We start from the raw sequence: 56,549 nt of genomic DNA on the forward strand, positions 1-56,549 counted from the left end.
GGCGGCCCCCTTGGCGAGGGCCGAGAGCAGGTCGATCTGGCTCTGCTCGAACGTGCCCGCGGCTGCACCGTAGACAGTGAGGACGCCGAGCTCACCGGGGCCTGCGAGGGGAATGCTGACCAGCGACCGGTAGCCCTGCCGGCCCGCTGCGGTGCGCCAGTCGACCAAGGCCTCATCCGCGAAGAGATCCGGCAAGGTGACCGGTCGGCCGGTGCGGAAGGCTCGAGCGGACGGGGTCTCCGATCGTCCCTGCTCTCCCCCGACCACGAGGGGGGAATCCACGTTGGCCACGGTGAGGTATTCCGGGGGCAGTCCGGCCGACCCCTGGACCACCAGACGCTCCGAGCGGTCATCGGCCAGCGCGACCATGGCGTAGAGGTGGCCGGTCAGGTCGCGTGCCACTTCGGCGATGACGTCGAGGATCTCCGTGAGCGGGCGGTGCTCGACCAGGGCACGGGAGACCTTCAGCCACGCCTCGAGGGCGGCTTGGGCGTCCACGTCACTCCTCGACCTGGCCGCTTCCGGACCATGCTCCATCCTGCTCCCCGCACCTCAGACCGTGGCCGATGTCGGTGGGCAACAGTATCGCCCCTCCTCGCGGCGAGGAGGTGTCGAAGCTGCTCACGGCGCGGGTGCCATGGCGACGAACTCGTCCAGGGCAGCCGGGTTGGCGAGGCTGTCCCGGCTGGCCGCCCGTTCGATCGGCTCGCCCATCAAGATGCGCTTCACGGGGACCTCGAGGACCTTCCCGCTGAGCGTGCGCGGGATCTCCCTCACCTCCTGGACCACGTCCGGGACATGACGCGGCGAGCAGTCCTCGCGGATCCGGTGGCGGATCCGACGCGTGAGCTCGGCGTCCAGCGTCGCGCCCGGACGCAGCACCACGAACAGCCGCATGTGGTTCTCGGCGCCGGCTCGCGGGAGGTCCACGACGAGGGCATCGAGCACGTCGTACTCGGAGAGCACCGCTCGATAGACCTCACTGGTGCCCATCCGCACGCCGCCGCGGTTGATCGTGGAGTCGCTGCGTCCCGTGATGATGGCCGTCCCCCGCTCCGTGATGGTGATCCAGTCACCATGGCGCCACACGCCGGCGAAGTACTCGAAGTACGTCGCACGCAGGCGCGCACCGTCCGGGTCGCCCCACAAGGAGACGGGCATCGACGGCATCGGCTCGGTGACGACGAGCTCACCGACCTCTCCGATGACGGATCGACCCGCATCGTCCCAGGCCTCGACCTTCACGCCGAGTGCTCGTGCCTGCAGCTCACCTCGGTACACCGGCAGGGTCGGGACGCCCGCGAGCAGTGCACTCGTCACGTCGGTGCCGCCGCTGGTCGAGAAGAGCCAGATCCGCTTGCCGACGTGCTCGTAGACCCAGCTGTAGGACTCGGGCGCAAGCGGCGAGCCGGATGCTCCGATCGACCGCAGGCGCGACAGGTCGCGACCTTCGGCCGGCTCGATGCCGGCCTTCTGGCACGCGGCGAGGAACGCGGGACTGGTGCCGAAGCTGGTCATCCCGGTCTCCACGGCCAGGTCCCACAGCCGGTCGAGGGAAGGGGTCGCGGGGTTGCCGTCGTACAGGACGATCGACGCCTCGGTCAGCAGCGCGCTGACGAGGAAGTTCCACATCATCCAGCCCGTGGTCGTGAACCAGAACAAGCGGTCGTCGGGTCGTGCGTCCCAGTGCAGGTGGTGGTGCTTGACCATCTCCAACAGCACGCCGCCCTGGCTGTGCACGATGGGCTTGGGCGGGCCCGTCGTGCCCGAGCTGAAGAGCACCCACAGGGGGTGCTCGAAGGGCACCGCGACGAAGTCGAGGAGCGCGTCCACGGGTCCGAGGAACCCGTCGGCCCACCCGGTGCCGTCGAGGTAGCCGAAACGGACGGTCCGGACACCGAGCTCTCGGGCGATGGCCGCGACGTGGTCATCGCTGGCGAAGTCCTTGGCCCCGTAGCGGTACCCGTCGACGGCGAGCAGGACCGTGGGCTCGATCTGGGCGAACCGGTCGGTGACTGCGCGGATCCCGAACTCGGGGGCCGCGCTCGACCAGACGGCTCCCAGGGATGCCGTCGCGAGGAGGGCGGCCACGGTCTCGGGGATGTTGGGAAGGTACGCCGCCACGACATCGCCCTGACCGACGCCGAGCGCCTGGAGCCCAGCCCGGATGCGGGCGGTCTCGCGCCTCAGGTCCGCCCACGTCCATCGGCCGAGCGGCCGGATCTCGGAGGCGTGCTGCAGCGCGAGCGCACTGTCGTCCTTGCCGGTGAACACGTGCTGCGCGTAGTTGAGGGTCGCTCCCGGGAACCAGACGGCGCCCGGCATCGACCTGTCGGCGAGTGCCTCACTGGGCAGGTCGTGGAAGTGGATGCCGAAGTGGTCCACCACGGCGCTCCAGAAGGCCGCGACATCGTCGACCGACCAGCGCCACAGGTCGTCGTAGGAGCCTGGTCGGCCGACGTACTCGGCGAAGCGGGTGATGGCGGCGTCCTCGATGTCGCTCAGCGAGGGTGCCCAGACGATGTCGCTCATTGGTTCTCTCTGTTCAGGGAGGGTTCGCGACTCGCTCGCGCCCCTCCTGGAGTGTCGTCCGCCGCGATTGGGTTTGTCCAAGACATGAATGACATTGCTGTCATACTCTTACGGCATGGATCTTCGGCAGCTCTCGTATGTGGTCCTGCTCTCCGAGGAACGCAACTTCACCCGCGCCGCGGCCCGAGCGAACGTGGCGCAACCTGCTCTCTCCCGCCAGATCCAGAAGCTCGAACGCGAGCTGGGGGTCAGCCTGGTGGACCGGACGACGCGCAGGGTGGCGCTGACCGACGACGGACTCGTCCTGGTCGGGCATGCACGTCGGGTGCTGGCCGAGCTCGACGCGATCAGGGTCTCGATGGACAGCTCGGCGGCTGTACTGAGAGGCCGCGCGACGCTCGGGGTCACCCCCACTCCGGGCCCCGTGGACGTGCCACGTCTCCTCGCGGCCTTCAACGAGCGTCACCCGCAGGTGGAGCTGGCCGTGCGCGAGGACCTGAGCGCCCGGCTGACCGATCAGCTGCGCGCCGACGAGATCGACCTGGCGTTCGTCTCCGCCGTGGGAGCACCGCAGCGACGGGGCCTGGAGCTGACCCGGGTCGCGGAGGACCCGCTCCTGTTGGTCGTCTCCCCCACCCATCACCTGGCACGAGCGACCAGTGTCCGGATGAGCGAGCTGCGGGATGAGTCGTTCATCATGTTCCGCGCTCCGTCGACCATCCGGACGATGATCGTGCAGGCCTGTGAGGCGGCCGGCTTCGTGCCGCGCGACCAGTTCGAGACCAGCGATCCGTGGCAGGCGATGAGACTGGCCGACGCCGGTCTCGGCATCGCATTCCTCCCGCAGCACGACATCGAGCAGCGACAGCAGAGCGTCGCCTCCGTGCGACTCCAGGACCCCTCGATGCGCTACGAGGTGTTCCTGGCACGTCGCGAGGCACGACAGCTCTCGCCCGCCGCAGCCCAGCTGATGCGGGAAGCCCTCGATTCGCTCACCTTCGAGGGTCCGCTCAGGCGACCCACTCCTTGAGGCGACCGACCAGCTCGGTGGCGTCGTCACCGACCGGGGTCACCTGGAGGTTGGTCACGCCCGACTCGCGGAAGGCCTCGATCCGTTCCCTGACGTACGACGCCGGCCCGACGAGGTTGACCCGTTCCAGCAGCTCGAGCGGTACGGCGGCCTCGGCCTCCTGCTTCTTGCCATCGACGTAGAGCTCCTGGATCCGCCGGGCCTCGTCCTCGTAGCCGTACCGACGGACGAGGTCGTTGTAGAAGTTGTTGTCACGACCGCCCATGCCGCCGATGTAGAGCGCGAACATCGGACGGACCAGGTCGAGGACGCTCTTCACGTCGTCTCCGACGGCCACCACGCCACCGGCGACGATCTCCAGCGGCGCGAGATCCGCCGAGCGCGCTGCTGCGCCGGCGGCGAGCGCATCGCCCCATACCTGAGCGGCGTCCTCGGGCGAGTAGAGGAACGGCAGCCAGCCGTCGGCGTACGACGCGGCGCCCTCGACCGACCTCGGGCCCAAGGCGGCGAGGTAGATCGGGACCGTGGGACGCGGCGGCCTGCTCATCAGCTTGAGCGGCTTCCCGATGCCTCCGGGGAGCGGCAGCTGGAAAGACGATCCGTCGTGCTCCACCGGCTCACGGCGCAGGGCGGCCCGCATGATCTCCACGACCTCCTTGGTCCGACCGACCGGCCGGGTGAAGGGCAGGCCGTGCCAGCCCTCGACGACCTGCGGTCCGGAGGCACCCAGGCCGATGACGGCGCGGCCGCCGGAGACGCTGTCGAGGCCCGCTGCGGTCTGGGCGAGCAGGGTCGGCGATCGGGAGTAGACATTGAGGATCGCCGACCCGATCTCGACGGTCGAGGTGCGCGCTGCGAGGTAGCCCATCAGGGTCGGGGAGTCGAAGCCGTAGCCCTCCCCGACCCACACCATGTCGAGCCCGGCCGCCTCGAAGGCAGCGACCTGCTCGGCGGCCGCCCGCGGATCGGCGACCGCCAGCATGGTCGACAGCCTCACGTCCCAGGGGCCTTCGACACGGTGGCGTTCGACGCGGGCGCCGCGGAGTCGAAGCTGGCGCCCAGCCCGACGCTGGCGCCTCCGTCGACCGCGGTCACCGTGCCCGTCACGTAACGGGCTCCCGGAGAGACCAGCGCGGCGACCAGGTCCGCGAGCTCCTGGGGTGCGCCGATGCGTCCCAGCGGCGCCGTGCGCCCCAACCGCTCCTTGGACAGCTCAGGCTGACGCTCGATGGTCTTGGCGAGCAGCGAGGTGTCGAAATAGCCGGCCATCAGCGTGTTGACGCTGATGTTCTGGGCAGCGATCTCGAGTGCGAGGGTCTGCGCGTAGCCGATCACCGCCGACCACACCGTCGTCGGCGCGGCCATGCCGACCGCGGGACGCTGGGCAACGGCCGACACGACGTTGAGGATGCTCCCGCCCTCGGCCGTCATGTACGGCAGCGTGGCCCGCACGGACCTGACGACATAGAAGAAGTGCCGTTCGAAGGCCTGCAGCCAGACCTCGTCGGTGAGCTCGGAGATCCGCCGGATCGGCGGCCCGCCGTCGTTGGTCACCAGCACGTGGACGGCGTCCCCGAAACGCTCCACCGTCGAGGCGGTCACGCCCTCCAGGTCCGCAGCGCTGGAGCAGTCGCCCGCCAGGCCGAGGACCCGCTCCGCGCCGTACCTCTCGGCGAGCTGCCTCTCCGCGGCGGCGACCTTCTCCGCGCGCCGTGCGAAGAAGGCGACATGGGCGCCCTCGGCGAGGAGGCGATCGGCGATCGCGAAGCCGAGCCCGTCGCTGCCGCCGCCGACGATCGCGACCTTTCCGCTCAGTCCCAGGTCCATCACGCCACTCCGATCTCAGTAAGGAAGGTCTCGGCATTGCCCGAGAAGACGTCGTCCAGGACGTCGTCGGGATAGCCCTGCTCGCGCCACTCGGCGACCAGTCGTTCGTGGCTGAGCATCGGGTAGTCGGCGCCGAAGAAGATCCGCTTGCGCAGCCGCTTCCCGATCTCGCGCTTGAGCTCGTCGGGGAAGTAGCGCGGGGACCAGCCGTGGAGCTCCATCCAGACGTTCCCCTTGTGCAGGGCGGTCGCGATCATCTCCGACTGCCAGGGCCAGGCCACCCGGCCGGCGATCACGTTGAGATCGGGGTGGCGCGCGGCCACCCGGTCGACGTAACGCGGGTGGCTGCCCTCCAGGGTGATGCCCATGCCGCCGCGGGTGCCGGCGCCGGTCGCCGACATCCCGACGTGCATGAGGACGGGACGGCCGGCCTCGCGGCACAGATTCAGGCAGTCCTCCCACTCCGGCTCGTCCGGGGTTCCGGCCGGCGTGAGCGAGTGCACCGCGAGCCCGATCAGCCCGGGCCCGTCGCTGAGGCAGCGCTCCAGCTCCTTGACGTGCGCCGGCTGCGTGGGATCGATGCCGATCCAGTGGCCGAGGACGACGTCGGGGTTGCGGCGCGCGAAGTCGAAGGCGTAGTCGTGCTGCTCCCGGACGGCGCCGACGTCCAAGGTGTAGGTGAAGGCGAAGTCGAGCATCACCCGGGCGTTCGCCGTACGGAAGTGCTCGGCCTGCTCCTCGTCGCTGACGAAGCTCATGCCCCACTTGAAGTAGCCCCGCAGCGCCTCGCGGTCCGCTGCGGTCTCATACGGACTTCCTCGCCACCCTCGTTCGGTGCCCCAATGCGAGTGGAGGTCGATCAGGCGGGGGATCGTGTCTGTGCTCAAGGCTGAGCGCCTTTCCTTGGTGGTGCGGATCTGATGGATCGGATGGATCTGATGGGTCAGTGCACGTTCCGGGTGGTGTCGCGCCAATAGAGGGCCCGCAGTGACTTCTTGTCGACCTTCCCGACGGCCGTCTGGGGCAGCGAGTCGACGACCACGACCTCCTTGGGCGCGTACATCGAGCCCTTGACCTGCTTGACGAAGGCCTGGAGCGCGGGCGCGTCGATCTCCTGTCCCGCGCGGGCCACCACGAATGCGGTGACGATCTCGCCCCATCGCTCGTCGGGTGCGCCGATCACGGCGGCCGAGCTCACCGAGGGATGGCCGGTCAGGGCCGCCTCGACCTCGCTGGCGTAGATGTTGAATCCGCCGGAGATGATCATGTCCTTCTTGCGGTCCACGATGTAGAGCAGCCCCTCGTCATCTTGACGAGCGAGGTCGCCGGTGTGGAGCCAGCCGTCCTTGAGTGCCTCAGCGGTCTGTTCCGGCAGGTTCCGATAGCCGAGCATGACGCCACGGTTGCGCATGACGATCTCACCGACCTCACCCACAGGCACGTCGTTGCCGTCGTCGTCGACCAGCCGGATCCGGTTGCCGAGAGCCGGCCGGCCGCACGACCCGAGTTGCTCCAGGTCGGCCGTCTCGTGAGCGGCCTTGGGCAGCACGGTCCCGATGCCGGTCGACTCGGTCTGGCCGTAGATCTGGGAGAAGACCGGTCCGATGCGTTCGCGCGCCTCGGCCAGTCGCACCGGCGACATCGGCCCGGTCGCGTACCAGAACACCTCGAGGCTCGACAGGTCCCTGGTCTCCGGCCGGGCGTGGTCGAGCAGCGTGTAGATCATCGTCGGCATCCCGATGAGGCAGTTCACGCGCTCGGCCTCGATCACGTCGAGGAACCTGCCGGGCTCGAAGCCCTGCTCGACGACGACGGTCCCGCCGCGCAACAGCGTCGGGACGACGCTGAGCACGGTGGCGTGGGTGAGCGGTGCCGCGGCCAGGTAGCGCGGCAGCTGCGGCTGCTCGAAGTCCACCAGGTGCGTGAGCGCCATCTGCGCCATCGCCCGGTGCGGCAGCATCACGCCCTTGGGCCGACCGGTCGTGCCGCCGGTGTACTGCAGCCACGCGACGTCGGACTCGGTGGCCGGCCCGGCATCGAGCGGGCGTGCGGCGTATGACTCGCCTTCGGGCAGGCCGCCGTCGGCCGGTACCACCAGCAGGTGGCGCAACGAGTCAACCTGGCCGAGGACCTCCCGGCCGTGCTCCTCGAGACTCGCAGAGACCACGAGCACGGCTGCCTCGGCGTCCTCGCAGACCACGATGTGGTCCTGCACCGAGGCGAGCGCCTGGAGCCCCGTGAATCGCCCACCGAGGAGGTACGTCGCGGCCTGCACGATCCAGGACTCGGGCATGTTCGGGCTGAGCATGGTGACGCCCACCCCCAGGCCGACGCCGCGCTGACTGAGGGCACCCATGTACTGCGAGACCAGGTGCCGCACCTGGGCGTAGGTCAATCGCCGGTCCCCCGCGACGAACGCCTCCGCGGAGTGGTGCCGCGTCAATGACTGGACGATGAGGTCGCTCAGCGTCGCACCGGCCGAGGCCGTCGACGGCGAGTTGCTCTGAGAGGTAGCGGACGGAGTCACCCCACCAGCGTGGGCTTCCACCCGAGGGGGCTGCCACCGATGTTCGGCCAGGAACTACGGCTAGCCCGCCAACTTCTCAGCCGTGGGCAGGTCGGAGGACCGAGCCGACGAGCGATAGCGGCCAGGTGTCTGACCGACCAGCTCGGTGAAGACGTCGATGAAGCTGCTGGGATTCGACCAGCCCAGCCGGATCGCCGTCTCGGTGACCGAGGCACCGTCGCTGAGCTCGATCAGCGCCCGCTGGATGCGCAGCAGGGTGCGCCACCGGTGGAAGCTCATCGACAGCTCGCTGCCGAACAGGCGGCTCAGGGTGCGCTCACTGGCGCCGATGCGATGGCCCAGCTCGGCCAGGGTCGCCGGGCTCGCCGGGTCCGCGTGGAGCAGGTCGGTGACCGCCTTGAGACGCCGGTCGCTCGGCTCCGGGAGGCGCAGTGGCTCCTGTTCGGCGCGAGCGAGCTCGGCGAGCACGACGTCGATCAGCAGCCGCGCACGGGCGCTGCCCAGCGGCTCGCCCTCGCTCATCAGCGCCAGATAGGCCTCGCGCAGCAACGCGCTCGCCACGAAGACCGACGGCTCGGCCGGCAGGTCACCGGACAGCGTCACGGGCAGCGACAGCACGCTGATGTCGGTCTCGCCGTACGCCTTGCTGCTGTGCACCGCGAAGGGCGGCACCCACATGATCCGACTGGCCGGCGCCACCCAAGTGCCCACCTCGGTCGCGGTGACGAGGGCCCCACGCGCGGCGTAGCGGAGCTGGCCGTGGTCGTGGAAGTGGGGGGCCACGTCAGCGCCATGGGGCAGCGACGCCGACAACGGTGCGTCGTCGTTGCAGAAGATCGGCTCGCCGTTGAGGTCGGACATGCGATCGAGATTACGCGCCGTTGGCGGGTTATCGGAAGAACCTGGCGCGATACCGGTGGTACGCCAGACGCCGCGGACGGCATCGTGGAGACATGTCACAACAGATGAGGACGACGGGCCCGATCGCGGTCTTCGGCGCGACCGGCCGACAGGGCGGAGCGGTCGTCGACGCTCTGCTGGACCGCCAAGCCCCGGTGCGGGCGCTGGTCCGCGACCCACAGTCCGACAGGGCTCAGGCGCTGGCCGCCCGCGGCGTGGATCTGGCCGCCGTCCGGACCGACGACCCGGCGTCGATGGCCGCAGCGCTGACGGAGGTCGAGGCGTTCTCCTTCATGACCCCGGAGGCGAACAGCCTGGACGAGGTCGAGACGGAGATCCGCATCGGCACCGCGCTCGTCGACGCGGCGGTCGCGGCACGCGTCCCCCACGTCGTGTTCAACTCGGTCTTCGGCGCGGACCAGGAGTCGGGTGTGCCGCACCACGACTCGAAGCACACGATTGAGGAGCGGCTGAGGGCGTGCGGCCTCAGGGCCACGATGGTTCGTTCGGCTCCCTTCATGGAGGAGATGGCACCGAAGCTGGAGCACGGAGAGATCGTGCTGAGGGTGCCGATGCCGGAGGACGTCGCCCTGAAGATGGTCTCGGTCAGGGACGTCGGCCGCGTCGCCGCCGCGCTCCTGCTCGGCACCGCGGAGGCACCCGGCGGAGCCGTCGAGCTCGTCGGCGACGAGCTGACGGGGCCGCAGATCGCCGCTGCGTTCGGCGCTCACGCCGGCCTCCCGGCACGTTACGAGGCCCTCCCGTTGAGCGTGCTTCCCAGCGAGCTCGACAGGGAGATGTTCCGCCAGTTCGCCACGATGGGGGAAGTCCCCTCGGACCTTGCAGTGGCGCGGGCGATCGAGCCGGCCACCCTCGACCTGGCCGGGTGGATCCGAGCCACCGGCTGGACCGTGCCCGCGAACGGGACCGGCTCCTGAGCCTCCGGCTGCGATGAACCCGTAGCGCAAACGGCCGGCACGGCATTGACCGTGCCGGCCGCAACATTGCTCGGGCGCCTTTCACCTAGGCTGGTGTGCCCAACTTGCTAGGACGTGAATGCGGCGGTGATCCCGCCGATGCTCGCGAACTCGGCGTGGACCGACATCCCTCCGGTCACAGGAACGGATGCGTGGAGCGCGCCGGCAAGCACCAGATCGCCTGGCCGCAAGGAGACGCCGAACTCGGCCAGCTTGTTGGCAAGCCAGACCAGCCCGCGAATCGGGTTCCCCAGCACGGCAGCCCCGGCCGCCGTTGACACGACCTCACCGTCAATCGTGAGGACCATGCCCATGGTGGGGAGATCGAGGTCAGCGATCGGCGTCACGACATTGCCGCGAACCACCTTCGCGCAGGATGCGTTGTCGGCGACGGTGTCGGTCAAGCCGATCTGCCACGCGTTGATGCGGCTGTCGATTACCTCGATGACAGGAAGGGCGCCCGCGATCGCCTCGCGTGCGTCAGCCTCCGTGACGCCCGGTCCGCGCAGCTCGCGCTCCATCACGAAGGCGACTTCGGCCTCGACCCGCGGCTGGATCAGACCAGAGACAGGGATCGGTTGACCGTCGTCGACGAGCATGTCGGCGAAGAGCACCCCGTAGTCGGGTTCCTCGACGCCGAGTTGCTCCTGCATGGCCACCGACGTGAGGCCGACCTTCTGACCGACGATGACGCCGCCATCGCGGAGGCGACGAGAGACATTCAGCTGCTGGATCCGATAGGCGTCCTCGACGCTCAGGCCCGGGACCTGCTCCGACAACGGTGGCATGGTGGTGCTGGTCGACTCCGCGCGGTGAAGCTGCGCCGCAAGGTCCTCGAGGCTCGGGGACACCGGGCCCGCAGCGCTTGATGCTTCGCCGCTGGCCACGCTGATCGTCTTCAACTCACCCAACACGGACATCGCCCTACGCCGAACGGACTGGTGCAACTCGTCGGCGAAGAACTCGTTCCTGCCTTCCAGATCATCGAACGTGAGGATGGCCGCGTGGGTGAAGGGTTCGGACGACTCCGGGAAGTCCCGGTTCTCGCTGATCGAGACGGCCTTGACGGTGGGGATGGTGGCGAGACTCCGGATACCGTCGAGGACCTCCTCCGCCTCCGCTCGTGGCGTGTCCTTGCGGAACCAGAAGAGCATCACGTGGTGAATCACTTCGTACTCCTTGCATACGTTGGTCGGGGCGAGGACGCGCGCCTGGCCCTGGAGGACCCCGGATCCGGCGGACAGGCGCCGGTCAGACGCTCTCTGCGTCGGGGATCACGGGGAGCAGCAGCTCCGAGGGATGCTCAGGTCCCGAGAGAACGGTGATGCGCGTGGCCGCGAGCACCTCGCTCGGCCGGTCGACGGGGTCGTTGTGAACGAACGGTCCGACACCGGTCGAGTCGAGAGACATCATTCCTTCCGCACCACGCCCCTGACCGTGGTCGAAGTCGCGGCCCAGGACGGTTAGTCCGAGCACGTGGCCCTTCGGGACGACGATCGAGGTCGGCCAGATCTCGATGGCCAGCTCGACCACCTCGCCGGGCGAGAGCGGCTTCTCGGAGGTGTGCGGGTGGTAGGGCCGGTAGGGCCGAGAGCGCGCTTCGTCCAGCTCCCGGTGGGAGGCGCGAAGCCAGCCCTGCGACAGAGGAACCTGGGGATCGACCGCTCCCTCGAACAGGACCTCCCGACCGTCCGGGTCGAACAACCGCAGGACGACGAAGACGTCCGCGTCCGTGGTCGAAGAGGAGATCCAGAGCCTGCACGCAAGAGGACCGGTGATCTCGGTCGCGTGCGGGAAGGGGGCCGTCCTCAGATCCAGCCCGCCTCCCAGCGCGTCGAACGTCGCGCGCGCAGTTTCTCGCGGCGCGTCCTCGAGGCTGAGAGTCGCAACGTCTAGGAACACCTTTCGCCAGTCCGTACGGCCGATCGGCCACTCGCTCTCCTTGCGGAGAACGAATTTCTCACCGGGGTGCCGGATCTGGAGCTGGACCGGAGGCTCGTTCCCCCAGTCTCCCTCCCCCTTCAGGAAGAAGTCGAAGAAGCGCCGCTGGAGGTCGACTCCTTCGCGACTGTAGAAGCGCGCGAAGTGATTGCCGCCGTGGATCTCCAACCACTTCTGCTCGGACCCCGCATCGACGTACCCCTCCACGTTGCCGCGCAGGTGGAGCCCATCGCCGCCCCAGTTGCCGGCCGATAACAACGGAACCTCGATGTCGGCGAGGCGGCCCGACCTGGAGCGGTAGTAGTCGTTGTCGAACTGGCTCTCCTGCATGCCCGCATAGATGTCCACGCGATTGCGAGCAAGCTCGTCGTCGGTGAGCTCCTCGCTCCCCGACGCCAACTCCCCGGTGAACGAGTTGGTCCAGCCACGCGCGCCGAGCCCGTGCTGCACCTTGAGAGGCTGCGCCTTGGACCAGTTGCGCGAGAACTCCGACAGGATTCCTCCATGTCGCGAGACGTCGCGGTACCAGTCCGATGCTCCCTCCCACGGGCAGAACGCGGCGAGATGGGGCGGACGACGTGACGCGGCCGTCCATTGGACGATGGCCATGTACGACACACCGGTCAGCCCGATTCTTCCCGTGGACCACGGCTGAGACGCGGCCCACTCGATCGAGTCGTAGATGTCGTCAGCCTCGACCGCGGACATGTTGTCCATGACGCCCGGGGACCGGCCTGTCCCCCGCGCGTCGACTCGTACGACGGTGTAGCCGAAGGGCACCCAGCGCTCCGGGTCCGGGAGCTCCCAGGACATGAACTGGCCGGATGACCCTTCGAGCACCTCGGGGCACTGCTCCAGGAGGATCTCCCACGCGGCGGGATAGGCATCCTGCATCGGGAGGTTCTTGCCGTAGCCGCCATAGCTGAGCAGGACGGGGTGTCGACCCTCGCCTCGGGGCCGGAAGACGTCGGCACGCAGGACGGCGCCATCGCGCATGACGATGGGAACGTCCTGCTCGTAGGCGAGATCGGCCACGAGCGCGAGCCGCTCGATAGCGTGCGCGTCCTCGCGCTGGTTGTTCTCCATGAGGGCTTCTCCTAGGTCGGCGTCCGCGCCGAGAGCGCATCCGAGGCAGTTGGCGACTGAACCTTGACGCGACAACTCTCGCTTTAAGCGAGACTAGACGTCGGCCCGTTGGCTATGCAAGACATTTCGCGTTAGCAGCATCAAGGCGCCTTCGCCCTGTTCTTCGAGCTGTCACCGGTGGCCTTAAACGCGTGTACTCTTGCGTTACTGGTCGGACGGCGGGGCAGGGCCGGCGACACCGTCAACGAGAGAGGCCGGGAGCGACCCATGGACGAGATGACGCAGGTGCGCGGACCGCGGACGCGGGACTTCTCCGAACGACTCTCGATCAATCAGCTGATGCTGGACGGATCGAGCTTCGAGGAGGATCTCGCGACCTGTCGGCGCGTGGGGGCGACAGGGATCGGGATCGTCGAGCAGAAGCTCGGAACAGGCCGCGACGAGGAGCTGGCCGAGCTCGTCGCCGAAGCCGGCCTGCAGGCGACCCTCTGCACATCCGCGACCCCGAGCATCCTGCCCGTGCGTCTCTTCGGGGGGCCGACCGATCCCCAGGCACGGACCGACGCTCTCGTGGCATCGATTAAGCGGTTCGAGCCCTTCGGGCCGTCTCAGTTCATCACCCTCACCGGCATCGACGATGCGCGCGACGCCGACGAACAGCGCCGAATCCTCATCGAGGGATACAAGCGGGCGAGCGCAGCAGCAGCCGAGGTGGGCGCCCTGATCGGGATCGAGCCCATCAGGAGCGACCTCGCGTCCGAGGCGTCCGTGCTCTCGTCGCTGGCCGAGACAGCCGATCTCATCGCCTCGATCAACACGCCGAACGTCGGCATCGTCTTCGACGTCTTCCACCACTGGGACTCCGAGACGCTTCTCGAGGACATCGCGACCTACGCGTCCCTCTTCACCATCGTGCAGCTGGGCGACGTCCCGCACGACCGTGGCTCCGGCATGCATCGCGTCATCCCAGGCGAAGGGATCATCGCATTCGAGCAGATCTTCGGCGCCCTCGAGACCGCCGGATACGCGGGCTGGTACGACCTCGAGATGCTCTCCGACCCAGCATCCCCAGGCGCAGGCCAAGACCTGCCTCACGACGAGATCGCGCGACGCGCGAAGCGTGGCCTGGAATCCGCTTGGCACGCCGGTCTCCTCAGGTGAGCGGGGACACGACGACGCCTCGCGATCTGCCCCCCTGAGCAACGCTAGGGTCGGAGAGTGCCCAGTCCAGGTCCCCCCTACGGAACGGTGCGCTCCGGCGGCCGCACCGCTAGGACCGCAGCCGCGGTGCACGAAGCAGTACTCGCCCTGATCGCCGAAGGCGGTAGCGAGAGCTTGTCGATGAAGGAGATCTCTGCGCGCTCCGGCGTTCACGAGGCCACGCTCTACCGACGCTGGCGCGACGTCGACACGGTGATTCTCGATGCGGCGACCACGCGGGTCGTCCATGACAACCCGATCCAGGACACCGGATCCTTGCGCGGCGACCTTCGCGCGTGGGCCGCCTACGCAGCCGCCGAGATCGCGCACCCCGCGGGGTTCGCACTCTTCGAGGCCCTCATCCGGGCGAAGCTCATTAGCGATGACGACGACGCCGATGCCACGCGCCGCCGAGAGCGGGCCAGGGCCTATCTGGAGCACCGTTCCGCTCACCTCCAGGAAGCGATCGATCGCGCGCGCGAGCGTGGCGAGCCGGCTCCGCCCCTGTCCGCGGTGCTCGACGGGGTGCTCGCTCCGCTCTACCTCAGGGCGGTCTTCGGGTATCGCCGTACCGATGAGGACGTCGAGATGCTCATCGACCGCGTTCTGAGCGACCACTCATGAGCAGCTCGCAGAATTCGACGGTCAGGTCTCACAGACTCCCGGAGATCCACACGACCTCTTGCGGTGGGCGCGAAACGAACGCCTCCCTGCGTTTCCGCGGGTAGACCGCCGATTCCCTGATTCTCCATGTCGCCGACCGGCTGCACATCACCAAGACCGCATTCATCACCTACTCGATCCGCGAGGCGACCCTGAAGGTCATCGCCCGCACTGAGGTCACCATGATGACGGCGCAGGAGTACGACCAGATGATCGCCTCCATCGATGCCGCCGGCCCCTCCCCCGAGCTGGCGCGTCTGGCCGCACTGCCCCGCCGCATCGGAAACTGGCCCAGCGGCAGGAGGGGCGCAGGTGAGTCCGCGACGAGCGAACCCACCTACCGCGTCGTACGCCTGGCGCCCGAGCACGACCTGTCGGACATCGACTGCGACGAGCCGTCGCCGACGACAACTGGCTCGTCCGGGACGCCGCCACGACGGTCCAGGCCGGTGTGTGCGCCGTCCACCTCCTCCTCGAAGAGGTCGTAGACCCTCGCAGGAGGAACCGGTGGGCCAGTGCGCGTAGTCGGGTACTCCGCGAGCAATCCCACCCAGGTCGTCCGCGAGGACGACGCGCTGGAGACCATCGTCCGCGTCGCCGACGCCGGGGCGGCAAGGCCATCGTGGTCGATGCCGACAACCCCGGTCTCCTCGCGTTCTCCACGCGCAGCGGGTTTCAAGACCACGGGCACCGCGGACGACCTTGGGCACTACCTGAAAGTCTCGACCGCCGGAGCGTTGCTCACTCCCTGACACACCGGCGCCGTCCATCGTTCGAAGACGGCGCTGGACCTGCAACGAGAACCACAGTGCGACCCCCACGTCACCGGCGTGGCCGGCGCAGTGAGTGTCCGCTGATCTGCGGTGACCGAGTCCGGCTTCAGCGGCGCGGCGTTGAACGACCTTGCTGACACCCGTCGGGGAGAGAGTTGTCGGTCGAGCACGGTCCCGGCCGAGGTCATCTGCCGGAAGACGAACCCACCGCCCCCAGGCCGCTGATCACGGGTCGTCTGGTCGTGGGGGGTCGGTGTCGGGGTCACGGCCGTGCGCGACACCGACGACCTCGCCGTGGCCGTCCTGGTCGGTCTTGGATCGACGGACGGTCAGCAGGACGCCGCCGGCGGCGGGGGTGATGTGGGCGAAGGCGAGCGCGGACCGCTCGCTGGGCCGCAGCGCGGAGGCGTAGCCGAGCAGGATGAGGCACAGAAGCGGGCGGTCATCGGCTGGGCGGGATCGAGTCTCGTGACGATGCGGTGGATCTCGACGGGAGTGAGCGGGCTGCCCCCGGTGGGCCGCGCGGCCCAGGGGGCGTCGCGTGCGGTGAGGTAGACGGCGACGGCAGCAGGGGTCGGCGGGGAGGGCCTGGATGCCGCGGGTATCGCACCAGCGGGTCATTTGGCACCCCGTTGGAGGTTCGCTCAGGCGTCGGGCCGGCGCAGCCTCTCGTCGGGGATGACGGCGACGCCGAGGATCTCGATCAACGCCTCGGGCTGCCACAGGGCCGTCGTGCCGATGCCGGCCATGGCGGGGTAGACCGGCCCCGCCAACTCTCGCCAGGCGGCGCCGATCTCACGGCCGTGCGCCTGGTAGTCGGGGATGTCGGTCAGGTAGATCGTGATCGACGTCAGGTCCTCCGGGACGCCGCCGGCGGCACGCAGCGTCGTCAGCACGTTGCCGAACGCCTGGCGGAACTGCTCGACGATCCCACCAGGCACGATCCGCATGTCCGCGTCGAGCGCGGTCTGGCCGCCCAGGTAGAGCGTGTTGCCGCTCAGCGTGCCGTGGGAGTAGCCACTCGGCGGGGCCATGGAGGCGGGGTTCACCGGGATCGGTGTGAGGTCAGTGGTCATGTCCCGACCGTAGATCATCTATTGACATCAGTGCAACGTTCGTGCGAGAACTGAAATATGGAATCGGGTTCGCTGCCGCTGTCACCGCCGGGCAAGGTCATCTGCTGCGGCCTCAATTACGGCGACCACATCGCCGAGACCGGCCGTGAGCGGCCGAGCCACCCGACCCTCTTCGCCAAGTACGCCGACACGCTGCTCGCCGACGGCGCGGACATCGTGCTGCCGGCTGGCGTGGAGATCGACTGGGAGGCTGAGCTGGCGGTCGTGGTGGGCGCCGAGCTCCGCAGGGCGGACCGGGCCGAGGCGGCCCAAGCGATCGGCGGCTACACCGTGGCCAACGACGTCTCGGTGCGGGACTGGCAGCGACGCACCCTCCAGTGGTTCCAGGGCAAGGCCTGGGACGCGACCACGCCGATCGGGCCGGTGGTGGTCCCGCCCGATGCGATCGACCCGGTCGCCGGCGTCGACGTGATGTGTCGGGTCAACGGCGAGGAGCGCCAGCGCGGCAACACCCGCACGCTCGTCTTCGACTGCGCGACGCTGCTGTCCTACATCTCCACCTTCACCGTGCTACGGCCCGGCGACATCGTGCTGACCGGCACGCCCGGCGGCGTCGGCATGGGCATGACCCCGCCGACCTATCTGCACGACGGCGACGTCGTCGAGACCGAGATCCCCGGGATCGGCACCTTGACCAACACGATCCGATTCGCCTGAAAGGCATCCCGCATGGACCCCGAGTATGACCAGTACCTCCGCGATCAGGCCCGATCTCACGCCGCGATGGCCTCCGCGGCGCACGGCCCCATCGTCCCCGTGGTGACACGAGGCGGACACGAGCCCGACCTCACCGCGCAGTCGGAAGGCGCCACCCGCATCTCTGGGGTGAGCCCCCAGCACACCCCGGCGACACGACTGTGGTTCGGCAAGGTGCACAACCTCGCGGGCTACCGGTCGGTTCCTCACCACCACGGTGAGGCCGAGACCGGCGGCTACGTGCTGTCCGGCCGGGCCCGGATCTACTTCGGCGAGAGGTTCGAGGACTACATCGACATGTCCGAGGGCGACTGGGTCTTCGTGCCGCCCTTCATGCCGCACGTCGAGTGCAACCTGGATCGCAACAACCCGCTGACCTGGATGACCACCCGCACCCCGGACAACATCGTGGTCAACCTGCCGCAGGTCGAGGACGCCGACCTCAAGGACTGGGTGAGCCGACCGTGAGCGCCACCTCCCAGCTCTTCACCGACGCCGTCACCCTCAAGCCCACCGCGCCCGAGGCCTTCGACGCTGCGTTCACCGCCACCACGCAGCCCTGCCCTTGGCCCAAGGCGTACGGCGGCGACATGGTCGCCCAGGCGCTGGTCGCCGCGGTCCGCACGATCACCGACGGCAAGGCCGTCCACTCGATGCACTCCTACTTCATGCGCCCCGTCGACATCGGCGCCGAGGTCCGCTACGAGGTCGAGGTGCTGCGCGACGGCCGCGGCTACAGCACGCGTCAGGTGCGTGCCTTCCAGAACGACAAGCCGGTCTACGTCTGCATGGCCAGCTTCGCCGCCGGCGAGCCGAGCGGCAGCTTCCAGGTCACGATGCCGGCCGACCTGCCCGCCCCCGAGACCCTGCCCAGCTCCGCGGAGTACCTCGCCGATCGCTCCGGCGGCACCATGACCGAGACTTCGAAGGCCTACTGGTCCGGCGGGCGGAGCTTCGACATGAGGCACGTGCCCGGCCCCGTCTACCTCACCGTCGAGGGCGAGCGCTCGCCCCACCAGGCGCTCTGGGTCAAGCCGTACGACGCCCTCCGACCGGTCGAGGGTCTCACCGCCGAGCAGCGCGACAGCGCGGCCCTGGCCTACGTCTGCGACTACACCATCCTCGAACCAGCTATGCGGGTGCTCGGCCTGGCCTGGGCCGACGAAGGCCTCGTGACGGCCAGCCTCGACCACGCCATGTGGTTCCACCGGCCGGCGAGCACCGACACCTGGCTGCTCTACGCGCAGGACGCGGTGTCGGTGGCCGACGGCCGCGGTATCGCGGCCGGCCGGTTCTTCACCCCCGACGGCACCCTGGTGGCGAGCGTCGTCCAGGAGGGCATGATCCGGACGGGCCAGGTGAGCTCATGACGGCGCCGACACAGACGCCGAGTGGACTGGTGGACCCCTTCGCCCGCGACCACCTGCCGCCGGCGGAGCTGTGGCCGACGCTGGACCTCACCGCGCTCGACCACCCGGCCCGGCTCAACGCCGCCGTCGAGCTGGTCGACGCCGCGGTCGCGACCCACGGTCCCGATCGGCCGGCGCTGCGGACGCCGGACGGCACCGTGTGGTCCTACGGTGAGCTGCTGGCCCGAGCGAACCAGGTCGCGCACGTCCTCGTCGACGACCTCGGGCTGGTCAGCGGCAAGCGGGTGCTGCTGCGTTCGCCCAACAACCCGTGGACGGTGGCGGCCTGGCTCGGCGTGCTCAAGGCCGGCGGCATCGTGGTCACCACGATGGCCGCGCTGCGGTCGACCGAGCTGCGCCCGATCGTGGAGCGCACCAGGCCCGCGGTTGCCCTCGTCGACCACCGCTTCGTCGACGATGTCGAGGCCGTCCGCGACGACACGGCCCCCGACCTGGTGGTGGTCACCTTCGGCGGCGCCGGCGCGGACGACTTGACCCGCCGCGCGGCGACCAAGCCCACGACCTTCGCGGCCGTCGACACCGCGGCCGACGACGTCGCACTCTTCGGGCCGACCTCGGGCACCACTGGCACCCCGAAGATCACTATCCACTTCCACCGCGACATCCTGGCGATCGACGACACCTTCGGCCGCGGCGTGCTGCGCCTCCAGCCCGACGACCTGGTGGCGTGCACCGCTCCCCTGGCCTTCACCTTCGGCCTCGGCATCCTGGTCGTGTTCACGCTGCGGGCCGGCGCCTGCGCGCTGCTCACCGAGGCCGCGACGCCGGTCCAGCTCGCCGACCTGGTCGCCGAGCACGGCGTCACGGCGCTGGCGACCGCGCCGACGGCGTACAAGCAGATCGTCAAGGCCGGGCATCTCGACCGCCTGGTCAAGCTGCGGGTCGCCGTCACGGCCGGGGAGCACATGCCGCAGGCGACCTGGGAGGAGATCGAGCGTCAGCTCGGCCTGCGGGTCATCGACGGCATCGGCGCCACCGAGATGCTGCACATCTTCATCTCGGCCGCCGGCGACGACATCCGCCCCGGCGCGACCGGGAAGCCGGTGCCGGGCTATCGGGCCGCGATCCTCGACGCGGACGGCAACGAGGCCGGCCCCGGTGTCGAGGGGCGCCTCGGCGTGATCGGCCCGGTCGGGTGCCGCTATCTCGACGACCCGCGCCAGCGCGGCTACGTCGTCAACGGCTGGAATGTCACCGGCGACACCTTCCTGCGTGACGAGGACGGCTACTACTGGTACCGCTCGCGCACCGACGACATGATCGTGTCCTCCGGCTACAACATCGGCGGGCCCGAGGTCGAGGAGGCACTCGGCACCCACCCCGACGTCGTCGAGGCCGGCGTCGTCGCCGCGCCCGACCCCGAGCGCGGCTCGATCGTGAGCGCGTTCGTCGTGCTCCGCGAGGGCGTGAGCGGCGACGCCGCCAAGGTCAAGGAGCTCCAGGACCACGTGAAGAACACGCTGGCGCCCTACAAGTACCCGCGCGAGGTTCGCTTCATCGAGGCGCTCCCGCGCAACACCAGCGGAAAGCTGCAGCACTTCAAGCTGCGCGAGACCATCGGATCGGAGAGCTGAGCATGAGGATCGCGATCGTCGGCGGTGGGCCCGGCGGGCTCTACTTCGCCACCCTGATGAAAACGCTCGACCCCGCCCACGAGATCACCGTCTGGGAGCGCAACGCTCCCGACGACACCTTCGGCTTCGGCGTGGTGTTCTCCGACGAGACCCTCGGCAGCATCGAGGGCGCCGACCAGGTCGTGCACGACCGCATGGAGGAGCAGTTCGCCCGCTGGACCGACATCGACGTGGAGTTCGACGGCCACGCGTTCACCGTCGGCGGACAGGGCTTCGCCGCGATGTCGCGCAAGGACCTGCTGCGGATCCTGCAGGAGCGGGTCGCCGAGCTCGGCGTGACCGTCCACTTCCGCACCGAGGCGCCCGATCCCGACGAGCTACGCGCGTCGTACGACCTGGTGCTGGCAGCAGACGGGCTCAATTCCGCGATCCGGACCAAGTACGCCGACAAGTTCGGGCCTGCTCTCGATCGCCGGCACAACAAGTACATCTGGTTCGGCACCGACCTGGTCTTCGAGGCGTTCCAGTTCTTCGTCAAGCAGACGCAGTGGGGCACCATGCAGATCCACGGCTACCCCTACTCCGCCCAGGGCTCGACATTCATCGTCGAGATGCACGAAGACGTCTGGCGGCGCGCCGGACTGGACCGCACCGAGGGCGACAGCTTCCCGCCGGGCGCCTCCGACGACTACGCCGTCGAGCGGATCGCCGAGATCTTCGCCGACGAGCTGCGCGGGCACGCGATCCTCACCAACAACTCCAAGTGGCTGAACTTCCACACCGTGCGCAACGAGCGCTGGTACGACGGCAACGTCGTCCTGCTCGGCGATGCCGCCCACACCGCCCACTTCTCCATCGGATCCGGCACCAAGCTGGCCATGGAGGACGCACTCGCCCTCGCCGCCTGCCTCCACGAGCACCCCACGCTGGAGGCCGCGCTGGAGGCCTACCAGAGCGAGCGCAAGCCGGTCGTCGAGTCCACCCAGCGCGCGGCCCAGGCCTCGCTCGAGTGGTTCGAGGACATCGGCATGTACGCCGGACAGGACCCGGCCCAGTTCGTCTTCAACCTGCTCACCCGCTCACGCCGGATCACCTTCGAGAACCTCAAGGAGCGCGACGCGCAGTTCGCGGCCCGGATGGAGGCGGAGTTCGCCCGCCACCAGGGATCACCCGAACCGGCGCCGGCGATGTTTCAGCCGATCCGGATCGGCGAGCTGGAGCTGAAGAACCGAGTCGTGCTCTCGCCGATGGACATGTACTCCGCCACCAACGGCACACCCGACGACTTCCACCTGGTCCACCTGGGCTCGAAGGCGATGGGCGGCGCCGGCTTGGTCATGACCGAGATGACCTGCGTGTCCCCCGAGGGCCGGATCACCCCCGGGTGCCCCGGCCTGTGGACCGACGAGCAGGGCGCCGCGTGGCGCAAGGTCACCGAGTTCGTGCACGCCCGCACCACCGCCAAGATCGGCGTCCAGATCGGTCACTCGGGCCGCAAGGGCTCTACGAAGCTGATGCGGGAGGGCATGGACGAGCCCCTCGAGGACGGCAACTGGGAGGTCATCGGCCCCTCGGCGCTCCCCTACGGCCCTGGCTGCCACGTGCCGCGCGAGGCGACCCGCGCCGATCTCGACCAGATCGTCACCGACTTCACCGCCACCGCCCGCCGGGCCGTCGACGCGGGCTTCGACCTGATCGAGGTGCATGCCGCGCACGGCTACCTCCTGTCCTCCTTCCTCTCACCCGTCGCCAACCGCCGCACCGACGAGTACGGCGGCCCGCTGGAGAACCGCCTCCGCTTCCCGCTCGAGGTGTTCGACGCGGTGCGCGGCGCGGTCCCCACGCACGTGCCCGTGACCGTCCGGATCTCTGCGACCGACTGGCTGCCCGACGGCAACACGGGCGAGGATGCCGTGGACATCGCCCGTGCGTTCATAGAGCACGGCGCCGCCGCGATCGACGTCTCCTCCGGCCAGGTCAGCAAGGACGAGAAGCCGGCCTTCGGCCGCTCTTACCAGACCCCCTTCGCCGACAAGATCCGCCACCGGGTGGGCGAACCGGCCGGGGCGAAGGTGATCGCGGTCGGCGCCATCTCCTCATACGACGACGTGAACTCGATCCTGCTCGCCGGCCGCGCCGACCTCTGCGCCCTCGGCCGCACCCACCTCTACGACCCGAACTGGACACTGCACGCCGCAGCCGAACAGGACTACCGGGGCCCCGCGGCACAATGGCCCACCCAGTGGGCCGCCGGCCGGCGCAAGCCGCCGACATCACGCACCGACAAGATCCCGCCCCGACTCCAGCTCCTGCGCGAGGGCGCCGACGACCAGATACAGCTGCGCTGGACACCGTCCGGCGTCGTACCCACATGAGCCGGGCCCCGGCCGCCGTCGGCGAGTTCCACACCCGCGTGGAGTGGATCGACACCGACGCCGCGGGGATCTACCACAACACCACCGTCACCCGGTTCGTCGAGGCCGCCGAGGCACGGCTGATGGCCGCGCGCGGGCTCGACGGCTACTTCCCCGCCGCGCCCCGGGTGCGCTGGACGGTCGACTTCGAGGCGCCGCTGTTCTTCGGCCAGGACGCCACCGCGACAGTGATCCTGACGCAGGTCGGCACGACGTCGATGACCTGGGAGTTCGAGGTCTGGGGCGAGGAGTTCCGTGGGCGGCCCCGGATGCGCGCCGCCCACGGGAGCTACGTGACCGTCCACCTCGGGACCGGCCACGACCCGGACGCCCGCAGCGGCAGCACTCCGTGGCCGACCACGTGGTTGGCCGCACTCCAGGGGCCGGTCCGGCACAATGCCGAGGGTGAGTGACTCCGGCCCCACCGCGCAACGCAACCGCCGCTCCCGCACCACAGTCGTGACCTTCCTCGGTGCCGTCGTCCGGCCCCTGGGGAACTGGATGCCTATCGCGGGCACCGTCGACCTGCTCACCCAGGCCGGCCTCGACGCGGCGAGCGTGCGCACCGCCGTCCACCGACTGAAGGTGAACGGCTGGCTGGACTCCGAGGCACGGGACGGCACCCGCGGCTACGCCCTCACCGACACCGCGCTGGCCACCCTCGAGTCCGGCGACGAGGTGATCTGGCACGCCCGGACCCCTGCAGACCTCGCCGACGGCTGGTGCATCGTGCACTTCGGCGTACCGGAGTCGAAGCGAGCCCGGCGCCACCAGCTGCGCGCCCATCTGTCCCACCTCGGCTTCGGCAACATCGGCACAGCGCTGTGGATCGCGCCGGCCCGGATGCGCGACGCAGCCGAGCGAGCCGTCGTCGAGCTCGGCCTGGAGGATCACTCCGCCATCTTCGTCGGCGCCTACCACGGCACCCAGGACCTCACCCAGCTGCTCTACAGCAGTTGGGACCTGACCGCGATCGACACGAGCTACCGCGCCTTCGCCGACGAGTACGACCTCACGGCGGCCGCCGTCGAGCGCACTCCACCCTCACCGGCAGACGCCTTCGCCACCTACGTCGCGATGCTCGACCAATGGCGCAAGCTGCCGTTCCGCGACCCCGGCTTGCCCAGCGAGCTGCTCGCCGCCGACTGGAACGGGCCACGGGCCACCACCTTGTTCGAGCGGCTGGTCAACGCCTTGGAGAAGCCGAGCCTCGAGCACGCAGCCACCCGCTGGCCGGACGGGACGACGGCACTGTGAGCTGAGCGTTTCGGGGACCTTGGTCAGCCGACCGTTCGGGGCATGGACCCGATCCCGAGTGACCACGCAGAGCGCCGGGCCAGGCCAGAGCCTTCATCAGGCCCGAGGCTCTTCACGAGACGAGCTCGAAGGTCGGTTGCGCGTTTGCGGTCGAACGTGGCGACCGCCGCGTGCGAGGCTCGAACACCGCAGCGCCGGTGGCGCTCGGCCGTGCTTCAGCCGCGCCGGGAACGAGCCGGCCCGCCCGCGTCCTCGATGCCTTGAGACATGACGTGACCGACGTCAGAAACACCCGTCGCCTGTGCCTGAGCCCACGCCCTGCATGACTACCAGCACCACCTATCTCGCTTCGGCGACGAACCCAGCCAGGCACTGGTCCATCAGCCGACAGGCCCGCTCCGCGTCCCCCTCGGCGACCACCGCCAGCGCTGAGGCGATGTCGACGACATCCTCGCCGCGGACGCCGGGGCGGACCGATGCAGCGACCGCGGGGTCGTGCAGGAGGGTGTCGGTGGCCCGGGCGATGAGGCCGCGGCAGTCGCTGGACGAGGTCTGCTCGATGCCCGCGGCGACAAGGGCGGCGCCGAGACCGCGGCTGGCGATCGCCTCTACGACGAGACGACGGGCCCAGGAGCGGACGGCGGATGCGCCGTCCTGGCTCCCCGGGAGGGCGGCGGCGGCTGCGGCCAGGGCGTGAGCCTCCTGGGCGAACACGGCCTCGAGCAGGTGCAACCGAGTCGGGAAGTGGCGGTAGAGCGTGGCCGAGCCGACTCCCGCCGCGCGGGCGACCCGGTCGAGGGAGACGGCCGGACCGTCGCGGTCGATGACGTCCTTCGCGACGGCGAGGACCCGCTCCCGACTCCGGACGGCGTCGGCCCGCTGCGCTGCCATGCGACCTCCTATTGAAATGGGGATGTTCCCCATATAGTAGCGGAGACAAATGGGGCATCTCCCCATTTGAACCCGAAGGAGGACCCGCCATGGGCGGAGCGACCGAGGCCAGGACCGTGACCGTCGACGTATGGGTCGACGTGCAGTGCTCCTGGTGCTACCTGAACAAACGGCGCCTCGACGCCGCCGTCGAGCAGTCCGGAGTCGCGGTCGAGGTGCGCTACCTGTTCTTCGAGCTCGGACCGGACGCGCCCGATCGGGTCGACAAGGAGCGCTTCCTGCGCGAGGTGCGCGGCATGGACGAGGCCACTGTCCGGCGCGGCCAGGACCACCTCAACCAACTCGGCAGCGCCTACGACGTCCGCTACGACTGGGACGCGATGCTGCCCACCAACTCCCGCCGGACGCACCGGCTGCTCGCCTGGGGCCAGGAGCAGGGCGCGCACTCCGCCCTGCTGGACCGCACCTTCCGGGCCTACTTCACCGAAGGCGCCGACCTCTCCGTGCCCGACATCCTGGCCGCGCTCGCCGCCGACATCGGGCTCGACGAGGCTGCGGCGCGTGCCGCGGTCACCTCGACCGAGCGCGACCCCCGGCTCGAGCTGGACCGCAGCGCGGCCCTGCGGATCGGCGTCACGGGCGTGCCCTTCCTGGTCATCGACGGCAGGTACGGCCTCTCCGGCGCCCAAACCGTCGACGTGCTCGTCGAGGTGATCCGGCACGCCGCCACGGAGGCCGGCACCGAGGCCGGCGATGACTGAGCCGGGGCTCGCGATGCTCGCGCAGGGACCGACCTGCGTCGACGGAACCTGCGGCCTCCCCGAAGCCGGTCCCGAGACCGATCCCGAGACCGAACCCGGGATCGATCGGGTTGACCGACCCGAGGGCCGCAGCTAGCCTTCCCAGAAATTCAGACTTCATTTGATTTTTGGGGATCCGACCCCGCCGCGGACCCGAGCCGCCGGCGCGACGGGCCCGTCGAGAGCAGGAGGACCCGTCATGCCCGAAACCGAGCGGACCGTTGCCGAGGCCGTCGCCGATGCCCTCGTCCGGCACGGGGTGGAGATCGTGTTCGGCCAGAGCAACCCGACCGCGCTGATGCTGGCCGCGGAGCGGCGCGGGATCCGCCAGGTCCTCTACCGCACCGAGAACGCCGGCGGCGTGATGGCCGACGGCTATGCCCGGATCTCCCACAAGATCGGCGTGCTGGCGCTGCAGAACGGTCCGGCCGCCACCTTGGCGGTGGCGCCGATGGCCGAGGCGATGAAGGCGTCGGTGCCCCTGCTGGTGATCGTGCAGGAGGTCCCGGTCGCGAACCGGGACCGCAACGCCTTCCAGGAGCTCGACCACACCGCGTTGTTCTCCGAGGTGTCGCGGTGGACCCGGCGTCTCGACGACCCGGCGCGGGTCGACGACTACGTCGACATGGCGATGGTCGCCGCGACGACCGGGCGGCCGGGGCCAGTTGTCCTACTGCTGCCCCGCGACGTCCTCGACCAGCCCACCGGGAGTGCTCCGATGCCTCGGGTCGCAGGGCTCGGCACCTTCCCGCTCGACCGGCAGCGGCCCGACGCGGCACGGGTCGCCCAGGCCGCGCGACTAATCGCCGAGGCGGACGCGCCGCTGGTGATGGCCGGGGGTGGAGTCCACCTGTCCGGGGCGACCGACGCGCTGACGAGGCTGGTCGAGACGGCCCACCTCCCGGTGGCCACGACCAACATGGGCAAGGGCGCGGTAGCGGAGACCGGACCCTACGCCCTGGGCGTCGCCGCCAACCTGACGGGTCGCAACGGCCCGACCAGCCGGAGCCTCGAGCTGTTGGAGGACGCCGACGTCGTGCTGCTCGTCGGGACCCGGACCAACGAGAACGGCACCGACAAGTGGGGGCTCACCCGCCGCGACGCGACCTACATCCACGTCGACGCCGACGGGCTCGAGGTCGGCCGCAACTACGAGTCGGTCCGCCTGGTCGGTGACGCCCGCGCGGCGCTCGAGGACCTGACCGACGCGCTCACGCAGCTCGACCTGAGCCGGCGCACGGCGGGCGCCGAGGCGCTGACCCGACGCATCGCCGAGGGGCGCGAGCGACGCGGCCGCGACATCGCCGCCGCAGTCACCGCCGCCACCACGCCGATCGCTCCCGAGCGGCTCGTCACCGAGCTCGACCGCCTCCTCACCGCCGAGGACATCGTCGCCAGCGACGCGAGCTACTCGGGGATCTGGTCCTCGGCGTACCTCACCGCACGGGCGGCCGGCCAGCGCTTCCTGACCCCGCGCGGCCTGGCAGGCCTGGGCTGGGGCGCGCCACTGGCGATGGGCGCCCGGCTGGCGCGCCCGAGCAGCCGCGTGGTGGCGATCGTCGGGGACGGCGGGTTCGCCCACGTGTGGTCGGAGCTCGAAACGGCGGTGCGCGAGCGGATCCCGGTGGTGGTCGTGGTGCTCAACAACGCCCAGCTCGGCTACCAGCGGCACGCTGAGAACCGTCTGTTCGACGGCACCACCACCGCCATCGAGTTCGCGCCGGTCGACCACGCCGCCGTCGCCCGGGCTGTGGGCGCCGTCGGCGTCCGGCTCACCGACCCCGCGCGGATCCAGGACGTGCTCGCCGAGGCGCTCGCGTCGCCGGTGCCCGTGGTCATCGACGCGATCGTCGACCCCGACGCCTACGGACCGACCCGGCTCTTCGACGGCCACGACGCGACGATCAACCGGCCCGCCGCCCCCAAGGGCGTGCTCGTCGGCTGACGAGCAGGAGACGAGAGGAACCGACCGTGCGACTTCACGGACAGACCATTGTGGTGACCGGCGCCTCCTCGGGGCTCGGCCTCGCCATGTGCCGTATGTTCGCGGCCGAGGGCGCCCACGTCTACGCCGTGGGCCGGCGGACCGCGCTGCTCGAGGAGCTGGCCGCCGAGCTCGGCGAGCGGTGCACGCCGTTCACTGCCGACGTGACCAGCCCCGAGGATCTCGACGCGCTCTATCGACGGGTGGGCGAGGACGAGCGCCGCCTCGACGTCGTCGTCGCGAACGCGGGTGGCACCACCAAGGCGGAGATCGCCGACCTGACCCCCGACTACCTGGCCCGCGAGTGGGCCCTCAACGTCAACGGGACCGTGTTCACGGTCCAGAAGGCGCTGCCGCTGCTGCGTGACGGCGGATCGGTCATCCTGCTCGGCTCGATCGCGGCGGAGAAGGGCAGTGCCGGGGTCGGCGCCTACGCGGCGGCCAAGGCGGCCACCCGGTCCTTCGGTCGCACCTGGGCCAACGAGCTGCGCTCGCGCCGGATCCGGGTCAACACGATCTCACCGGGCCCGATCCTGACCGACGCGCTCGACGGCCCGATGCGCAGCCACCCCGAGGGCGCCTCGGCGGCCGAGGTCGACCAGATCGCCCGCCTCCGGTACGACGACCTCACGGCCCGGATCCCGCTCGGCCGTGTCGGCGACCCCGACGAGGTCGCGCGCCTGGCGCTCTTCTTGGCGAGCGAGGAGAGCAGCTTCATCACGGGGTCCAACCTGTTCATCGACGGCGGCCTCGCCCAGGTGTGAGCCCGCGCGGGACCGCCGTCAGCAGCTACGAGCCGGCCGGTCCGGTGAACCGGATCGGGCGGCCGAGCGTGCCGACGCCGAGGGTCAGCTGCAGCTGGTCGGTCTTCCACGCCATCACGACGCCGCCGAACAGGTCGCGCACCATCCGCTCCAGCGGCTGCGCCGTGACGTAGCCGTGGGCCCCGCAGATCTTCATCACGCCGAGCGCGACCTCCTCGGCCATCCGGCGCAGGTGGAACAGGGTCCGGACCAGGTCGGGGGCGGGCACGTCCTCCCCCGCGTCGATCCGGTCGGCCATGGCCTGCAGGAGGACCCGGCCGGTGCCGACCCAGTGGTCGAGGTTCCCGAGCCCGAGCTGGGCCCAGGCCTCGTCGGCCCGGTAGGCCGCGGTCGTGGGGTTGAAGGTGCCCTCGGCCATGTAGCCGTAGCGATGGGTCACGTGGTCGACGGTGAAGTCCACAGCGGCCTGCGAGAGGCCCAGCCAGATCGCCGTGACGCCGAAGGCGACGATCGCCGGGTCGATCCCCCGCCCCTCCTGCACCGAGCTGATCGGGACGACCAGGCAGTCGGCGAGCGGGATCCGCAGGTCCCGGCACTCGATGTCGTTGCTCCCGGTCCCCCGCATGCCCATGGCGCTCCAGTTGCGGTGCAGCACCAGGCCGGGCTCGCCGAGACGCCCGACCGTCATCACCATCTGCGGGTCGTCGGGGTCGCTGTCCTCGACCATCCCGCCGAGCATGGCGTACGTCGCGGCCTCGCTCATCGAGCCGAAGCCGGCGCGGCCGTTGAGGACGACCTCGTCGCCCTCGATGCGACAGCTGAGCCGCGCGCGGCGCGAGTCGACCTCGGCCGAGGGGTTGGAGAACGCGCCGCAGATGGTGGCCTCGTGCGCGGCGATCGCGGCCAGGGCCTCGTCACGACGCGGGAACGACGGCAGCCGGCTCAGTGTCCGGGCGCCCACCCAGTGCATGTTGAGCGCGACCGCGGTCGAGGGATCGACGGCGCCGAGGGTCTCCATCACCTCGATCATGAGCCGCACCGACGGGCCCTCGGGCCCGAGGCTGCGGTCGAGGGGCATCCCGGTGATGCCGAGCGCACGCAGCACGTCGACATTGCCCAGCGCCATCCGGCCATCCTGGTCGGCGGCGACCACGCGCTCGCCGAACTCGGGCGAACCGACCTGTTCGCGGAGCCGGGCCAGCAGCTGGTCCGCGGCGGGGGGATGGGTGGTAAGAGTCATCGCAAGGACCTTCTCGAGCATTGATTGGACTTGCAGTCTTATGAACTCCGGCACGGGTGTCAACCGCCCCTACCACTCCCCCGCGCGCACCGAGGCCGCCCAGCGGACCCGGGCCGCGATCGTCCGGGCGGCGACCACGCTGTTCACGACGGCCGGATACGGCGCCACCTCGGTGGCCGACGTGGCGCGCGAGGCCGGCGTGGCCCGGGCGACGGTCTTCAACTCGGTCGGCCAGAAGCCCGCCCTGCTCCGGGCGGCGTACCACGCGGCGGTGGTCGGCGACGAGGGCGACCCACGCCCGGCCCGCGAGGGCCCGCTCGGCGAACGGGCACGCCGGGCCGACACCTCCGCCGAGGTGCTCGACGTCTACGCGACCGTCCTGGTCGAGGTGTTCGAGGCCGTCAGCCCGCTCCACGCGTGCCTGGTGACCTCCGCCTCGGAGTCGCCCGAGCTGCGTGGGTACCTCGCCGAGCTCGACCGCGAGCGCCACCGGGGAGCAGCCAACATGGTCGCGCTGGCCTCCGAGCGCGGCTCCCTGGCTCCGGGCCTGACGCCGGAGCGAGCCGCCGACATCGCCTGGGTCTTCAGCAATCCCCAGCTGTGGCAGCAGCTGCACGGCGAGCGCGGCTGGACCAGCAACGAGCTCACCGACTGGCTGCGGCGCACCCTCAAGGAGCAGCTGCTCGGGAGCACCTGAGCCAGGTTTTCAAACATAGTTTGACTTTTGGGACGGTGAGCCGTTCGATGTCCCCATGACCGAGCCCCCCGCCACCGGAGTCCGCCGCCCCTCGCCCGTCGTGGGGATCCCTACCCCGAAGCCGGAGATCGTGCCGCTCACGGCCGCGGAGTGGCGCGAGGCGATGCTCAGCACCGTCGCGCCGGCCGAGCGGGCCGACTGAGCCGACCCGCGCTCACACCGACTCGGGCAGCCCCAGCTCGACGAAGCGGCTGAGGTGGAACAGCAGCGGCGCGGCAGCGCTGTCGGAACGCACGACCTCCAGGCCGAGCATCGCGATCACATGGTCGCCGGCCTCCACCTCCTCGACCAGGCGACACTCGAAGGTGGCGGCCGCGCCGTCGATCAGCACCGCGCCACGGTCGGTGACCGAGGTGGCGAGACCCGCGAAGCGATCCCCCTCCTTGGCCGCCAGCCGGCGGGCGACGTCCGCGTGGTGAGCGCTCAACACGCTGATCCCGAGGACCGGGATGGAACGCAGGCCCGGCCAGGTCCGCGACGACTTCTGGAGGCTGATGCCGACCAGCGGCGGGTCGAGGGAGATCGGGACGAAGGAGCTGATCGCCATGCCGGCGGGAGCGCCGGTGCGGTCGATGCCGCACACGGCGACCACGCCGGTCGGGAAGGCGGAGTACGCGGTCCGCAGGGAGTCGGCGGCCAAGGTGTGGGTCTGCATCGCGAACCAGCCTTCCCGAGCGGGGCCCGTGACCGGTCCGCCCGATTTTCGAATGAGATTTGAAAATGCGATAACGAGGACGGTACCCCCGTTTCAAACAACATTCAAGACTTCTTGCGGACAGACCGGTCGCGCGCGCTCAGTCGGCGACCGGTGCCTCCCAGCGGTCCCAGCGCCCCCAGTTCACGACCTCCTCGACCGGACGGCGGGTGAGCGGGCCGTAGCGACCGACCGGATAGCCGATCGGCACGGTCGCCCCAATGCCGACGTCATCCGGGATGGCGAAGTAGGCCCGCACCGCCGGCTCGTTCTCCTTGTGGTTGGTCGTCATCGCCGCACCCAACCCGAGCGCACGCGCCGCCAGCAGCAGGTTCTGGGTCGCGGCGTACACCGAGGACCACATGAACTGGGGATCGGGCGCCTCTCGGCTCGGGAAGGCGTTCTCGATCGTCGTCAGGACGAAGGCCGGGATCTTGTCGAAGTCGAGGATGAAGGAGCGGTACATCCGCTGGTTGCGCGCCGCCGACGACGTGTCGCCCTCCTCGGGCACCCACGCCAGGCGCACACCGAGGGCCTCGACGAGCATGTCGCGGAACCAGCGGCGCTCCTCCTCCCCCGTCACCACGAGGAACCGCCAGTGCTGGGAGTTGCCCGCGCTCGGCGCGCAGGTCGCATAGCGGACCAGGTCCACCAGCAGCTCCTGCGGCACCGGGTCGGGGCGCAGCCTCCTGATCGAGCGACAGGTCTCGATCGCCTCCAGGGCGTCCATCTCGTTCTCCTCCGTTCCTGCCGGCCGCGGCCGGCTCAGTGCTGCCATGCGTGGTCGATGGGCAGCGTGATCGCGGCGAACCACGTCTCGCCGTGCGTACGGGTCAGATGTCCGCGCCCGGAGCGGTCGTCGACGAGGCAGAGGTCGCCCGCCGCCAGCAGCCGCGCGCCGCCCCGACCGGACACCTCGAGCTCGAAGCCCCCGGCGAGGACCAGGACCAGGCTGATCCCCTCCTCGGTGTGCCAGTCGCTGGCCACCTCGCCGGGCAGGCACAGGAAGGACGCGTTCATCACTGCCTGCCGGGATCCGTCGGGCACCGGGACGAAGGCGGCAAGATGCGCGTGCCCGTCCTCGACGTCCATCCGCAGCGAGCTCGGCTCCGCGCGCGCAGCCCGCTCCAACGGCGGCAGTACGACACCCTGCGGCACCCACGCCGCGTCGACCTCCAAGTCGACGAAGCGGACCGCCGCGCCGGAGGCCTCGAGCACGGCGGGCGACGCGGTCGGGTCGAACAGGACCACGTCGCCCGCGACCAGGCGCGCCGTCCCGGCGACGGTCGCCACGACCAGTTCACCGGCGAGGACGAAGCGCAGGGTCGCGGCGTCCGGCGGGCCGGACGTGGCGCCGGCGGCGAGCTCGCCGAACGAGACCGCGAGCGCCGCCGGTCCCAGGGGCCGGGCGTCGCCGACACCCGCCTGCGGACCGAGGGCCGGGAGCGGGAGGGAGGCCAGTCGCGGGGCGCCTGTGGCGTGCCGGGCGAGGTGGTAGGAGGTCACAAAAGCTCACCGTATCTGCTATCTGATATATCGAACAAGAGTCGTCGGACGACGGCGCCACAGCCACGGTGCCGCCGGGACCGGGTTTCCCGATCCCCTTGCCGGACGACCCGGCGACTGTTAATTTCGAACTCTATTTGAATCTAGCAGGTGCGACCACCGCACCGCTGCGAGAGGAGCGTCCGAGTGCAGGACCTGACCACCCTCGACGTCGAGGTCGACCTGGAGGCTGTGCGCGCGCTCTACCGGCGCGAGCGCGAGAAGCGCATCCACCCCGACGGCAGTGCCCAGTACCGGCCGATGGCCGACGAGCTCGCCCACTTCGTCGACGACCCCTACACCCCGCGCGTCGAGCGCGAGCCGGTGCACGACCACGTCGAGGTGGCCGTGCTGGGCGGCGGGTTCGGCGGACTCCTCCTCGGTGCGCGGCTGCGCGAGGCCGGGGTCGAGGACCTGCGCCTGGTCGAGCAGGGCGGCGACTTCGGCGGCACCTGGTACTGGAACCGCTACCCCGGCGCGGCCTGTGACACCGAGGCCTACATCTACCTGCCGCTGCTCGAGGAGGTCGGCTACGTGCCGACCGAGAAGTACGTCAAGGGCCCCGAGATCTTCGAGCACTCCCGGCGCATCGCGCGGCACTTCGACCTCTACCGCAGCGCTCTGCTCCAGACCCGGGTGACCGACGTGAGCTGGGACGAGACCGCGGGGCTGTGGACCATCGAGACCGACCGCGGCGACAGGTTCACCGCGAAATACGTGTGCATGACGACCGGCGCGATGAGCAAGCCGAAGCTGCCCGGCGTCCCCGGCATCGAGGACTTCGAGGGCCGCGCCTTCCACACCACCCGCTGGGATTACGACTACACCGGCGGCGCGCCCACCGGCGGGCTGAGCGGCCTGGCCGACAAGCGGGTCGCCGTCGTCGGCACCGGCGCCACCGGGATCCAGGCGATCCCCCACGTTGCCGCCAGCGCGCAGCACACCTACGTCGTCCAGCGCACCCCCTCGTCGGTCAACGTGCGGGCCAACCGCCCCACCGACCCAGCGTGGGCGGCCGCCCTCGAGCCGGGCTGGCAGCGCGAGCGGATGCGAAACTTCTCCCTCTACGTCTCCGGCGGCGACGCCGAGACCGACCTCGTCAACGACGGCTGGACCGCGATCTACCGGCTGCGCGCCCTCGGCAGCGGAGTCCTCGACGAGCGCCTCGACTACCTGAAGATGGAAGAGATCCGCGCCCGGGTCGACGCCGTCGTGAAGGACCCCAGGACCGCCGCCGGGCTCAAGCCCTACTACCGAGCCCTGTGCAAGCGGCCCTGCTTCCACGACGAGTACCTCGACGCCTTCAACCGGCCCAACGTCACGCTGCTCGACACCGAGGGACGCGGCCTCGAGCGGGTGACCCGCACCGGGATCGTCGTCAACGGCGAGGAGCACCCCGTCGACTGCATCATCTTCGCCAGCGGGTTCACCAGCGGCGGCCCGTTCGCCCGACGCCTCGGCTACGACGTCCACGGTCCCGACGGCCTCGCGCTGAGCGAGAAGTTCAAGTCCGGGATCTCGACGCTGTTCGGCATGCAGACCCACGGGTTCCCGAACTTCTTCCTGGTCGCGCCCTCGCAGGTCGGCGTCAGCTCCAACCAGACCCACGTGCTCGACGTCCAGGCCCGGCACATCGCCAAGATCGTCGCCGAGGCCCGCAGCCGCGGCGCCGACACGGTGGAGGCCACCCAAGAGGCGGAGGACCAGTGGGTCCGCACCGTCATCGACGCCTCGCGTGCCGACCTGGAGTTCCTCAGCTCCTGCACGCCCGGCTACTACAACAACGAGGGCAACCCGGTGCTGGAGATCTTCCGCCGCAACGGCGCCTACTCCCCCGGGATCGTCGCCTTCGACGACCTGCTCGACGACTGGCACGCCACCGGCCTCTTCGAGGGCCTCGCCTTCAAGTAGTCGGCGACCGGTTCCCTCGTCCCACACTCCCATCCCGCCCTTGGAGGCCTCGTTGTCCGAGTACCCCATGACCGTCGACGGACGGCCGCACGCCACGAGCGACGCGTTCGACGTGCACAACCCTGCGACCGGCGAGCTCGTCGGCCGCGCGCCGGCCGCCGCCCGCGCCGACCTGGACGCCGCGATGGCATCCGCCGCCCGAGCCCAGCCGGCCTGGTCGCGCGACGAGGGCGAGCGACGCCGGATCCTCCGGGCTCTCGCCGAGGAGGTGCGCGGCGCGGTCGACGAGATCGCGCCGGTGCTCACCGCTGAGCAGGGCAAGCCGCTGCGCGAGGCCCGCGGCGAGGTGCTGGCCACCGCCCGGTGGTGCGACTACTACGCCGACCTCGAGACCCCGGTCGAGGTGATCCAGGACGACCCCCAGGCCCACGTCGAGGTCCGCCGCCGTGCCCTCGGCGTGGTCGCCGCGATCACGCCGTGGAACTACCCGCTGACACTCGCCGCCTGGAAGATCGCGCCGGCGCTCGCGGCCGGCAACACGATGGTGCTCAAGCCCTCGCCGTACACCCCGCTGTCGAGCCTGGTCCTCGGCACGGTGATGGCACGCGTGCTGCCGGCCGGGGTCCTCAACGTCGTCACCGGGTCCGACGAGCTGGGCCCCTGGATGACCGAGCACGCCGTGCCTCGCAAGATCTCGTTCACCGGCTCGGTCGCCACCGGGCGGCGGGTGGCGCTGGCCGCGGCCGGCGACCTCAAGCGGGTCACCTTGGAGATGGGCGGCAACGACCCGGCGATCCTGCTCGACGACGTCGACGTCGACGCCGTCGCGGACCGGCTGTTCTGGGGCGCCTTCCGCAACAGCGGCCAGGTCTGCACCGCCATCAAGCGCGTCTATGCCCCGACGGCGATCTACGAGCGCGTTGTCGACGCACTGGCCGACCGCGCCCGGTCGGTGCGCCTGGGCGACGGCAGCGACGAGGCGTCCGAGCTGGGACCGGTCAACAACCGGCCGCAGCTCGAGCGGGTCGCGGGGCTGGTCGACGACGCGCTGGCCCACGGCGGTCTCGCCGTGGCCGGAGGAAGGCGCCGCGACGGCGCCGGCTACTTCTACGAGCCGACCATCGTGCGCGGCGTCGAGGACGGCGTCCGCCTCGTCGACGAGGAGCAGTTCGGCCCGGCCCTGCCTGTGGTGGCGTACGACGACGTGGATGACGCGCTCCGACGGGCCAACGGGACCCCCTTCGGCCTCTCGGCGTCGGTCTGGAGCGACGACGCGGGGCGCGCCGGCGAGGTCGCCGCGCAGATCGAGTGCGGCACCGCCTGGGTCAACACCCACCTCGTGCTCGCCCCGCACCAGCCGTTCGGCGGCGCCAAGTGGAGCAGCATCGGCGTGGAGAACGGCCGTTGGGGCCTCGAGCAGTTCAGCGAGCTCCAGGTCCTCCACACCGCACGCGGATGACCCGGTCGGGCCCTCCCCTGGCCCGGCCACCCGGCGGCCTAGAATGACGCCGACTTCGCATCGGCCACCGGCTGGCCGCTCACGAGAGTAGTGACGTGACCAAGATCCACAACCAGGAACAGTTGATCCAGGCCGCCGAGAAGGTCTTCCTCGAGAAGGGCTACGCCGCCGCACGGATCGAGGACATCGGCAACGAGCTCGGCGTCCTCCAGGGCAGTCTCTACTACCACGTCGGCAGCAAGGCCGGCCTGCTCCGCCTCGTGCTGCGTCACCGCTTCCTCCAGATGGCCGAGCGGATCGACGAGATCTCCGCCGGCCCCGGCACCGCACGCGAGCGGATGCTGGCCGCGGCCACCGAGCAGCTCAAGTACCACAGCCCCCAGCTGCCCGACCTGCCCCAGTGGTTCAACAGCGCCCGCGGCCCCAAGGCGACCGCCAAGGAGATCAAGGCCGACGAGAAGATGGTCCAGCGCTTCCGCACCGCGCTGGAGGACATCTTCCGCGACGGGATCGCCAAGGGCGAGGTCCGCCCCGACGTGGAGCCGGAGACCGCGACCCTGGCCGTGCTCGGAATGTGCAACTTCGTCGCCCGCTGGTACGGCGACGCCCACCACCTCTCGGCGGAGGAGATCGCCGCCGACCAGGTCAGCCTGCTGTGGGCCGGTGTCGCGGTCTAGGCGTACTAATCCGGCCTGTTGGTCGAGCGCCAAGCGATGGGTCGACCGATACCTCACGCGTGGCCAGAACCGCTTCGCAACGAGAGCGCGAACCGGGATCACCAACGTCCGCAGCAATCCCAGGGTCGGCACCGCGATCGTGCACACCGTGCTGGACGACCATTCCCGCGTCGCCTGCCACCGCGGTCCTGCGCAACGCCACCGCATGGCTCGCTACGTGACGCCGGATCTCCTGACCGCCCAACCTGCTCAACTGGCTCAATTGCGCGGATTGATCAGGTTCGCGCGGGCCGAAGGCGATCAACTGGCTCAATTGAGCGAGTTGATCGTGGCGGGCCACCCGAACTGACCGGACCGCGCAATTGAGCCCATCGATCACCTTCAGACCGCCTCGAGCCGATCGAACCGCGCAATTGAGCGATCCGATCACCCCGCACCCCCGCCCACAATCTTCGAATCACCCTAGATTCAAATGTGATTTGTATTTAGACTGAGGCCATGTCCCAGCAACGGATTCCCGTCGGCGACCTGACCGTGTGCTACGAGACCTTCGGGGATCCGGCCGACCCGCCCCTGCTGCTGGTCATGGGGCTCGCGGTCCAGCTCACCTCCTGGGAGCCGGAGTTCTGCCAGGCCTTCGCCGACCAGGGCTTCTTCGTGATCCGCTACGACCACCGCGACGTCGGCCTGTCCTCGCCGGTGCCCGACGAGGAGTACTCCCTGTCCGACCTGGCCGGTGACGCCGCCGGCCTGCTCACCGCGCTCGGCATCGAGCGGGCCCACCTGTTGGGGGTCTCGATGGGAGGCATGATCGCGCAGCTGGTCGCCATCGAGCACCCCACCCGGGTGCTGTCACTGTGCTCGGTGATGTCCACGACGGGCAACCCGGCAGACAACCCGACCCCGCCTGAGGCCATCGCGGTGATGCGGCGCAACGCGCTCGAGCTGCCGCGGGAGGAGTCCGTCGAGGACGCTGTGGTGCGCGCCCGGTTCCTCGCGGGCACCGCCTTCCCCTTCGACGAGGACCGGATCCGGCGACGCGCGGCGGCGGCCTACGACCGGGCCAACTACCCGCAGGGCAAGGCACGCCACCTGCGCGCGGCCCGCACCGCCGACGACCGTACGGCCCGGCTCGCCACGATCGGCGTGCCGACGGTCGTGATCCACGGCGACGCCGACCCGCTCGTGCTCGTCAGCGGGGGCCGTGCGACCGCGGCCGCGATCCCCGGCGCCCGGTTCGTGACGGTGCGGGGCATGGGCCACGAGCTGCCGCGCGAGGTCGAGGACCGGATCGTCGAGGCGGTCGCGAGCAACGCCGCCCGCGCCGGCTTTCGCCCGCGCGGGACGGTCACGGCGTGAGCGGGGCGAGCACGGCGTACGGCCTGCCGACGCCGGCCCTGCTCACCTCGCTGGAAGGCGACCGGTGGGCGGCCCACGCCGAGCGGCTGCGCATCCACCTCACCGTGCTGCCGTGCCCCTACTCCGAGGACGACCTCGACCGCCTCATCGCGTCCGGGCGCGCGGTGACCTACCTGCCGCCCGAGCTCGCGTCGGTGGCCGCCCGCCCTCTCCTCGGCGAGATCTTCCCGCTGATGGAGAGCTACGCGTTCCTCCCCCAGAACCCGTTCGACAACGACGTCGACCAGGCCGGCTGGGTTCGACTACGCCACCGTGGTCGACGCCCCGCTGCGCGAGCTCGACGAGGCCGACCTGCTGGCGGCGCTCGCCCAGCACGACGAGCGGCTGCTGACCCTCAACGAGTACGCCGTCGCGAGCCAGCACCACCACGAGCGCACCGGGCACTACCTCGACGAGCGCGCTACCTGGTCGCGTCTCGGCTCGCGCATCGACGGCCAGCTGGTCGCGGCGCGCTTCGACGGCGCCGCCATGGCCGAGGGTCTCGGCGACGAGGCACCGGCGGACGGCGCCCTCCTGGTCGCCTACGACCTCTCCCCCGGGGACCGGGCGAAGGTCCTCGGGGCGCGGACCTCGACCCGCACCGTCGCCTCGGCGCGCGCGACCGACCGGCTGGTCGAGACGGCGCGACGCCCGTCCCGCTCGACCCCGTTCCCGCTCGACCCCCAGGACCACGGGGCCCGGGAGACCCTGCAGCGGCACGCCTGCGACGCCTACGTCGCGCTCGGCTTCGCCGCCGAGCTCGGCATGAGCGAGGCGGACTACCGCGCCTCCCTGCCCTCGATCGCGCCGCCCCCCCCGGCGCTGCGCGGCCGGCTCGACGTCCCGGTCCTGGTCGAGACCCGGATCCCCTGGCGCCGCCAGGCCGAGCTCGCCCGCATCCGGTTCAGCTACGGCGTGCGGACCAGCGAGGCGGTGGACATCGACGAGGGCGCCCGGCCGCCGCACCGCCACCCCTATGTCACGTGGTGCAACGACTGGGGCCGACGCTTCCCCCTCGCCATCGCGCCGCAGGACGCGCGCAGTCGGCTCGGCGCCGACGAGATCGGCGGCAACATCGAGGAGCTCGTCGCCATCGAGATCCTCTACCCCGCGTTCAGCGCGGCCGGCCACTACTTCGAGGCGATCGGCACCCGGATGGCCGGTCTCGTCGACTCCGTGGCGACCGGGTCCGGTCTCGGGGACCGCTACCCCGTGCTCTACCGCTGGCGCCGGCAGGCCGAGCTCGGCGCCAACCTGACGCCTCGGGCCTACTCCATCATCCGACCGCTCGTCCGAGCGGCGGAGCCATCCTGACAATCCTCCGAGAAGGAGACCCTGTGAAGCGCGACTACTTCCACCGCCTGCTCAGCGAGCACGTCGAGGCCGGGGCCGCCGACCCGGCGTACTGGTGGGACGAGGACCGGATCCCCCTGTCGTCGATCGACAAGCGGGCCTCGGACCTGATGGACCTCACCGGCAAGCGGGCGGTCGTGACCGGGGGCGCGGGGATGAACCTCGGCCAGGCCTGCGTCAACCGGCTGGCGGGCATGGGGGCCGAGGTCGTCGTCGTCGACCTGGCCCGCGAGGCGGCCGAGGCCAGCGGGCACCAGCGCTGGGCGCAGCCGCCGGACGCCCACGCCGTCGCCGCCGCGGCCGCGGAGCGTTGGGGCACCCGGGTGCTCGCCGTCCACGGCGACGTCATGACCTGGGACGGCGCCGCGGCGGTCCTCGAGGAGAGCCGGGACCTGCTCGGCGGCATCGACATCCTGGTCAACAACGCCGCAGACGTCGCGGTCGGCGACTTCGCCACGATGAGCGCCGAGGACATCGACCGGTCGGTGCGCGGCACCCTGACCGGACCGCTCTACTGCACCCGGCTGGCCCTCGACCACATGATCGCCCAGGGCACCGGCGGGCGGATCATCAACATCGGCTCCGAGGCCGGCCAGACGGCGATGCCCGGGCTGACCCTGTACGGCGCCCTCAAGTCCGGGCTCGGCACCTTCACCCGCTTCCTCAGCAAGGAGGTCGCCGAGCACGGCATCCACGTCCTCGGCGTCAACGCCGGGTCGATGTGGGGCCCCGGCCGCGCCGTCCCCGCCGACGGCCCGGCGACCCTCTACTCGCGCTCACGCACGGCGATCCAGCGCTACGAGCTGCCCGAGGAGGTCGCGAACATGGTGGCCTTCCTCGCCTCGGACGCGGCCAGCGCGATGACCGGGACCATGGTCGACATGGGCGGCGGCATGTCCGTCTGACCTGACGCCGTCGCGCGCCACGCAGTGGCCCGGACCCTCAGTCCTCGAGGGCCCGGGCCATCGCTGCCATCCGCTCCAGGTCGGCGACCTGGTCGCGGGCCCGGGGCGTGAGGGCGGACAGGTCCGGCGCCGGGCGGGACCGTCCGTAGGCGTCGACCGGCTCGGGCGCGACTGCGACGGACTCGGGGAGCGCGGACCGCCGGGCCCGGACGGCCGCGACGACCGGGGCGAGCGCCTCCAGCCGCTGGCGCGCCACGGTCCGGCTCGCGCGCATCGCCGGCATCACCTCGGCGGCGAACAGCCGCAGCGAGGCGCAGACCTCCTCGTGGCCCAGCCGCCCGGACTGGTGCGCGAGGATCACCTGGTCGACCCCGACCTCGGCATAGGCCTCGAGATAGGCGCGCACCTCGGCGGGGGTACCGATCGCGTGGCCGCCGCGCAGCGGGACCGCGCCACCGAAGCCCTCGCGGACCTGCTCATAGCGCTGCCACAGGTCGGTCTCACCGGGCAGGTGCCGGCCGAAGGCGTAGTAGTGGCGCACGGCGTAGCCGAGGAATCCGGCCGCGTCCCGTCCGACCCGGACCGCCTCGGCGGCATCGGCGTGGCAGTAGAACGGGCTCATCATGGCGATCCGCGGGTTCACCGCGTCGCTGAGCGGGACGCACTCCTCGGCGAGCGTGCGGTGGTAGAGCTCCACCGTCCGCGCCGCCTCGTCGACGTCGTAGAACGCGTGGGTCAGTACGCCGATGCCCAGGCGGGCGGCCCGGCGGATCGCCGCGTCGTCCGAGCACGCCATCCACAGCGGCGGGTGCGGGGACTGCAGCGGCTTGGGGAGCACGTTGCGTGTCGGCACCCGGGCATGGACGCCGTCGGTGCCGCGGAAGGGCGTCTCGGTCCACATCCGCACGACCAGGCGCAGCGCCTCCTCGGTCATCTCCTGACGCCGCTGGGGGTCGATGCCGAAGCCCTCCAGCTCCAGGCGCGACTTGGAGTCGCCGACGCCGAGCTCGGCTCGACCCCGGGAGACCAGGTCGAGCGCGGCGGTGCGCTCGGCGACCCGGATCGGTCCGTTGTAGCCAGGGGGAAGCAGGGCGACGCCATGGCCCAGCCGGATCCGGTGGGTGCGCTGGCTGGCGGCGGCCAGGAAGACCTCGGGCGCCGAGGAGTGCGAGTACTCCTCGGTGAAGTGTTGCTCCGGCGCCCAGGCGTGGTCGAAGCCGAGCTCGTCGGCGAGAGCCACCTGGTCCAGCGCCTGGTCGAGGATCCGGTACTCGGCGCGGGCGTCCCAGGGCCGCGGCAGCTGCAGCGGGAAGTAGAGGCCGAACCTCATCGGGGCGCGCCCGCGTGAGCGCCCACGGCGACCCGGGCCGTCAGCACGACCGAGCGGCAGGTGCGCTCCTTGATCGCCTCCTCGCCCCCCAGGGCCGCGAGGATGAACAGGGTGTGCCCGTCGCTGCCGCCGAGCGCGCAGGCCAGGGGCATCGCGTCGCCGACGGGGATACGGTCGCTGACCTCGCCGCCGCGCAGCACCCGCCGGCACTCGTGGTCGCGCGGCGAGGCGGTCCAGATCGCGCCCGCGCCGTCGGCGGCGATCCCGTCGGCGCTAGCCGGGTGCAGGTCGGCCCACACGGTGCGGTCGGCCAGGCTTCCGTCGGGTGCCCGGGTGAACCCGACCAGCCGCGACGCTGGGAACTCGGCCACCACGTAGCCGCCGTCCGGCAGGAGGCACGGGCCGTTGGGGGCGTCCATCTCGTCGGCGACCACTCGCGCGGAGCCGTCCGGCTCGACCAGGATGACCACGCCGTCGGCCGCCACCGGGCGAGGCACGAGGGCACCGTGGGTCCCCATCGAGCCGACATAGGCACGGCCGCGGTCGTCGACGACCATGTCGTTGAGCCCGCCGACCGCGAGGTGCGACACGTCCGCGTGCACCCGCGGTCCGGACGGCCCGAGCGCGAGGATCTCGGGGCGCTGCATGTTGACGACCAGAGGCGTGCCGTCGGGCAGGAAGCCGAGCCCGCACGGCAGGGCGTCGGGGAGCTCGGCCACCGTGGCGACCTCGCCGCTCTCCTCGACGGTCAGCACCCGCCGCCCGAAGATGTCGCTGAGCCACAGTCGGCCGTCGTGCCAGCGCGGCGCCTCGGCGAAGTGCAGCCCCTGCACGAGGAGCGTGGTCTCACAGTCCCGCACGGCTCTGGATCTCCTCGAGGGCGCGCAGGGTGTCCGCCGCGACAGGCGGCGGGCTGGTCAGCCCCTGCGCGCCGATAGCCGGCCAGTCTTCGATCGGCACCTCGTGGCCGGGGTGGTTGTAGAGCAGGACGATCAGGCGGTCGGCACCGGCGTCCTCGAAGCGGCGCTGCACCTGCGGCGTCGCGTCGCGCACGCCGACGGAGATCTCGATGGTCGACGGGTCGCGACCGACGAGCTCGCACTCGCGGGTCAGCTCGGCCCGCGCGGCGGCGATGCCCTCGGGGCCGATGCCCATCGCGATCCAGCCGTCGCCGTGGCGCACGATGCGCCTCATCGCCAGCGGCGACGGGCTGGCGCCGATGATCACCGGCGGGTGCGGGGTCTGGACCGGGCGCGGGTCGCAGATCAGCTCGGGGAAGCGGACCAGGTCGCCGTCGTAGGCCGCTCGCCCGTCGCGCCACAGCGCCTTCATCGCCTCGACCGACTCCAAGGTGTACTTCCAGGGCTTGTCCGGCTGGTCGAGGAAGAGGTCGGTCACCTCCGGCAGCCAGCCGGTGCCGAGGCCGAACAGGAACCGACCGCCGGAGAAGCGGTCGAGGGTGCTGACCGACTTGGCGAGGATCAGCGGGTGGTGCTCGGGGACCAGGCACACGCCCGTCCCGAGCCGCAGCGTCGAGGTCACGCCCGCCATCACCGAGAGCAGCACGAACGGGTCGGCCATCTGGCCGTAGACGTCGGGAATCGGGCCACCCGTCATCGGGAAGGTCCGCGAGGGCCGGGTCGGCAGCACGGCGTGCTCCGGGGCCCAGTAGGACTCGAATCGGGCCTCCTCCAAGGACCTCGCCAGCGTCACCGGGTCGACGGTGTAGCCGGTGACTGCGAACTGAACGCCGATCTTCAACTGCTGACTTCCTCACCGTTGGACATTTTCAACTCCCCTTTGATTCCGTACGCTACGACCACGGCGCATTCCGGTCAACCGCACCGACGAGCGTCTCGACAGTCCCCGGAGCGCGGTGCTATGTTCGCCGCTACCAAATTCAAACACGATTCGAAAATGGGAGATTCCATGAAGGTCGGGGTCCAGTTCAACTGGCAGAACTACACGGACTGGGGTCGGTTCCTCAGCAAGGGGAGCGAGCAGCCGGCTCGCAGCGACCAGGACATCTACGACGAGGAGATGCATCTGGCGGGACTCGTCGAGCCCTTGGGCTTCGACTCCTACTGGGCCATCGACCACCACTTCACCCCTTACGTGATGACCGGTGGGGCGCTGCAGCACCTCACCTACTTCGCCGGCAAGACCAGCCGGATCGACTTCGGCACCATGATCGTCGTGCTGCCCTGGTACGACCCGCTCGTCATCGCCGACCAGGTCAGCGTGCTCGACAACCTGCTCCAGGGCCGCCAGCTGACCCTCGGCGTCGGTCGCGGCGCCGCGGTGCGCGAGTTCGACGCCTTCCGGGTGCCGATGAGCGAGGCCCGCGGCCGCTTCAACGAGTCGCTCGAGGTGCTCCGGCGCGCACTCAGCAACGAGTGGTTCTCCTTCGACGGCGAGCACTACCAGATCCCGGAGACGACCATACGGCCGCACTTCCGCAACCCGCAGCGCATCCTCGACCGGATGCGGATCGCCTGGAGCAGCCCCGAGACGCTGCCGATCGCGGCCAACGCCGGCCTCGGCATGCTGATGACCAACCAGAAGAGCTGGGACGAGTACGGCAAGGACGTTGCCGCGTTCAACAGCGTGCGCGCCGAGCGGGGCTGGGCCCCGACCCAGCCGACGGTCGTCGTGCGGACCTCCTGCTTCGAGACCGAGGAGGAGGCCTGGGACCTCATGTCGCGCCACTCCCTGGAGTCGAGCGAGAGCAGCCGGCTGCACTACCAGTTCGACGACGTCGAGCGGTTCAAGAACACCAAGGGCTACGAGCAGTACGCCCAGCTCGGCTCGGCGAAGCCGAGCGACGCCGCGATCGTCGAGCGCGGCGCGCGCCCGCAGGCCTGGGGCACGCCCGACCAGGTCTTCGAGAAGCTCAAGCACATCCAGGAGTCGACCGGCGCCGAGGAGTTCGTGCTCAACTTCAAGTTCGGCACCCTCTCGGCGGAGAAGGCAGAGCAGTCGATGCGGCTGTTCGCCAGCGAGGTACTGCCGCGGCTGCACGCCTTGGACGCACCGCTCGACATCAGCATGCAGGGCGCGACCTCCGGCGCGGACCGGGCCGACTTCGAGACGGAGAAGGCCCCCACCAGCCTGGGCTTCTGACGTCCTGCTCACCCTGGACGGGAGCCCTCCTGGTCGTGACCAGGAGGGCTCCCGTCTGTCGTGATCAGGAGGAACCAGCTTGCAGTCCCTTGGCCCGGCGACGCCACCGGTGCAGCACCGGCTCGCAATAGCCATTGGGCTGCGCTGCCCCCGCGAGAACGAGCTCGAGAGCCGCCTGGAAGGCAGGGCTGGAGTCGGGATCCGCCGCCATCGGCCGATAGGCCGGGTCCTGGGAGTTCTGGCTATCGACGACCGACGCCATCGCCAGCATGGCCGCGCGCACCTCCGCCTCGCTGATGACGTCGTGGCGCAGCCAGTTCGCCATCAGCTGGCTCGAGATGCGAAGCGTCGCCCGGTCCTCCATCAGGGCCACGCCGCTGGCATCCGGAACCTTCGAGCAGCCGATGCCCTGGTCGACCCAGCGCACGACGTAGCCGAGGATCGACTGTGCGTTGTCCTCCAGCTCCGCCCGTCGCTGGGCCGGCGAGAGCTGGGAAGCGTCCACCACGGGCAGGCGCAGCAGGTCGGTCACCGGGCGTCGTTCCCGGCTCGCCAGCTCGTCCTGCCGTGCGGGCACGTCGATCCGGTGATAGTGCAGGGCGTGCAGCGTCGCAGCGGTCGGCGACGGGACCCAGGCGGTGGACGCGCCCGCGAGCGGATGCCCGATCTTCTGCTCGAGCATGCTCGCCATCAGGTCCGGCATCGCCCACATGCCCTTGCCGATCTGGGCGCGGGCCCTGAAGCCGGCGGCGAGGGCCACGTCCACGTTGCGGTCCTCGTAGGCCGCGAGCCACGGCTGCGCCCGCATCTCGGCCTTGCGGACCAGCGGCCCGGCCTCCATCGCCGTGTGGATCTCATCACCCGAGCGGTCGAGGAAGCCGGTGTTGACGAACACGATGCGGTCACGGACCGCGTGGATGCAGCCCTCCAGGTTGACCGAGGTCCGGCGCTCCTCGTCCATCACTCCGATCTTCACCGTGCAGCGCGGCAAGCCAAGGCCGTCCTCGACCATCGCGAACAGCCGAGCTGTGAAGGCCACCTCCTCCGGCCCGTGCATCTTGGGCTTGACCACGTAGATCGCACCGGTGCTGCCGTTGCGACGGGCCGCGGCCGGCCCCCGCCCGGGCAACGCCGCCGCCACCGTCACGAACGCGTCGAGGATGCCCTCGGGCAGCTCGGCACCCGAGAAGTCCCGGACGGCGTCGGTGCGCATGTGGTGACCGACGTTGCGCGCCAGCATCAGGGAACGTCCAGGCAGGGTCAACGGGGCACCTCCAGGGCCCAGGTAGTCACGGTCGGGGACGAGCCCTCGCACCGAGCGCGTGCCTCCCTTGACCACGACCTCCTCGAGGTCGCCCCGGTTGAGCCCGAGCCAGTTGCGGTACGCCCGGACCTTGTCCTGAGCGTCGACTGCGGCGACCGAGTCCTCGAAGTCGACGATGGTCGTCACCGCGGACTCGAGGAGGACGTCGTCGACGCCTGCGCCGTCATCGCGCCCGACCCGTCCCTCGCGATCGACCACGATCTCGAGGTGGAGCCCGTGGTGGCGCAGCAGGATCGCGGTCGGGGCCGCGGGATCGCCACGGTGGCCGCGGAACGCGCTGCGGTCGACCAACCGGGCCACCCCACCGTCGGGCTGACGGACCTCGAGCCCGTCGGCACCGACGACATAGGCGAGCGCCGTGGCGTGGCTGCCCGTATCGAGCGGCACGACCTCGTCGAGCACCTCGCGGACCTGCCGGACCACCTCTCCGCCGCGCCGGGGGTCGTAGTCGGCACCCCGTGGCAGCGAGCCCAGAGCGTCGGTGCCATAGAGAGCGTCGTAGAGGGATCCCCACCGGGCATTGACCGCATTGAGCGCGAAGCGCGCGTTCAAGACGGGAACGACGAGCTGGGGACCCGCCACCTCCGAGATCTCCGGGTCGACCCCGGTCGTCTGGATCTCGAAGGGGGGCGGCGGGGCGACGAGGTAGCCGATCGAGGTCAAGAACTCAGCGGACTCCTCCGGCGTGGGCGCGGCGGTCGCGGCACCCAGCCAGCCGTCGATGAGCGCCTGCAGTCGGTCACGTTCCTCGAGGAGCGAGGCGTTGACGGGAGCGAGCTCAGCACAAGCCTGCTCGAGCGCTCCCCAGAACTGCCCGGACGAGATCGGAATCGCCGAGAGCAGCTCGGTCTCAACGAAGCGGTACAGCTCCTCGGCCACGTCGAGAGTGCCGACACGGGTACGGTTGGACATCGTTCGCCTCAGCCCAGGCCCAGAAGGACGCGGGCTTCGTCGACGGACGCGACCGGCCGGTCCAGGTCGGTCGCCAGGCGGCGCGCTCGCTCGACCAGGTCGCTGTTGTCCCGCGCCAGCTCGCCCTTGCGCAGGTAGAGGGTGTCCTCGAGGCCGGCGCGACAGTTGCCGCCCAGCGCCAGCCCGATCGCGGTGAGCTCGAGGTTGGCCCGGCCGATCGCGATGACCTGCCAGATCGCGTCCTGCGGCAGCCGGCGGACCATGGTCATCAGGTTCTCTGCCGTGGCGCTCATGCCGCCGTTGACCCCCAGCACGATGCTGAACTGGAGCGGGCCCTCCAGCAGCCCGGCGTCGCGCAGGCGAAGGCAGGCGTCGAGATGACCGGTGTCGTAGACCTCGAGCTCGGGCTTGACGCCCAGCTCCCGCATCCGCTCCGCGAGCCGGCGCACGTCGGCCGGCGGGTTGCGGAACTCCCCGTCGGCGAAGCTCATGGTGCACGGGTTGAGCGTCGCCATCTGGGGCGCGAGCTCGACCAGGGCCTCCCGCTCCTCGAAGGGGACCGTGAGGCCGACGCCGGTCGAGAGCTGGATCAAGATGGGGCACCGCTCGGCGATCGCCTCCATGGTGCGTCGCGCGATGGTGAGGTCGGCCGTGGGCCGGTCCTGCGCGTCGCGGAAGTGCAGGTGCGCGACCGCGGCGCCCGCCGCGTGGGCCCGGGCGACGTGCTCCGCGATCTCCTCGGGCTGCGTCGGCAGGTGCGGGCTGTCCGCCTTCGACGCGATCGGCCCGGTGGGGGCGACGGTGATGATGACGCTCATTTTCGACTCGGCTCTCGCTCTCGTGCGGCAGACCGCGCCGCCACTTCCCAATGATATCTGGCGTACGATATCTTGGATCTCGGACATCAGCCACCCTTGACCCGAATGCGAGCCGCCCGTGACCGACCCGATCACCGTCTCCGTCGTCATGCACCGCTTCACGGCCACCGTCCAGGAGATGGGCGAGGCGATGCTCCGCACCGCCTACTCGCAGATCCTGAACTCCAGTCGCGACTTCTCGACGGCCATCACCGACCACCAGGCCCGCCTGGTCGCCCAGGCCGAGCACGTGCCGATCCACGTCGGGTCGATGCCGTGGGCTGTCGAGGCGGTAGCCGACTTCTTCGGCGACCGGGTCCGCCCGGGCGACGTCTACCTGCTCAACGACCCCTACCACGGCGGCAACCACCTGCCCGACCTCACCGCGCTGGTCCCCGTCTTCCACGGCGACCGGCTGCTGTTCTGGTCGATCAACCGCTCGCACCAAAGCGACATCGGCGGCTCGACGCACGGCGCCTACAACCCCGCGGCCACCGAGATCTGGCAGGAGGGCGTGCGGATCACCCCCCTCAAGCTGTACGACGCCGGCGAGCTGCGCGACGACGTGATGGCCATGGTGGCCACCAACGTGCGCCACTCCGACGACTTCCTGGGCGACCTGCGCGCGATGATCGGCTCGGCCCGGGTCGGCGAGCGCCGGCTGCACCAGCTGATCGACGAGTACGGCGTGGACACGATCCTGGCCTCCATCGAGGACATTCTCGACAGCGCCGAGGCCGAGGCCCGCGCCTGCATCCGGGAGTGGCAGGACGGCACCTACGTCGGCGAGGCCGTCCTCGACGACGACGGCCAGGGCACCGAGGACGTGCATGTCCGGGCTCGGGTCACCGTCGACGACGACGCCCTCCACGTCGACCTGACCGACTCGCACCCGCAGGTGAGCGGGTTCATCAACTCGTCGTACCCGAACATGATGTCGGCGGTCTATATGGCCCTGTCCTTCCTGATCGAGCCGCACACCCCCAAGAACTCGGGGACCTTCCGCGTGGTCGACGTGACGGCGAAGGAGGGGACGGTCGTGTGGGCGAAGGCCCCCGCGCCGGTCACCCTCGCCACCAACCACTGCGCGCAGGAGATCTCCGAGGCGATCATCAAGGCGATGGTCCAGGCCTGTCCGGAGCGGGTCATCGCCGGGTGGGGCCGGCGGTTCCGGATCGCGATCAAGGGCACCGACCCGCGCACCGACAAGCAGTTCATCTGGCACCTCTTCCATGCGCGCCCCGGTGGCGGCGCCTCCCTCGCCGGCGACGGCTGGGAGACCGCCGGCGAGGGCCAGGCGATGGGCAGCTCGAAGTTCGGCTCGATCGAGGTCGCGGAGAACCGCTTCCCGCTGTTCTTCGAGCACCACGAGTTCCGTCCCGACTCGTTCGGCGACGGCCGCTACCGCGGCGGCGCCGGCACGGTGCTGCGGCTGAAGATGGAGACGACCGCCGCTGCGGTCGCCAACACGGCCGGCGACGGCGTGCGTCACCCGTCGTACGGAATCGCCGGCGGGCACGACGGCCTCCCCCACCGCTACCGCCTGCTCGCCGACGGCGAGGAGCGCGTGCTGCGCACCAAGGAGGTCGACATCGAGGTCCCCGCGGGCGCGACCTTCCTGATCGAGTCGGCCGGCGGCGGCGGCTACGGCAGCCCCGGGCAGCGCGACGCCGAGGCCCGGGCCGAGGACCTGCGCAACGGCTTCGTCAGCGCGGCCGCCCCCTCGACCACCCACTCCGAAGGAGCCTGAGACATGTACCGCATCGGCATCGACATCGGCGGCACGTTCACCGACCTGGCCGCCGTCGACGAGGACGGCCGGATCGTGATCGCCAAGACCTCCTCGACACCCACGGATCCCTCGGACGGCCTGCTCGAGGGTCTCGCCGTCCTGGCCGGTGAGCTCGGCGTCTCCCGCGAGCGGATGCTGGCCGAGACCGAGCGGATCGTGCACGGCACGACCGTCGCCACCAACGCCCTGCTCGAGGCCAAGGGCGCCAAGGTCGCCCTCCTCACCACCGAGGGCCATCGCGACGTCATCGAGATGCGCGAGGGGCTCAAGGAGGACCGCTACAACGTGCGGATGGCGCCGCCCACGCCGCTGGTGCCCCGCGTGCGGCGGATCGGCGTGCGCGAGCGCACCACGTTCGACGGCACCATCTCCACGGCTCTCGAGCAGGACTCGCTCGACGAGGCCGTGCGCGCGGTCGCCGACCTCGGCGTCGACGCGATCGCGGTGTGCTACCTGCACTCCTACCGCAACGCCGAGCACGAGGAGCGCACCGGCCGCGCCCTGGCCGCCGCTCTCCCGGACACCTATGTCTCGCTGTCCTCCGAGGTGCTCCCCCAGATCAAGGAGTACGAGCGGGTCTGGACGACGGTGGTCAACGCCTACGTCGGGCCCGTGCTGGCGTCGTACCTCTCCCGGCTGAGCAGCCGCCTCGAGGAGGCCGGCTACGCCGGCGAGGTGATGATCATGCACTCGCACGGCGGTCTCGCGACGCTGGCCGAGTCCAGCCGGCTCGCCGCCGGCGCGGTGCTCTCGGGTCCGGCGGGCGGCATCGCGGCCGCGACCTACGCGGCCGAGCTGCTCGGCCAGCCCAACCTGATCACCTTCGACATGGGCGGCACCAGCACCGACATCGCCCTCGTCCAGGACGGCGAGGCGCAGCTGACCTCCGAGAAGCAGGTCGGTATCGCGAAGGTGTCCCTGCCGACCCTCGACATCCACACCCTCGGCGCCGGCGGCGGTTCGATGGCCCGCACCGTCGGGAGCATCCTGCATGTCGGCCCCGAGAGCGCGGGGGCGCTGCCCGGTCCGGCCTGCTACGGCCGCGGCGGTACGACGGCCACCGTGACCGACGCCAACGTGATCCTCGGCTACCTCGCCCCCGACAGCTTCCTCGGTGGCCGGATGAACCTGGACCTGGCCGCGGCCGAGGCCGCGATGACCCGCCTGGGCGCCGAGCTCGGCACCACGTCGACGGCGGCTGCCGAGGGCATCTTCAAGGTCGTCAACACCACCATGGCCGAGGGCATCCGCCTCGTCTCGGTCCGGCGCGGCGTGGATCCCCGTAAGTTCGGACTGATCTCGTTCGGCGGCGCGGCCGGCCTGCACGTCGCCGAAGTCGCCCGGCTGCTCGAGATCGACCGGGTCGTGGTGCCCAACGTCGCGTCCGTCCTCTCCGCGTGGGGCATGCTGGCGACCGATCTGCGCCACGAGCTGGTCCGCTCGCACGTGAGCGAGGCGGCGACGCTGACCTCGGCCGACCTGCGCGGGCTGCTGGACCGGATGGAGGCCGAGGGCCGCGCGCGGCTCGCGGACTTCGACGGTGAGGTGGAGATCAGGCGGGCGCTCGACATGCGCTACGGCGAGCAGATCTACGAGATCACCGTCCCCGTCGACGACATCCCGCTTGACGCGCCGGACCTCGTGACACGGGTGTCCGAGCTGTTCCACCAGCGTCACGAGGAGCTGTACGCCTACCACGCGGCGGGCCAGGAGGTGGTGATCGTCAACGCGCGCACCACCGCCATCGGCAAGCTGCCCGACCTGCGTGCCGAGCCGCTGCGGACCGCTGCGAGCGAGGTGGTCGCGGCCCGGACCCAGAAGATCCATCTGGGCGAGTGGCGCGAGGTCCCGGTCTACACGCTCGACGAGCTGCCGCAGGACCACAGGATCGAGGGCCCGGCGATCTTCGAGACGCCGACGACCTCGGTCCTCATCGGCGCCCAGGACTCGGCCGTGGTGACCCCCCACGGCTGGCTCGACGTGCGGATCGGCTGAACCATGTCCACCGGCACCACGACCACGGCCCTGCAGTCCGCACTCGCCGACGCCGAGGAACGCTTCGGCGCGGCGAACCCCCGCAGCCACGCGGCGTACATCGACGCCGGACGGGCGCTCCCCGGCGGCAACACACGCACCTCGCTGTACTACAGCCCGTTCCCGCTGGCCTTCGCGTCGGCAAGCGCCCAGCACCTCACCGACCTGGACGGCCACGTGCTCACCGACTTCCTCGGTGAGTACTCGGCCGGCCTGTACGGGCACTCGCACCCCGCGATCATGAGGGCCGCCCGCGGTGCACTGGACGCGGGCATCGCGTACGGCGGCCCCAACGAGCACGAGGGCGAGTTCGCCACACTGCTGGCCGCGCGGTTCCCCTCGGTGGACCTGCTGCGCTTCGTCAACTCGGGCACCGAGGCCAACCTGATGGCCATCGCGACGGCGCGGGCGGTCACCGGACGCAGCCACGTCCTGGTGTTCTCGGGCGGCTACCACGGCGGCGTGCTCAGCTTCCGCGGTGCGTCACCAGTGAACGTCCCCTTTCCCGCAGTGGTCGGCACCTTCAACGACGTCGAGGGCACCCGTGCCCTGATCCACAGGCACCGCGGCGAGCTCGCCGCCGTGATCGTCGAGCCGATGCTCGGGGGCGCCGGCGCCATCCCGGGGTCGACCGCCTTCCTCCACCTGCTGCAGGAGGCCTCCCGCGAAGTCGGTGCCGTGTTCATCCTCGACGAGGTGATGACCTCGCGCCTCGCGCCGGGAGGGCTGCAGGAGGTGCACGGGCTCCAGCCCGACCTCACCACCTTCGGCAAGTACCTCGGCGCCGGGTTCAGCTTCGGCGCGTTCGGCGGATCCCGCGAGCTGATGGAGCGCTACGACCCGGCACGCCCCGGGGGCCTGAGCCATCCCGGCACGTTCAACAACAACACGCTGACGATGGCCGCCGGGGCCGCCGGGCTGCGGGAGGTGTGGACCCCCGAGGTGGCCGTGGCCCACAACATCGCGGGCGACCGGCTCCGGGAGCGGACCAATGCGGTCTTCGCCGAGGCCGGCGTGGCCATGCAGGCCACCGGCATCGGCTCGATCATCGCCCTGCACTTCCAGTCGACGCCGATCACCGCGGTCGAGGACGTCGTCCCTGCGGAGGCGCAGCGCGCGCTGCTGCACCTGGAGATGATCCTGCACGGGTGCTACTTCGCGCGCCGCGGCTACCTGGCCCTGTCAGTGGCGCTGCAACCCGCGGACCACGACGCCTTCCTGGCCGCGCTGCGCGCCGTCGTGGAGCGTCACCGCGCCATCCTGAGCTGACCCGGAGCTCACCCGGTGACGACGAGGCGCCCCGGGCACTCGACCTTCGGTCGAGTGCTCGGGGCGCCCTTGTCGTGGGGCGAGCGTCAGACCAGGGCGGCCGCGGCGGGCACCCGGTCGCGGTCGAGGTCGAGCTCGTAGACGCGGATCGCGTTGCCGCGCAGGATCTTGTACGTCGTCTCCGAGTCGACCCCGGCGAACTGAGTGGCCACGTGCTGGGCCGTGTGTGGGTACGGCCCGTCGGCGTGGGGGAAGTCGACCTCGAACATGATGTTGTCGACGCCGATCTTCTCGGCCTGCTCGATCGCGTGGCGGTCGGCGAAGATGCAGCCGAACACGTTGCGCCGGATGTAGTACGACGGCAACTCGGGCATCGGCTGCTCGCCGTGGCTCCACGTGTGGTGCTGGTAGGCGTGGTCCATCCGCTCCATCGCGTAGGGCAGCCAGCCGGCCTGTCCCTCGGAGTAGGCCAGCTTGAGGTCCGGGTAACGTACCAGGACGCCGGAGAACACGAAGTCGGCGATCGAGACGTAGGAGTTGGTGAACTGCGTCGTCGTGGTGATGACGTCGGGGGCGTCCGGCGGCATCGGCATCATCTTCGACGACGAGCCGATGTGCATGTCGATCACGGTCCCGGTCTCCTCGCAGGCCGCGAAGAACGGGTCCCAGATGCCGCTGTGGATGCTGCCGTAGCCGAGGTGGCCGATGATCTCGCTGAACGCGACCGCCCGCACGCCGCGGGCGGCGTTGCGCCGCACCTCGGCAGCGGCCAGCACCGGGTCCCACAGCGGCACGACGGGCTGCGGGATGAGGCGACCGCCGGAGTCGCCGGCCCACTCCTCGACGATGTAGTTGTTGTAGGCCTCGACGCAGGCCAGACCGAAGACCCGGTCGTCCGCGGTCTGCTCGCTGAACGCCTGGCCGCAGAAGCGCGGGAAGGTCGGGAACGCCAGGGACGCCTCGACGCCCTGGGTGCTCATCACCTCGACCCGCGCCTTCGGGTCGTAGCAGGCCGGGTGCATCTCGTCGTAGGTCGCGGGCTCGTTGCCGCGCATCGCTGCGGTCGTCTCGACGCCGTCGAGGATGAGGATCGGGCGGCGCAGCACGTAGGCTGAGTCACCGAAGAACCACACGTCGCCGGGGTCCCCGTCGGGGTCCTCGACCAGGCCGTTGAAGAGGGTGGACGCGCGGCTGATCATCCGCCGCTCCACGCGGGGCGCGCGGTCGCGGTACTTCTGCGGCAGCCAGCGCTCGAAGAGGTCGGGCGGTTCGATGATGTGGTCGTCGACGCTGATCATCTGCGGAAGTTCTGCGGCGCTCATGGCAGGCCTCTCGGTTCGCGGTCGGGCACGGTGGGCCGCTGCCCACCGCAATGACATACGATATCTCGATATACCAGATATCGAAAGGTCAGGCGCCGAGCAGGATCACGTCCCCCAGCGCTGCCACGAGTGCCGTCCGGGCGCCTTCGACCTGGTTGGCCGAGGTGGTCCCCCGCAGCTGGCGCACCGCCTGCACCACGCGCTGGTGACGCTGCGACTCGCCTGTGTGGGAGTGCGCCATCGTGCCGCCGTCGGTGACGATCGGGTGCGTGCCACCGATCTCGATGGTGCCGTCGGCGACGAAGTCCGCCCCCTCGCCCACCGCGCAGTATCCGAAGGCCTCGAAGTAGCGGATGATCTCCCACGAGAAGTTGTCGTAGAGCTCGAAGACGTCGACGTCCGCGCGCGCCAGTCCGGCCTGGGCGAAGGCGCGGTCGGCTGCCCTGCGCCCCAGCATCCCGACCCGGTCGTAGGTCGGCGGGTGGGTGTACGACGGCCCCCAGCTCTCCGAGCCACCACCGAGCACCGTCACTGCCTGCGCCGGGAGGTCCCGGGCCCGCTCGGCGGTGGTGAGCACCAGCGCCGAGCCGCCCTCGCCCGTCATCGCACAGTCGAGCAGGTGGTAGGGCTCCGCGATCAGACGTGAGTCGAGGATGTCCTGCGGCGTGAACGGGCCGCGGCCGTAGTAGATCGCCTCCGGGTTGCGCGCCCCGTTGTTGCGGATGACCGAGGCGACGTAGGCGATCTTGACCGGGTCGACGGCGAAGCGGTGCAGGTACTCCTGCGCCGAGAGCGCGAACTCGGCCGGGGTCATCAGGCCCCAGCACTCGATGAACTCGTTGGACGGGCGGGTCCACGGCGCCACGGACGTCCGGTCGGTGTGGATCCCCGCTTCGCCCGCCGCGAGCACCACGACGTCGCACACTCCCTCACGGATCGCGGCGGCCGCCTCGAGCACCGACGCCGGCCCCGGCGCCTGTCGGCCGACCCAGAAGTAGGGGATGTCGAGCGCGTAGCCGAAGGCCCGGGTCCCGTTCTGGTAGTCCAGCCCCGGCAGGATGTTGAGCCCGTCGACCTCGGAGCGCTCCAGGCCCGCGTCGGCCAGCGCCCCCTTGATCGCCGCAAGGGTCACCCGGTGCGAGGTCTCGCCCTCGAGGACCCGGGCCTGGCGGGTGTTGAACGCCCCAACGATGACGGGCTGACGACTGTTCTCGGGCATGACGAATCCTCGGATCGGCTCGATGGTTCTCCGGCGGGCGCGACGCGCCCGGGCTCATCCCGCCAGGACGAAGCAGGGCAGGGTGGTCTCGGCGGTCACCGGAAGGAAGGACACGGTGACCGCGGCTCCGACGGTGACGTCCGCCGGCGCCGCGTCGATGATGTTGGTGAGCATCTCGTGGCCCTCGCGCAGGCGCACGACCGCGACGACGTACGGCGTCGCGAAGGCGGGCGTCTGGGCCCGGCCGATCACGGTGAACGAGACGATCTCGCCCTCACCCGAGCAGGGCACCCAGCTCAGGTCCAGACCGAGGCAGTGCGAGCAGAACTCCTGCGGGAGGAACACGAACCCGCCGCAGTCCCGGCACTGCTGCGCCCGCAGCTCGCCCTCGCGGCAGCCGTCCCAGAAGGGGGCGGAGAGCCGGGTCGGGCGGGGCAGCGGGCGCAGGTGCTCGGTCGTGGTCATCAGGTGTCCTTGTCATCCTCGTCGTCGTGGCTCGCGCCGAAGGCACCCAGGAGCTGGCCCATGATCCGCAGGATGTGCTCCGAGGAGCGCCGGGCGGCGAGCTCGCCGTCGCCCGCCCGGATCGCCTCGGCGATCGCGACGTGCTCCTCGGCATCGGTCACGAAGTCGCGCTCGAGCGCGACGTCGCGCTGACGCAGCGCCTGGGTGAGCGCGAAGCTGTTGTCCATGGTCTGCGACAGCACGTCGTTGCCGGCCGCGGTGGCGATCACCGTGTGGAAGCGCCGGTCGTCGTCGTGGAAGTCGCTCGCCCGCCGACCCCGGGCGGCGGCCAGCGAGTCGCTGGCCGCCGACGCGAGCGCCTCGAGGATCGTCGCGTCGATCCTGTCGGCCGCATAGCGTCCCGCGGTCGCCTCGAGGGCCGCGCGCAGCTCGAAGGCGTCGGCGATCATCTTGGCCGACGGCTCGATCACACGCAGGCCGCGGGTGGTGGGCTCGACGAGCCCGGCCTGGCGCAGCCGGAGCAGCGCCTCGCGCACCGGCGTCTTGCTCACCCCGAGCTGC

At 70.6% G+C, this 56,549-nt stretch carries 53 protein-coding genes (2 of these 53 only partly in view); 29 read left to right on the forward strand and 24 right to left on the reverse strand.

From position 1 onward, the window contains the following. A protein-coding gene (locus QI633_RS17480; RefSeq protein WP_282426491.1) for a GAF domain-containing protein crosses the window boundary here: on the reverse strand, positions 1-498 show its beginning. The gene continues 1,281 nt to the left of window position 1, outside the view; only the first 498 of its 1,779 coding nucleotides appear in the window; its start codon is at positions 496-498; its stop codon lies beyond the left edge, outside the window. Between the two features lie 123 nt (positions 499-621). Beyond that, entirely contained in the window at positions 622-2,532 is a 1,911-nt protein-coding gene (locus tag QI633_RS17485) for an acetoacetate--CoA ligase (protein WP_282426492.1), read from the reverse strand. Positions 2,533-2,647: 115 nt separating this feature from the next. Here QI633_RS17485 and QI633_RS17490 point away from each other — a divergent pair, with 115 nt between their 5' ends. Beyond that, on the forward strand, positions 2,648-3,562 hold the full coding sequence (locus tag QI633_RS17490) for a LysR family transcriptional regulator (RefSeq protein ID WP_282426493.1): 915 nt from the start codon (positions 2,648-2,650) through the stop codon (positions 3,560-3,562). On the opposite strand, the gene QI633_RS17495 is transcribed toward QI633_RS17490, so the two are convergent. The 5 genes from QI633_RS17495 to QI633_RS17515 form a co-directional block, all read right to left on the reverse strand. Beyond that, on the reverse strand, positions 3,543-4,559 hold the full coding sequence (locus QI633_RS17495; protein ID WP_282426494.1) for an LLM class F420-dependent oxidoreductase: 1,017 nt from the start codon (positions 4,557-4,559) through the stop codon (positions 3,543-3,545). The genes QI633_RS17490 and QI633_RS17495 overlap by 20 nt on opposite strands. After that, positions 4,556-5,389, reverse strand: coding sequence for an SDR family oxidoreductase (locus QI633_RS17500; RefSeq protein ID WP_282426495.1), 834 nt, complete (start codon positions 5,387-5,389; stop codon positions 4,556-4,558). The genes QI633_RS17495 and QI633_RS17500 overlap by 4 nt, the downstream gene beginning before the upstream one ends. Continuing rightward, entirely contained in the window at positions 5,389-6,147 is a 759-nt protein-coding gene (locus QI633_RS17505) for an amidohydrolase family protein (protein WP_282426496.1), read from the reverse strand. The genes QI633_RS17500 and QI633_RS17505 overlap by 1 nt, the downstream gene beginning before the upstream one ends. 185 nt (positions 6,148-6,332) lie before the next feature. After that, the gene (locus QI633_RS17510; protein WP_282426497.1) at positions 6,333-7,916 is read right to left on the reverse strand and encodes an AMP-binding protein; all 1,584 of its coding nucleotides are present in this window, start codon (positions 7,914-7,916) and stop codon (positions 6,333-6,335) included. 60 nt (positions 7,917-7,976) lie between these two features. Further along, a complete protein-coding gene (locus QI633_RS17515; RefSeq protein WP_282426498.1) occupies positions 7,977-8,777 on the reverse strand; it encodes a helix-turn-helix transcriptional regulator in 801 nt (266 codons plus the stop codon). Between the two features lie 92 nt (positions 8,778-8,869). Here QI633_RS17515 and QI633_RS17520 point away from each other — a divergent pair, with 92 nt between their 5' ends. After that, the gene (locus QI633_RS17520) at positions 8,870-9,754 is read left to right on the forward strand and encodes an NmrA/HSCARG family protein (protein ID WP_282426499.1); all 885 of its coding nucleotides are present in this window, start codon (positions 8,870-8,872) and stop codon (positions 9,752-9,754) included. Positions 9,755-9,861: 107 nt separating this feature from the next. Here the strand turns inward: QI633_RS17520 and QI633_RS17525 are convergent, their stop codons facing one another. Both QI633_RS17525 and QI633_RS17530 read right to left on the reverse strand, forming a co-directional pair. Next, positions 9,862-10,962, reverse strand: coding sequence for a fumarylacetoacetate hydrolase family protein (locus QI633_RS17525; RefSeq protein ID WP_282426500.1), 1,101 nt, complete (start codon positions 10,960-10,962; stop codon positions 9,862-9,864). Positions 10,963-11,044: 82 nt separating this feature from the next. Then, a complete protein-coding gene (locus tag QI633_RS17530) occupies positions 11,045-12,730 on the reverse strand; it encodes a CocE/NonD family hydrolase (protein ID WP_282429313.1) in 1,686 nt (561 codons plus the stop codon). Between QI633_RS17530 and QI633_RS17535 the strand changes: the two genes are divergently transcribed. The 4 genes from QI633_RS17535 to QI633_RS17550 all read left to right on the forward strand — a co-directional run bounded on the left by QI633_RS17535 (position 12,671) and on the right by QI633_RS17550 (position 16,011). After that, positions 12,671-12,835, forward strand: a complete 165-nt coding sequence (locus tag QI633_RS17535; protein WP_282429335.1) for a hypothetical protein — start codon at positions 12,671-12,673, stop codon at positions 12,833-12,835. The two genes, QI633_RS17530 and QI633_RS17535, sit on opposite strands and share 60 nt — an antisense overlap. 252 nt (positions 12,836-13,087) lie before the next feature. After that, positions 13,088-13,981, forward strand: a complete 894-nt coding sequence (locus QI633_RS17540; protein WP_282426501.1) for a sugar phosphate isomerase/epimerase family protein — start codon at positions 13,088-13,090, stop codon at positions 13,979-13,981. 126 nt (positions 13,982-14,107) lie between these two features. Next, positions 14,108-14,644 carry a TetR-like C-terminal domain-containing protein gene (locus QI633_RS17545; RefSeq protein ID WP_282426502.1) on the forward strand — a complete coding sequence of 179 codons (537 nt, stop codon included), beginning with the start codon at positions 14,108-14,110 and terminating at the stop codon, positions 14,642-14,644. Positions 14,645-15,726: 1,082 nt separating this feature from the next. After that, the gene (locus QI633_RS17550; protein ID WP_282426503.1) at positions 15,727-16,011 is read left to right on the forward strand and encodes a hypothetical protein; all 285 of its coding nucleotides are present in this window, start codon (positions 15,727-15,729) and stop codon (positions 16,009-16,011) included. Positions 16,012-16,100: 89 nt separating this feature from the next. Here the strand turns inward: QI633_RS17550 and QI633_RS17555 are convergent, their stop codons facing one another. Further along, the gene (locus QI633_RS17555) at positions 16,101-16,532 is read right to left on the reverse strand and encodes a RidA family protein (RefSeq protein ID WP_282426504.1); all 432 of its coding nucleotides are present in this window, start codon (positions 16,530-16,532) and stop codon (positions 16,101-16,103) included. A gap of 57 nt (positions 16,533-16,589) precedes the next feature. Between QI633_RS17555 and QI633_RS17560 the strand changes: the two genes are divergently transcribed. Genes QI633_RS17560 through QI633_RS17590 form a run of 7 tightly spaced genes read left to right on the forward strand, consistent with a single transcriptional unit; the run spans position 16,590 to position 23,963 of the window. Beyond that, positions 16,590-17,249 carry a fumarylacetoacetate hydrolase family protein gene (locus tag QI633_RS17560; protein WP_282426505.1) on the forward strand — a complete coding sequence of 220 codons (660 nt, stop codon included), beginning with the start codon at positions 16,590-16,592 and terminating at the stop codon, positions 17,247-17,249. A 12-nt stretch (positions 17,250-17,261) separates the two neighbouring features. Further along, positions 17,262-17,756: a cupin domain-containing protein gene (locus QI633_RS17565; protein WP_282426506.1), complete on the forward strand. Its 495-nt coding sequence runs from the start codon at positions 17,262-17,264 to the stop codon at positions 17,754-17,756. After that, entirely contained in the window at positions 17,753-18,658 is a 906-nt protein-coding gene (locus tag QI633_RS17570; RefSeq protein WP_282426507.1) for an acyl-CoA thioesterase domain-containing protein, read from the forward strand. Before QI633_RS17565 ends, QI633_RS17570 begins: the two co-directional genes overlap by 4 nt. After that, positions 18,655-20,292, forward strand: a complete 1,638-nt coding sequence (locus QI633_RS17575; RefSeq protein WP_282426508.1) for an AMP-binding protein — start codon at positions 18,655-18,657, stop codon at positions 20,290-20,292. Before QI633_RS17570 ends, QI633_RS17575 begins: the two co-directional genes overlap by 4 nt. 2 nt (positions 20,293-20,294) lie before the next feature. Next, positions 20,295-22,667, forward strand: coding sequence for a bifunctional salicylyl-CoA 5-hydroxylase/oxidoreductase (locus QI633_RS17580; protein WP_282426509.1), 2,373 nt, complete (start codon positions 20,295-20,297; stop codon positions 22,665-22,667). Beyond that, positions 22,664-23,119, forward strand: coding sequence for an acyl-CoA thioesterase (locus tag QI633_RS17585; protein WP_282426510.1), 456 nt, complete (start codon positions 22,664-22,666; stop codon positions 23,117-23,119). Before QI633_RS17580 ends, QI633_RS17585 begins: the two co-directional genes overlap by 4 nt. Next, entirely contained in the window at positions 23,112-23,963 is an 852-nt protein-coding gene (locus tag QI633_RS17590) for a PaaX family transcriptional regulator C-terminal domain-containing protein (RefSeq protein WP_282426511.1), read from the forward strand. Before QI633_RS17585 ends, QI633_RS17590 begins: the two co-directional genes overlap by 8 nt. A 339-nt stretch (positions 23,964-24,302) precedes the next feature. Here the strand turns inward: QI633_RS17590 and QI633_RS17595 are convergent, their stop codons facing one another. Next, positions 24,303-24,854, reverse strand: a complete 552-nt coding sequence (locus QI633_RS17595) for a helix-turn-helix domain-containing protein (protein ID WP_282426512.1) — start codon at positions 24,852-24,854, stop codon at positions 24,303-24,305. A gap of 89 nt (positions 24,855-24,943) precedes the next feature. Here QI633_RS17595 and QI633_RS17600 point away from each other — a divergent pair, with 89 nt between their 5' ends. The 3 genes from QI633_RS17600 to QI633_RS17610 all read left to right on the forward strand — a co-directional run bounded on the left by QI633_RS17600 (position 24,944) and on the right by QI633_RS17610 (position 28,402). Further along, positions 24,944-25,615, forward strand: a complete 672-nt coding sequence (locus QI633_RS17600; protein ID WP_282426513.1) for a DsbA family oxidoreductase — start codon at positions 24,944-24,946, stop codon at positions 25,613-25,615. Between the two features lie 238 nt (positions 25,616-25,853). Then, a complete protein-coding gene (locus QI633_RS17605; RefSeq protein ID WP_282426514.1) occupies positions 25,854-27,599 on the forward strand; it encodes an acetolactate synthase catalytic subunit in 1,746 nt (581 codons plus the stop codon). Positions 27,600-27,625: 26 nt separating this feature from the next. Further along, on the forward strand, positions 27,626-28,402 hold the full coding sequence (locus tag QI633_RS17610) for an SDR family oxidoreductase (protein ID WP_282426515.1): 777 nt from the start codon (positions 27,626-27,628) through the stop codon (positions 28,400-28,402). Positions 28,403-28,427: 25 nt separating this feature from the next. On the opposite strand, the gene QI633_RS17615 is transcribed toward QI633_RS17610, so the two are convergent. Then, on the reverse strand, positions 28,428-29,642 hold the full coding sequence (locus QI633_RS17615; protein ID WP_282426516.1) for an acyl-CoA dehydrogenase family protein: 1,215 nt from the start codon (positions 29,640-29,642) through the stop codon (positions 28,428-28,430). Positions 29,643-29,682: 40 nt separating this feature from the next. Here QI633_RS17615 and QI633_RS17620 point away from each other — a divergent pair, with 40 nt between their 5' ends. After that, positions 29,683-30,339: a helix-turn-helix domain-containing protein gene (locus QI633_RS17620; protein ID WP_282426517.1), complete on the forward strand. Its 657-nt coding sequence runs from the start codon at positions 29,683-29,685 to the stop codon at positions 30,337-30,339. 55 nt (positions 30,340-30,394) lie between these two features. Continuing rightward, positions 30,395-30,541 (forward strand): hypothetical protein, encoded by a 147-nt coding sequence (locus QI633_RS17625; protein ID WP_282426518.1) that lies wholly within the window; start codon positions 30,395-30,397, stop codon positions 30,539-30,541. A gap of 12 nt (positions 30,542-30,553) precedes the next feature. Here the strand turns inward: QI633_RS17625 and QI633_RS17630 are convergent, their stop codons facing one another. The 3 genes from QI633_RS17630 to QI633_RS17640 form a co-directional block, all read right to left on the reverse strand. Next, positions 30,554-31,054, reverse strand: a complete 501-nt coding sequence (locus QI633_RS17630; RefSeq protein ID WP_282426519.1) for a flavin reductase family protein — start codon at positions 31,052-31,054, stop codon at positions 30,554-30,556. Between the two features lie 139 nt (positions 31,055-31,193). Further along, positions 31,194-31,823, reverse strand: coding sequence for a nitroreductase family protein (locus tag QI633_RS17635; protein WP_282426520.1), 630 nt, complete (start codon positions 31,821-31,823; stop codon positions 31,194-31,196). 35 nt (positions 31,824-31,858) lie between these two features. Beyond that, complete coding sequence (locus tag QI633_RS17640) at positions 31,859-32,599, reverse strand: hypothetical protein (protein WP_282426521.1); 741 nt, start codon at positions 32,597-32,599, stop codon at positions 31,859-31,861. Positions 32,600-32,785: 186 nt separating this feature from the next. Between QI633_RS17640 and QI633_RS17645 the strand changes: the two genes are divergently transcribed. The 7 genes from QI633_RS17645 to QI633_RS17675 all read left to right on the forward strand — a co-directional run bounded on the left by QI633_RS17645 (position 32,786) and on the right by QI633_RS17675 (position 40,341). Further along, positions 32,786-34,549 (forward strand): NAD(P)/FAD-dependent oxidoreductase, encoded by a 1,764-nt coding sequence (locus tag QI633_RS17645; RefSeq protein ID WP_282426522.1) that lies wholly within the window; start codon positions 32,786-32,788, stop codon positions 34,547-34,549. A 52-nt stretch (positions 34,550-34,601) separates the two neighbouring features. Next, positions 34,602-36,008 (forward strand): aldehyde dehydrogenase family protein, encoded by a 1,407-nt coding sequence (locus QI633_RS17650; RefSeq protein ID WP_282426523.1) that lies wholly within the window; start codon positions 34,602-34,604, stop codon positions 36,006-36,008. Positions 36,009-36,103: 95 nt separating this feature from the next. Beyond that, positions 36,104-36,685 carry a TetR/AcrR family transcriptional regulator gene (locus QI633_RS17655; protein WP_282426524.1) on the forward strand — a complete coding sequence of 194 codons (582 nt, stop codon included), beginning with the start codon at positions 36,104-36,106 and terminating at the stop codon, positions 36,683-36,685. Positions 36,686-36,824: 139 nt separating this feature from the next. Beyond that, complete coding sequence (locus QI633_RS17660; RefSeq protein ID WP_282426525.1) at positions 36,825-37,034, forward strand: hypothetical protein; 210 nt, start codon at positions 36,825-36,827, stop codon at positions 37,032-37,034. Positions 37,035-37,183: 149 nt separating this feature from the next. Next, positions 37,184-38,044 (forward strand): alpha/beta fold hydrolase, encoded by an 861-nt coding sequence (locus QI633_RS17665; protein ID WP_282426526.1) that lies wholly within the window; start codon positions 37,184-37,186, stop codon positions 38,042-38,044. A gap of 312 nt (positions 38,045-38,356) precedes the next feature. Continuing rightward, positions 38,357-39,397: a hypothetical protein gene (locus tag QI633_RS17670; protein ID WP_282426527.1), complete on the forward strand. Its 1,041-nt coding sequence runs from the start codon at positions 38,357-38,359 to the stop codon at positions 39,395-39,397. Positions 39,398-39,420: 23 nt separating this feature from the next. Further along, on the forward strand, positions 39,421-40,341 hold the full coding sequence (locus QI633_RS17675; RefSeq protein WP_282426528.1) for an SDR family oxidoreductase: 921 nt from the start codon (positions 39,421-39,423) through the stop codon (positions 40,339-40,341). Between the two features lie 37 nt (positions 40,342-40,378). On the opposite strand, the gene QI633_RS17680 is transcribed toward QI633_RS17675, so the two are convergent. Genes QI633_RS17680 through QI633_RS17690 form a run of 3 tightly spaced genes read right to left on the reverse strand, consistent with a single transcriptional unit; the run spans position 40,379 to position 43,432 of the window. Further along, positions 40,379-41,671 carry an LLM class flavin-dependent oxidoreductase gene (locus QI633_RS17680; RefSeq protein WP_282426529.1) on the reverse strand — a complete coding sequence of 431 codons (1,293 nt, stop codon included), beginning with the start codon at positions 41,669-41,671 and terminating at the stop codon, positions 40,379-40,381. Continuing rightward, on the reverse strand, positions 41,668-42,531 hold the full coding sequence (locus QI633_RS17685) for an SMP-30/gluconolactonase/LRE family protein (protein WP_282426530.1): 864 nt from the start codon (positions 42,529-42,531) through the stop codon (positions 41,668-41,670). Before QI633_RS17685 ends, QI633_RS17680 begins: the two co-directional genes overlap by 4 nt. Beyond that, the gene (locus QI633_RS17690; RefSeq protein WP_282426531.1) at positions 42,518-43,432 is read right to left on the reverse strand and encodes an LLM class F420-dependent oxidoreductase; all 915 of its coding nucleotides are present in this window, start codon (positions 43,430-43,432) and stop codon (positions 42,518-42,520) included. The genes QI633_RS17685 and QI633_RS17690 overlap by 14 nt, the downstream gene beginning before the upstream one ends. A gap of 156 nt (positions 43,433-43,588) precedes the next feature. On the opposite strand from QI633_RS17690, the gene QI633_RS17695 reads away from it, so the two are divergent. Then, positions 43,589-44,794 carry an LLM class flavin-dependent oxidoreductase gene (locus QI633_RS17695; protein ID WP_282426532.1) on the forward strand — a complete coding sequence of 402 codons (1,206 nt, stop codon included), beginning with the start codon at positions 43,589-43,591 and terminating at the stop codon, positions 44,792-44,794. Between the two features lie 64 nt (positions 44,795-44,858). On the opposite strand, the gene QI633_RS17700 is transcribed toward QI633_RS17695, so the two are convergent. Then, a complete protein-coding gene (locus tag QI633_RS17700; protein WP_282426533.1) occupies positions 44,859-47,030 on the reverse strand; it encodes a malate synthase G in 2,172 nt (723 codons plus the stop codon). A gap of 8 nt (positions 47,031-47,038) precedes the next feature. Next, the gene (locus tag QI633_RS17705; RefSeq protein WP_282426534.1) at positions 47,039-47,848 is read right to left on the reverse strand and encodes a 3-keto-5-aminohexanoate cleavage protein; all 810 of its coding nucleotides are present in this window, start codon (positions 47,846-47,848) and stop codon (positions 47,039-47,041) included. A gap of 118 nt (positions 47,849-47,966) precedes the next feature. Here QI633_RS17705 and QI633_RS17710 point away from each other — a divergent pair, with 118 nt between their 5' ends. The 3 genes from QI633_RS17710 to QI633_RS17720 are packed head-to-tail and all read left to right on the forward strand — an operon-like array spanning position 47,967 to position 52,982. After that, a complete protein-coding gene (locus QI633_RS17710) occupies positions 47,967-49,637 on the forward strand; it encodes a hydantoinase B/oxoprolinase family protein (protein WP_282426535.1) in 1,671 nt (556 codons plus the stop codon). Positions 49,638-49,640: 3 nt separating this feature from the next. Next, the gene (locus tag QI633_RS17715) at positions 49,641-51,674 is read left to right on the forward strand and encodes a hydantoinase/oxoprolinase family protein (RefSeq protein WP_282426536.1); all 2,034 of its coding nucleotides are present in this window, start codon (positions 49,641-49,643) and stop codon (positions 51,672-51,674) included. A gap of 3 nt (positions 51,675-51,677) precedes the next feature. Beyond that, complete coding sequence (locus QI633_RS17720) at positions 51,678-52,982, forward strand: aminotransferase class III-fold pyridoxal phosphate-dependent enzyme (RefSeq protein WP_282426537.1); 1,305 nt, start codon at positions 51,678-51,680, stop codon at positions 52,980-52,982. 86 nt (positions 52,983-53,068) lie between these two features. Here the strand turns inward: QI633_RS17720 and QI633_RS17725 are convergent, their stop codons facing one another. From QI633_RS17725 to QI633_RS17740, 4 genes are all read right to left on the reverse strand, one after another. Beyond that, complete coding sequence (locus QI633_RS17725; protein WP_282426538.1) at positions 53,069-54,304, reverse strand: amidohydrolase family protein; 1,236 nt, start codon at positions 54,302-54,304, stop codon at positions 53,069-53,071. An 88-nt stretch (positions 54,305-54,392) separates the two neighbouring features. Next, on the reverse strand, positions 54,393-55,523 hold the full coding sequence (locus tag QI633_RS17730) for a thiolase family protein (protein WP_282426539.1): 1,131 nt from the start codon (positions 55,521-55,523) through the stop codon (positions 54,393-54,395). A 54-nt stretch (positions 55,524-55,577) separates the two neighbouring features. Then, positions 55,578-55,988 carry an OB-fold domain-containing protein gene (locus QI633_RS17735; protein WP_282426540.1) on the reverse strand — a complete coding sequence of 137 codons (411 nt, stop codon included), beginning with the start codon at positions 55,986-55,988 and terminating at the stop codon, positions 55,578-55,580. Beyond that, on the reverse strand, positions 55,988-56,549 hold the 3' portion of the coding sequence (locus QI633_RS17740; protein ID WP_282426541.1) for a GntR family transcriptional regulator. Its footprint extends 152 nt past the window's final position; 562 of the gene's 714 nt are visible here — the last part of the coding sequence; its start codon lies off the right edge, out of view — the gene reads right to left on this strand; it ends in the stop codon at positions 55,988-55,990. Before QI633_RS17740 ends, QI633_RS17735 begins: the two co-directional genes overlap by 1 nt.

The sequence above is a fragment of the Nocardioides sp. QY071 genome (genome assembly GCF_029961765.1).
Lineage (GTDB): Bacteria > Actinomycetota > Actinomycetes > Propionibacteriales > Nocardioidaceae > Nocardioides.

What these genes read in the sequence shown, in the direction of transcription:
- QI633_RS17485 (WP_282426492.1), bottom strand. Translation starts at nt 2,532, where the DNA reads ATGAGCGACATCGTCTGGGCACCCTCGCTGAGCGACATCGAGGACGCC.
- QI633_RS17490 (WP_282426493.1), top strand. Translation starts at nt 2,648, where the DNA reads ATGGATCTTCGGCAGCTCTCGTATGTGGTCCTGCTCTCCGAGGAACGC.
- QI633_RS17500 (WP_282426495.1), bottom strand. Translation starts at nt 5,389, where the DNA reads ATGGACCTGGGACTGAGCGGAAAGGTCGCGATCGTCGGCGGCGGCAGC.
- QI633_RS17505 (WP_282426496.1), bottom strand. Translation starts at nt 6,147, where the DNA reads ATGAGCTTCGTCAGCGACGAGGAGCAGGCCGAGCACTTCCGTACGGCG.
- QI633_RS17515 (WP_282426498.1), bottom strand. Translation starts at nt 8,777, where the DNA reads ATGTCCGACCTCAACGGCGAGCCGATCTTCTGCAACGACGACGCACCG.
- QI633_RS17520 (WP_282426499.1), top strand. Translation starts at nt 8,870, where the DNA reads ATGTCACAACAGATGAGGACGACGGGCCCGATCGCGGTCTTCGGCGCG.
- QI633_RS17530 (WP_282429313.1), bottom strand. Translation starts at nt 12,730, where the DNA reads ATGCGCGATGGCGCCGTCCTGCGTGCCGACGTCTTCCGGCCCCGAGGC.
- QI633_RS17540 (WP_282426501.1), top strand. Translation starts at nt 13,088, where the DNA reads ATGGACGAGATGACGCAGGTGCGCGGACCGCGGACGCGGGACTTCTCC.
- QI633_RS17555 (WP_282426504.1), bottom strand. Translation starts at nt 16,532, where the DNA reads ATGACCACTGACCTCACACCGATCCCGGTGAACCCCGCCTCCATGGCC.
- QI633_RS17560 (WP_282426505.1), top strand. Translation starts at nt 16,590, where the DNA reads ATGGAATCGGGTTCGCTGCCGCTGTCACCGCCGGGCAAGGTCATCTGC.
- QI633_RS17565 (WP_282426506.1), top strand. Translation starts at nt 17,262, where the DNA reads ATGGACCCCGAGTATGACCAGTACCTCCGCGATCAGGCCCGATCTCAC.
- QI633_RS17575 (WP_282426508.1), top strand. Translation starts at nt 18,655, where the DNA reads ATGACGGCGCCGACACAGACGCCGAGTGGACTGGTGGACCCCTTCGCC.
- QI633_RS17580 (WP_282426509.1), top strand. Translation starts at nt 20,295, where the DNA reads ATGAGGATCGCGATCGTCGGCGGTGGGCCCGGCGGGCTCTACTTCGCC.
- QI633_RS17585 (WP_282426510.1), top strand. Translation starts at nt 22,664, where the DNA reads ATGAGCCGGGCCCCGGCCGCCGTCGGCGAGTTCCACACCCGCGTGGAG.
- QI633_RS17595 (WP_282426512.1), bottom strand. Translation starts at nt 24,854, where the DNA reads ATGGCAGCGCAGCGGGCCGACGCCGTCCGGAGTCGGGAGCGGGTCCTC.
- QI633_RS17600 (WP_282426513.1), top strand. Translation starts at nt 24,944, where the DNA reads ATGGGCGGAGCGACCGAGGCCAGGACCGTGACCGTCGACGTATGGGTC.
- QI633_RS17605 (WP_282426514.1), top strand. Translation starts at nt 25,854, where the DNA reads ATGCCCGAAACCGAGCGGACCGTTGCCGAGGCCGTCGCCGATGCCCTC.
- QI633_RS17615 (WP_282426516.1), bottom strand. Translation starts at nt 29,642, where the DNA reads ATGACTCTTACCACCCATCCCCCCGCCGCGGACCAGCTGCTGGCCCGG.
- QI633_RS17620 (WP_282426517.1), top strand. Translation starts at nt 29,683, where the DNA reads ATGAACTCCGGCACGGGTGTCAACCGCCCCTACCACTCCCCCGCGCGC.
- QI633_RS17625 (WP_282426518.1), top strand. Translation starts at nt 30,395, where the DNA reads ATGACCGAGCCCCCCGCCACCGGAGTCCGCCGCCCCTCGCCCGTCGTG.
- QI633_RS17630 (WP_282426519.1), bottom strand. Translation starts at nt 31,054, where the DNA reads ATGCAGACCCACACCTTGGCCGCCGACTCCCTGCGGACCGCGTACTCC.
- QI633_RS17635 (WP_282426520.1), bottom strand. Translation starts at nt 31,823, where the DNA reads ATGGACGCCCTGGAGGCGATCGAGACCTGTCGCTCGATCAGGAGGCTG.
- QI633_RS17665 (WP_282426526.1), top strand. Translation starts at nt 37,184, where the DNA reads ATGTCCCAGCAACGGATTCCCGTCGGCGACCTGACCGTGTGCTACGAG.
- QI633_RS17680 (WP_282426529.1), bottom strand. Translation starts at nt 41,671, where the DNA reads ATGAGGTTCGGCCTCTACTTCCCGCTGCAGCTGCCGCGGCCCTGGGAC.
- QI633_RS17695 (WP_282426532.1), top strand. Translation starts at nt 43,589, where the DNA reads ATGGGAGATTCCATGAAGGTCGGGGTCCAGTTCAACTGGCAGAACTAC.
- QI633_RS17700 (WP_282426533.1), bottom strand. Translation starts at nt 47,030, where the DNA reads ATGTCCAACCGTACCCGTGTCGGCACTCTCGACGTGGCCGAGGAGCTG.
- QI633_RS17705 (WP_282426534.1), bottom strand. Translation starts at nt 47,848, where the DNA reads ATGAGCGTCATCATCACCGTCGCCCCCACCGGGCCGATCGCGTCGAAG.
- QI633_RS17715 (WP_282426536.1), top strand. Translation starts at nt 49,641, where the DNA reads ATGTACCGCATCGGCATCGACATCGGCGGCACGTTCACCGACCTGGCC.
- QI633_RS17720 (WP_282426537.1), top strand. Translation starts at nt 51,678, where the DNA reads ATGTCCACCGGCACCACGACCACGGCCCTGCAGTCCGCACTCGCCGAC.
- QI633_RS17725 (WP_282426538.1), bottom strand. Translation starts at nt 54,304, where the DNA reads ATGAGCGCCGCAGAACTTCCGCAGATGATCAGCGTCGACGACCACATC.
- QI633_RS17730 (WP_282426539.1), bottom strand. Translation starts at nt 55,523, where the DNA reads ATGCCCGAGAACAGTCGTCAGCCCGTCATCGTTGGGGCGTTCAACACC.
- QI633_RS17735 (WP_282426540.1), bottom strand. Translation starts at nt 55,988, where the DNA reads ATGACCACGACCGAGCACCTGCGCCCGCTGCCCCGCCCGACCCGGCTC.